The sequence below is a fragment of the Bartonella sp. B39 genome (assembly GCF_053795145.1).
The window spans coordinates 1,572,672-1,630,342 of the sequence record NZ_CP200036.1 but is presented as its reverse complement, the minus strand read 5'-3'; the positions used below and the strand labels follow the sequence as shown (position 1 = coordinate 1,630,342).

47 protein-coding genes, 1 tRNA gene and 6 pseudogenes (1 of these 54 only partly in view) are annotated in these 57,671 nt (G+C 40.7%); 29 read left to right on the top strand and 25 right to left on the bottom strand.

Annotation, left to right across the window (positions count from 1 at the left end):
- Positions 1-100 precede the first annotated feature (100 nt).
- A complete protein-coding gene (locus tag V4P57_RS07445; RefSeq protein ID WP_455465915.1) occupies positions 101-847 on the bottom strand; it encodes a YebC/PmpR family DNA-binding transcriptional regulator in 747 nt (248 codons plus the stop codon).
- Between the two features lie 378 nt (positions 848-1,225).
- Between V4P57_RS07445 and V4P57_RS07440 the strand changes: the two genes are divergently transcribed.
- The 14 genes and pseudogenes from V4P57_RS07440 to V4P57_RS07375 all read left to right on the top strand — a co-directional run bounded on the left by V4P57_RS07440 (position 1,226) and on the right by V4P57_RS07375 (position 12,224).
- Positions 1,226-1,918, top strand: a complete 693-nt coding sequence (locus tag V4P57_RS07440; protein ID WP_455465914.1) for a DUF1013 domain-containing protein — start codon at positions 1,226-1,228, stop codon at positions 1,916-1,918.
- Between the two features lie 205 nt (positions 1,919-2,123).
- Positions 2,124-2,645 (top strand): peptidoglycan-associated lipoprotein Pal, encoded by a 522-nt coding sequence (gene pal, locus V4P57_RS07435; RefSeq protein ID WP_455465913.1) that lies wholly within the window; start codon positions 2,124-2,126, stop codon positions 2,643-2,645.
- Positions 2,646-2,671: 26 nt separating this feature from the next.
- Positions 2,672-4,744: a tol-pal system protein gene (locus tag V4P57_RS07430; RefSeq protein WP_455465912.1), complete on the top strand. Its 2,073-nt coding sequence runs from the start codon at positions 2,672-2,674 to the stop codon at positions 4,742-4,744.
- Entirely contained in the window at positions 4,734-6,248 is a 1,515-nt protein-coding gene (gene tilS, locus V4P57_RS07425) for a tRNA lysidine(34) synthetase TilS (protein ID WP_455465911.1), read from the top strand. The genes V4P57_RS07430 and tilS overlap by 11 nt, the downstream gene beginning before the upstream one ends.
- Before the next feature lie 118 nt (positions 6,249-6,366).
- Positions 6,367-8,580, top strand: coding sequence for an ATP-dependent zinc metalloprotease FtsH (gene ftsH / locus V4P57_RS07420; protein ID WP_455465910.1), 2,214 nt, complete (start codon positions 6,367-6,369; stop codon positions 8,578-8,580).
- Positions 8,581-9,075: 495 nt separating this feature from the next.
- Positions 9,076-10,455: a phosphoglucosamine mutase gene (gene glmM / locus V4P57_RS07415; protein ID WP_455465909.1), complete on the top strand. Its 1,380-nt coding sequence runs from the start codon at positions 9,076-9,078 to the stop codon at positions 10,453-10,455.
- Between the two features lie 43 nt (positions 10,456-10,498).
- Positions 10,499-10,663, top strand: coding sequence for a hypothetical protein (locus tag V4P57_RS07410; RefSeq protein ID WP_455465908.1), 165 nt, complete (start codon positions 10,499-10,501; stop codon positions 10,661-10,663).
- Positions 10,664-10,718: 55 nt separating this feature from the next.
- Positions 10,719-10,871 (top strand): annotated as a pseudogene (gene glmM / locus V4P57_RS07405) (phosphoglucosamine mutase); the annotation flags it as partial.
- 55 nt (positions 10,872-10,926) lie between these two features.
- Positions 10,927-11,079 (top strand): annotated as a pseudogene (gene glmM / locus V4P57_RS07400) (phosphoglucosamine mutase); the annotation flags it as partial.
- Positions 11,080-11,122: 43 nt separating this feature from the next.
- The gene (locus tag V4P57_RS07395) at positions 11,123-11,287 is read left to right on the top strand and encodes a hypothetical protein (RefSeq protein WP_455465907.1); all 165 of its coding nucleotides are present in this window, start codon (positions 11,123-11,125) and stop codon (positions 11,285-11,287) included.
- A gap of 43 nt (positions 11,288-11,330) precedes the next feature.
- Positions 11,331-11,495 (top strand): hypothetical protein, encoded by a 165-nt coding sequence (locus tag V4P57_RS07390; protein ID WP_455465907.1) that lies wholly within the window; start codon positions 11,331-11,333, stop codon positions 11,493-11,495.
- 55 nt (positions 11,496-11,550) lie between these two features.
- A pseudogene (gene glmM / locus V4P57_RS07385) lies at positions 11,551-11,703 on the top strand (phosphoglucosamine mutase); the annotation flags it as partial.
- 43 nt (positions 11,704-11,746) lie between these two features.
- The gene (locus tag V4P57_RS07380; RefSeq protein WP_455465907.1) at positions 11,747-11,911 is read left to right on the top strand and encodes a hypothetical protein; all 165 of its coding nucleotides are present in this window, start codon (positions 11,747-11,749) and stop codon (positions 11,909-11,911) included.
- A gap of 43 nt (positions 11,912-11,954) precedes the next feature.
- Positions 11,955-12,224, top strand: coding sequence for a hypothetical protein (locus V4P57_RS07375; RefSeq protein WP_455465906.1), 270 nt, complete (start codon positions 11,955-11,957; stop codon positions 12,222-12,224).
- A gap of 198 nt (positions 12,225-12,422) precedes the next feature.
- Here the strand turns inward: V4P57_RS07375 and V4P57_RS07370 are convergent, their stop codons facing one another.
- On the bottom strand, positions 12,423-12,866 hold the full coding sequence (locus tag V4P57_RS07370) for a hypothetical protein (RefSeq protein ID WP_455465905.1): 444 nt from the start codon (positions 12,864-12,866) through the stop codon (positions 12,423-12,425).
- A 3-nt stretch (positions 12,867-12,869) separates the two neighbouring features.
- Positions 12,870-13,196: a DUF883 family protein gene (locus V4P57_RS07365; protein ID WP_455465904.1), complete on the bottom strand. Its 327-nt coding sequence runs from the start codon at positions 13,194-13,196 to the stop codon at positions 12,870-12,872.
- A gap of 443 nt (positions 13,197-13,639) precedes the next feature.
- Here V4P57_RS07365 and V4P57_RS07360 point away from each other — a divergent pair, with 443 nt between their 5' ends.
- The gene (locus tag V4P57_RS07360; protein WP_455465903.1) at positions 13,640-14,497 is read left to right on the top strand and encodes a MotA/TolQ/ExbB proton channel family protein; all 858 of its coding nucleotides are present in this window, start codon (positions 13,640-13,642) and stop codon (positions 14,495-14,497) included.
- Positions 14,494-15,099, top strand: coding sequence for a biopolymer transporter ExbD (locus V4P57_RS07355; protein ID WP_455465902.1), 606 nt, complete (start codon positions 14,494-14,496; stop codon positions 15,097-15,099). Before V4P57_RS07360 ends, V4P57_RS07355 begins: the two co-directional genes overlap by 4 nt.
- A gap of 78 nt (positions 15,100-15,177) precedes the next feature.
- On the opposite strand, the pseudogene dut (V4P57_RS07350) reads toward V4P57_RS07355, so the two are convergent.
- The 8 genes and pseudogenes from dut (V4P57_RS07350) to V4P57_RS07315 all read right to left on the bottom strand — a co-directional run.
- Positions 15,178-15,489, bottom strand: a pseudogene (gene dut, locus V4P57_RS07350) (dUTP diphosphatase); the annotation flags it as partial.
- A 26-nt stretch (positions 15,490-15,515) separates the two neighbouring features.
- Positions 15,516-15,878: pseudogene (dut, locus tag V4P57_RS07345) on the bottom strand (dUTP diphosphatase); the annotation flags it as partial.
- A gap of 26 nt (positions 15,879-15,904) precedes the next feature.
- On the bottom strand, positions 15,905-16,459 hold the full coding sequence (gene dut / locus V4P57_RS07340) for a dUTP diphosphatase (RefSeq protein ID WP_455465901.1): 555 nt from the start codon (positions 16,457-16,459) through the stop codon (positions 15,905-15,907).
- A gap of 146 nt (positions 16,460-16,605) precedes the next feature.
- Positions 16,606-17,421: a VIT1/CCC1 transporter family protein gene (locus tag V4P57_RS07335; protein WP_455465900.1), complete on the bottom strand. Its 816-nt coding sequence runs from the start codon at positions 17,419-17,421 to the stop codon at positions 16,606-16,608.
- A gap of 920 nt (positions 17,422-18,341) precedes the next feature.
- Positions 18,342-18,728 carry a hypothetical protein gene (locus V4P57_RS07330; protein WP_455465899.1) on the bottom strand — a complete coding sequence of 129 codons (387 nt, stop codon included), beginning with the start codon at positions 18,726-18,728 and terminating at the stop codon, positions 18,342-18,344.
- 1,250 nt (positions 18,729-19,978) lie between these two features.
- Positions 19,979-20,503, bottom strand: coding sequence for a type II toxin-antitoxin system PemK/MazF family toxin (locus V4P57_RS07325; protein ID WP_455465898.1), 525 nt, complete (start codon positions 20,501-20,503; stop codon positions 19,979-19,981).
- A gap of 1,215 nt (positions 20,504-21,718) precedes the next feature.
- A complete protein-coding gene (locus tag V4P57_RS07320) occupies positions 21,719-22,291 on the bottom strand; it encodes a disulfide bond formation protein B (RefSeq protein ID WP_455465897.1) in 573 nt (190 codons plus the stop codon).
- Positions 22,292-22,303: 12 nt separating this feature from the next.
- On the bottom strand, positions 22,304-22,912 hold the full coding sequence (locus tag V4P57_RS07315) for a YqaA family protein (RefSeq protein ID WP_455465896.1): 609 nt from the start codon (positions 22,910-22,912) through the stop codon (positions 22,304-22,306).
- 196 nt (positions 22,913-23,108) lie between these two features.
- Here V4P57_RS07315 and V4P57_RS07310 point away from each other — a divergent pair.
- Positions 23,109-23,193: transfer RNA gene (locus V4P57_RS07310), tRNA-Leu, on the top strand.
- 1,613 nt (positions 23,194-24,806) lie between these two features.
- Here the strand turns inward: V4P57_RS07310 and V4P57_RS07305 are convergent.
- The 10 genes and pseudogenes from V4P57_RS07305 to V4P57_RS07260 form a co-directional block, all read right to left on the bottom strand.
- Positions 24,807-25,793: an outer membrane protein gene (locus V4P57_RS07305; RefSeq protein WP_455465895.1), complete on the bottom strand. Its 987-nt coding sequence runs from the start codon at positions 25,791-25,793 to the stop codon at positions 24,807-24,809.
- A 247-nt stretch (positions 25,794-26,040) separates the two neighbouring features.
- Complete coding sequence (locus tag V4P57_RS07300) at positions 26,041-26,259, bottom strand: hypothetical protein (protein ID WP_455465894.1); 219 nt, start codon at positions 26,257-26,259, stop codon at positions 26,041-26,043.
- Positions 26,240-26,458, bottom strand: coding sequence for a hypothetical protein (locus V4P57_RS07295; protein WP_455465893.1), 219 nt, complete (start codon positions 26,456-26,458; stop codon positions 26,240-26,242). The genes V4P57_RS07300 and V4P57_RS07295 overlap by 20 nt, the downstream gene beginning before the upstream one ends.
- Positions 26,391-26,618 (bottom strand): hypothetical protein, encoded by a 228-nt coding sequence (locus V4P57_RS07290; protein ID WP_455465892.1) that lies wholly within the window; start codon positions 26,616-26,618, stop codon positions 26,391-26,393. The genes V4P57_RS07295 and V4P57_RS07290 overlap by 68 nt, the downstream gene beginning before the upstream one ends.
- Positions 26,615-27,277: a lysozyme gene (locus V4P57_RS07285; protein WP_455465891.1), complete on the bottom strand. Its 663-nt coding sequence runs from the start codon at positions 27,275-27,277 to the stop codon at positions 26,615-26,617. Before V4P57_RS07285 ends, V4P57_RS07290 begins: the two co-directional genes overlap by 4 nt.
- Before the next feature lie 1,499 nt (positions 27,278-28,776).
- Positions 28,777-29,715, bottom strand: a complete 939-nt coding sequence (locus V4P57_RS07280; protein WP_455465890.1) for a YopJ/AvrA family T3SS effector serine/threonine acetyltransferase — start codon at positions 29,713-29,715, stop codon at positions 28,777-28,779.
- 451 nt (positions 29,716-30,166) lie between these two features.
- Positions 30,167-31,123, bottom strand: a pseudogene (locus tag V4P57_RS07275) (YopJ/AvrA family T3SS effector serine/threonine acetyltransferase).
- A gap of 443 nt (positions 31,124-31,566) precedes the next feature.
- Positions 31,567-32,526 carry a YopJ/AvrA family T3SS effector serine/threonine acetyltransferase gene (locus V4P57_RS07270; RefSeq protein WP_455465889.1) on the bottom strand — a complete coding sequence of 320 codons (960 nt, stop codon included), beginning with the start codon at positions 32,524-32,526 and terminating at the stop codon, positions 31,567-31,569.
- Positions 32,527-33,011: 485 nt separating this feature from the next.
- Positions 33,012-33,863, bottom strand: a complete 852-nt coding sequence (locus V4P57_RS07265) for a YopJ/AvrA family T3SS effector serine/threonine acetyltransferase (protein ID WP_455465888.1) — start codon at positions 33,861-33,863, stop codon at positions 33,012-33,014.
- Positions 33,864-35,755: 1,892 nt separating this feature from the next.
- Positions 35,756-36,301, bottom strand: coding sequence for a hypothetical protein (locus V4P57_RS07260; RefSeq protein ID WP_455465887.1), 546 nt, complete (start codon positions 36,299-36,301; stop codon positions 35,756-35,758).
- Positions 36,302-37,997: 1,696 nt separating this feature from the next.
- Between V4P57_RS07260 and V4P57_RS07255 the strand changes: the two genes are divergently transcribed.
- The 7 genes from V4P57_RS07255 (at position 37,998) to V4P57_RS07225 (ending at position 43,486) form a co-directional block, all read left to right on the top strand.
- Positions 37,998-38,312, top strand: coding sequence for a hypothetical protein (locus V4P57_RS07255; protein WP_455465886.1), 315 nt, complete (start codon positions 37,998-38,000; stop codon positions 38,310-38,312).
- Positions 38,313-39,171: 859 nt separating this feature from the next.
- On the top strand, positions 39,172-39,480 hold the full coding sequence (locus V4P57_RS07250) for a hypothetical protein (RefSeq protein ID WP_455465885.1): 309 nt from the start codon (positions 39,172-39,174) through the stop codon (positions 39,478-39,480).
- Between the two features lie 132 nt (positions 39,481-39,612).
- Positions 39,613-39,984, top strand: a complete 372-nt coding sequence (locus V4P57_RS07245; RefSeq protein WP_455465884.1) for a hypothetical protein — start codon at positions 39,613-39,615, stop codon at positions 39,982-39,984.
- 233 nt (positions 39,985-40,217) lie between these two features.
- Entirely contained in the window at positions 40,218-40,580 is a 363-nt protein-coding gene (locus V4P57_RS07240) for a hypothetical protein (RefSeq protein WP_455465883.1), read from the top strand.
- 1,725 nt (positions 40,581-42,305) lie between these two features.
- On the top strand, positions 42,306-42,467 hold the full coding sequence (locus V4P57_RS07235) for a hypothetical protein (RefSeq protein ID WP_455465882.1): 162 nt from the start codon (positions 42,306-42,308) through the stop codon (positions 42,465-42,467).
- Positions 42,468-42,895: 428 nt separating this feature from the next.
- Positions 42,896-43,090: a hypothetical protein gene (locus V4P57_RS07230; protein ID WP_455465881.1), complete on the top strand. Its 195-nt coding sequence runs from the start codon at positions 42,896-42,898 to the stop codon at positions 43,088-43,090.
- Between the two features lie 84 nt (positions 43,091-43,174).
- Positions 43,175-43,486 carry a DUF6990 domain-containing protein gene (locus V4P57_RS07225; RefSeq protein ID WP_455465880.1) on the top strand — a complete coding sequence of 104 codons (312 nt, stop codon included), beginning with the start codon at positions 43,175-43,177 and terminating at the stop codon, positions 43,484-43,486.
- 927 nt (positions 43,487-44,413) lie between these two features.
- Here V4P57_RS07225 and V4P57_RS07220 read toward each other — a convergent pair.
- Positions 44,414-44,761 carry a hypothetical protein gene (locus V4P57_RS07220; protein WP_455465879.1) on the bottom strand — a complete coding sequence of 116 codons (348 nt, stop codon included), beginning with the start codon at positions 44,759-44,761 and terminating at the stop codon, positions 44,414-44,416.
- Positions 44,762-47,332: 2,571 nt separating this feature from the next.
- Here V4P57_RS07220 and V4P57_RS07215 point away from each other — a divergent pair.
- Positions 47,333-47,464, top strand: a complete 132-nt coding sequence (locus tag V4P57_RS07215; RefSeq protein WP_455465878.1) for a hypothetical protein — start codon at positions 47,333-47,335, stop codon at positions 47,462-47,464.
- Between the two features lie 1,963 nt (positions 47,465-49,427).
- On the opposite strand, the gene V4P57_RS07210 is transcribed toward V4P57_RS07215, so the two are convergent.
- Positions 49,428-50,024: a hypothetical protein gene (locus V4P57_RS07210; protein ID WP_455465877.1), complete on the bottom strand. Its 597-nt coding sequence runs from the start codon at positions 50,022-50,024 to the stop codon at positions 49,428-49,430.
- Between the two features lie 166 nt (positions 50,025-50,190).
- Here V4P57_RS07210 and V4P57_RS07205 point away from each other — a divergent pair, with 166 nt between their 5' ends.
- From V4P57_RS07205 to V4P57_RS07195, 3 genes are all read left to right on the top strand, one after another.
- A complete protein-coding gene (locus V4P57_RS07205; RefSeq protein ID WP_455465876.1) occupies positions 50,191-50,346 on the top strand; it encodes a hypothetical protein in 156 nt (51 codons plus the stop codon).
- A gap of 237 nt (positions 50,347-50,583) precedes the next feature.
- Positions 50,584-50,805: a hypothetical protein gene (locus V4P57_RS07200; protein WP_455465875.1), complete on the top strand. Its 222-nt coding sequence runs from the start codon at positions 50,584-50,586 to the stop codon at positions 50,803-50,805.
- Positions 50,806-50,934: 129 nt separating this feature from the next.
- Entirely contained in the window at positions 50,935-51,129 is a 195-nt protein-coding gene (locus tag V4P57_RS07195; protein WP_455465874.1) for a hypothetical protein, read from the top strand.
- Here V4P57_RS07195 and V4P57_RS07190 read toward each other — a convergent pair.
- Positions 51,090-53,513 carry a toprim domain-containing protein gene (locus tag V4P57_RS07190; RefSeq protein ID WP_455465873.1) on the bottom strand — a complete coding sequence of 808 codons (2,424 nt, stop codon included), beginning with the start codon at positions 53,511-53,513 and terminating at the stop codon, positions 51,090-51,092. The genes V4P57_RS07195 and V4P57_RS07190 overlap by 40 nt on opposite strands.
- 2,209 nt (positions 53,514-55,722) lie before the next feature.
- A complete protein-coding gene (locus V4P57_RS07185; protein WP_455465872.1) occupies positions 55,723-56,940 on the bottom strand; it encodes a YdaU family protein in 1,218 nt (405 codons plus the stop codon).
- Between the two features lie 458 nt (positions 56,941-57,398).
- Between V4P57_RS07185 and V4P57_RS07180 the strand changes: the two genes are divergently transcribed.
- Positions 57,399-57,671, top strand: partial view of an XRE family transcriptional regulator gene (locus V4P57_RS07180; protein ID WP_455465871.1) — the 5' portion only. It continues 45 nt past the right edge of the window; 273 of the gene's 318 nt are visible here — the first part of the coding sequence; its start codon is at positions 57,399-57,401; the stop codon falls past the right edge of the window.

The following is a 57,671-nucleotide window of genomic DNA, read 5'->3' as shown; positions in this document are numbered from 1 at the left end:
TATTTGTTTATGGAAAATGAGAGATGATTAAATTGTTGTGGAGGCAGTAAGCAAGGCCTTCATGAAAAATAAAGCGCATGCCGTGGTGATTGCATGGAAATTAACTAGAGAGTTTCGCCAAAATTTCATCGCTGACATCAAAATTGGCATAAACATTCTGTACGTCATCATCTTCTTCTAATGTTGAAATAAGTCGTAAAACGGATAAAGCTTTTTCTTCATCTACTGGTGCTAAGGTGACAGCTTTCCAAATCGTTTTGATCGATTCTGCTTCGCCAAGTTTTGCTTCAAGCATTTTAGACACTTCGCCAATATCGTCAAATGCACAGGTAATATGGTGCTCAGTTGCTTCTGATTGCACATCTTCAGCACCTGCTTCGATTGCAGCATCCATGATGCTATCGGCTGTTCCCGCTTCCAGTTTATAGATTATTTCACCAATTCGATTAAACATAAAGCTGACCGAGCCCGTTTCTCCAAGCGCACCACCAGATTTGGTAAAGGCAGCGCGCACGTTTGAAGCAGTGCGGTTGCGGTTATCCGTTAAAGCTTCAACAATGACTGCAACACCGCCTGGACCATACCCTTCATAGCGCACTTCGTCATAGTGTTCGACATCACCTCCTGAAGCTTTCTTAATTGCACGCTCAATGTTGTCTTTTGGCATCGACTGTGCTTTGGCATTTTGGACAGCAAGCCTTAAGCGTGGATTCATAGCCGGATCAGGGCTGCCTTGTTTTGCTGCAACAGTAATTTCGCGCGCAAGCTTAGAAAATATTTTCGAGCGCATCGCATCTTGACGCCCTTTACGGTGCATAATATTTTTAAATTGTGAATGGCCTGCCATAGTTTTCCTTCCGGTTTTTGGACTTTCTTTCCAGTTGGGGTGCTCCTAAATTCAAGGTGGTAAAACATGCACCTCACCAAAATAAACGTGCCGCAATATAAGGTGAAATGATCAAATAAATCCTTTATAAGAAAATTCACTTTAAAGGTAAAGACACTCTGTTGAGAACCGTCATAAGACAGATGTCTTGTCGTTCGTGAAAAATCAGGTTATAAAAGACACAGTTTCATGGCAAAATTGGTTTATTCTATGACTCGCTTTATTTAAGAGTGGGGTAAGAGAACCTGATGTATAGGAATAAATACTCCAATGCTCCCTAGAGGGCAATAACCTGCCTCAATCTTCAATAAAGAGGCAAAGTGAGAGGATATTATAAAAATGGCAACGCAACTTTTGATGCCCAAGGCCACAGCTGTTTGGCTGGTTGATAACACTGCGCTTTCTTTTGAACAGATTGCAGACTTTTGTAAATTGCATGTGTTGGAAGTAAAAGCTATTGCTGATGGTGAAGCTGCTTATGGTATTAAAGGTCTGAATCCGATTAATTCTGGGCAGTTAACACGTAGTGAAATCGCTCGGGTAGAGGCTGACCAAACCGCACGTTTGAGAATTTCCGAGTCCAGGGTACGTATCCCTGAAAAAAAACGTAAAGGTGCACGCTATATCCCTCTTTCTCGACGCCAAGATCGTCCAAATGGTATCTTGTGGTTAGTGATCAATCATCCCGAATTGAAAGATGCACAGATTGCACGGTTGATCGGAACAACAAAAGCAACGATTGAACAAATTCGCCTTAGAACCCACTGGAATAGCGCTAACTTGGTTCCTCTCGATCCCGTAGGACTAGGATTGTGTTCACAAATTGATTTGGATTTAGAACTCCAGCGTGCTGCAAAAAATCGTCCTGTCTCTGTAGAAGGAGACCCATCTTTGCTTCCCGCATCAGTGACGGAAAATGTTGATCTTAATGAAAATCAAGTGGAAAATGATCCTAAAAAGAGTTTTGATGCCGATAAAGTTTTTGCAAAACTGAATGCACTGCAGAAAAAACGTCAGGATGATGATACATAAACAAGAGGCTACATGGTTAAGTGTAAAAACGATTTCTCGTTGATGTTGAAAGATTAGGAGAAAAAAGCAATGGATATTTAAAAAGGATAATAGGTGAAAAATTAAGAAAATTTTTTCTTCATTAGGAATTAGCAATTACTCTTGGAGAACTTTTGAAAGAATATATCCTTTCAGCTTTCATGTTCATAATAAGGAGAATCAGTATATGCGCTCTACCAAAAATATTATCCTTCATCCCTTAGCTGTGGCTCTGTTTTTTTCACTGTTTTTGTTGGGGTGTGGAAAGAGACATGTCGGTGCACTCAACGGCATGAATGGCGCTTATTTGAATAATGCTGGCTTTAATCAAGAAATGCCAGGTTCGGGACAAGAATTTACTATTAATGTTGGAGATCGCGTTTTCTTTAGTCTCGATTCTTCTTCAATTGATACTGATGCTGAACGTGTTTTGATACGACAAGCAGAATGGTTGCTTCGTTATCCTCATCATTCTATCATGATCGAAGGTCATGCTGATGAACGGGGTACGCGTGAATATAATTTGGCATTGGGGCAGCGTCGGGCTGTTGCTGTGCGTAACTATTTGGTTTCTCTTGGTGTATCTGCGCAACGGATTCAAACAATTTCTTATGGAAAAGAAAGACCTGTGGTCGTGTGTGATGATATTTCCTGTTGGAACCAAAATCGTCGTGCTGTTACAACGCTTAATAGTATGAATAGTAATTAAAAATTTATTCTTAAGGGGAGAAAAGTATGTCAATATATCGTAGGAAAAATTGGAGAACTGCCTTTTTTATGGCCATTCTCATGGCTTGTTCTGCTTCATCTGTTCAAAGTGCAGCGCGTTGGTTTTCCCAATATTCTACAGATGATTCAGCTGCCGATGCGGTGAATAAAGCTGGTGCTGATGCTGCGGGTAAGGCTGCTGATGCGGTGAATAAAGCTGCTGCTGGTGCTGCGGATAAGGCTGCCGATGCGGTGAATAAAGCTGGTGCTGATGCTGCGGGTAAGGCTGCCGATGCGGTGAATAAAGCTGGTGCTGATGCTGCGGGTAAGGCTGCCGATGCGGTGAATAAAGCTGGTGCTGGTGCTGCGGGTAAGGCTGCCGATGCGGTGAATAAAGCTGGTGCTGATGCTGCGGGTAAGGCTGCTGATGCGGTGAATAAAGCTGCTGCTGGTGCTGCGGATAAGGCTGCTGATGCGGTGAATAAAGCTGGTGCTGATGCTGCGGGTAAGGCTGCTGATGCGGTGAATAAAGCTGCTGCTGGTGCTGCGGATAAGGCTGCCGATGCGGTGAATAAAGCTGGTGCTGATGCTGCGGGTAAGGCTGCCGATGCGGTGAATAAAGCTGGTGCTGATGCTGCGGGTAAGGCTGCTGATGCGGTGAATAAAGCTGCTGCTGGTGCTGCGGATAAGGCTGCTGATGCGGTGAATAAAGCTGGTGCTGATGCTGCGGGTAAGGCTGCTGATGCGGTGAATAAAGCTGCTGCTGGTGCTGCGGATAAGGCTGCCGATGCGGTGAATAAAGCTGGTGCTGATGCTGCGGGTAAGGCTGCCGATGCGGTGAATAAAGCTGGTGCTGATGCTGCGGGTAAGGCTGCCGATGCGGTGAATAAAGCTGGTGCTGGTGCTGCGGGTAAGGCTGCCGATGCGGTGAATAAAGCTGGTGCTGATGCTGCGGATAAGGCTGCCGATGCGGTGAATAAAGCTGGTGCTGATGCTGCGGGTAAGGCTGCCGATGCGGTGAATAAAGCTGGTGCTGATGCTGCGGGTAAGGCTGCCGATGCGGTGAATAAAGCTGGTGCTGATGCTGCGGGTAAGGCTGCCGATGCGGTGAATAAAGCTGCTGCTGGTGCTGCGGATAAGGCTGCCGATGCGGTGAATAAAGCTGGTGCTGATGCTGCGGGTAAGGCTGCCGATGCGGTGAATAAAGCTGGTGCTGATGCTGCGGGTAAGACTTACTTTCAGGGGATGACTCAAAGTGGAGGAGTCATTTTAGAAAATCAGAAGATTCTGTTTAAAGATTATGATTTAGACAAACTTTTGCATAATATACAAATGGTGCTTGAGCATAATAGTTTGAAGAGTGTGCAAAAGCAATTCCATAACCTTTTTGATGAAAAAAGCTCTTCTCTTTATTCTTGTGCTTTTGAGAGCACACCTTTGGATAAAAATTTGCAGACTGTAAAGGAACAGATGGTTCAAAAGCACAGTATGAAAGGTGATAAGAATAATATTGCCAACGCAGAGAGCCATGATCATGAAAGTCATTTGCAGGAAATGCATGGGTACTTGCAAAAAGCTGATCAACATCTGAAGGAATTGCATAAAGATGCAAAGAAAACAGAGGACAATTTGCAGGAAGTCCATAATCGTTTAAAGAAGACGCATGAAGAAAGAAATGATGTCGAAGCGCAACAGAGTAAAGATTCCTCTCTTCTCTCTTCTAAAGAATTGTATAAGCAGGGCTACGATTTTATTCTTTCTGCTAATTATGTTGAAGCTGAAAAGACCTTTTGTGCTTTGCAACAGCGTTATAAAAAAGATCCTTTGAGTGATGATACTTTGTTTTGGTTGGCAGAAGCTTTGTTGGGACAAAAACGCTATCATGAAGCAGCACAAGTTTATCTTAGCGCATGGTATACAGACAAAAAGAAGCTCTATACCTCTGAGATTTTGCTGAAATTGGCAAGAAGTATGATTGCTCTTGACAAGAATAAAGAGGCTTGTGCAATTGTTGCAAAAAAATCAAAACACTCTGAAACGTTAGAGTCCATTTTTTGTAAACCTCTAAAAAGGAATGAGGTTGTTCGCGGTGTGCGTTAGACTAGCAGGAAATCTCTTTAAAACATCGGATTTTATCCAGTGTCAAAAGGTGATCCTTGCGGTCTCAGGGGGGAGTGATTCTCTGGCTTTGCTGTTTTTGGTCAAAGACCATTTAAAAACTCTCTCTGTTCCTCCGGAAATAATTGCTGTCACTGTTGATCATCAATTACGTAAAGAATCAGCCCGTGAAGCAGAAAATGTTGCAGAAATTTGTCGTGCTCATCGCATTAAACATAGTATTGTACGGTGGGAAGACAAAAAACCAAAGACGCATATCGCTTCAAGTGCCCGTATTGCACGCTATAATCTCTTGTTTAGAGAGGCGCAAAAACAAGGTGCAACGCTTATTATGACAGGGCATACGCTCAATGATCAGGTTGAAACTTATCAGATGCGCTATCAGCGTCTCCAGAAGGATGTAGGGGAGAGGCAGAAACGAGCTTTTTCGAATATGTATGGTGGCAATTATGCGAGGGCATCTCCCGGTATTTTACCAGGTGAATCTTTTGAGAGCATGCGTGGTGAAATATATCCTATAGAAGCTGAAGAAAATATTGCGCAAAAAAGCTCTCTTGTTACCGAAAAAAACAATGGGTTAATGTATGCGCGCGGTTTATCGTGTATCCCACGTGAGGCATTACTTTGTCGAAAAATACGCTTGATCCGTCCGCTTCTTGGTGTAAAGCGCAAAACATTGCGTACCTATTTGCGCCTAAATGGCAAAACATGGATCGATGATCCAACCAATGAAGATCGCAATTTTGAACGCGTGCGAGTGCGCCAATCCCTTCATCAAAAAAAAATTTCCGTTATTGTACAAAGAGTTCATGAAGCCGCAATGAGGCGTCATCAACAGGCAAAAATTATTGCCGATTTAATTTTAGCTCTGGATATCGTCGTCGAATATGGACGTTGTTTTATTGTAATGCCTGCACCATTTTTACAGAAGCATCCAGGATTTCCTTTTGTTATTGGACTCTTTGCGGTGTTGATGGGAGGGGGCTTGTATTTGCTTCCCAGTCAAAAATTGATCACTCTTGTCCAAAGGCTCTGTCTTTACTCTTCCCAAAAACAACGCTTTACTCTAGCTGGATCTGTCATTGAGTATAGCAGAAGCGGAATTGCTCTTTGGCGCGAATCTCGAAACATGAAAGAGGCAATTGTTGAACCAGGAAAAACTTTCTTGTGGGACGGGCGATATCAGATTGTCAACCATGGAGTTAATACCATAAAGGTTGGAGCAGCAAGTTTGAAACAGCTAAAATCTTTATTGCAAAACAGCTGCGTTGATCTTGAAAATCCCCATTTTCCCTCTTTAAAATCGTTGCTGATGATCTCAAATGACAAAGGGTACGATATTCCAGAGCTAACTTTTCAAGCTCTTTCCCATCAAAATGTCATCATAAAGCGGATTATGGCTCCTTTCGATTGGCTTTTGTCGTGTGAAGATGCCGATCTTGTCAATGTTGTGGAACCTTTTTTTAATATTGAGGTGAAAAGATAAGGAAAAAATACTCTAAAAGATAATAAATGTCTTATCATGCCTTGGCAAGGGACAGACAAGGTTATATGTTAGGTGGGGAATAATTTAAAATCTATATTTGATTAAGTGTGAGCCGAATATGAATTCCAATTACCGCTCTCTCCTCATCTGGGGAGTTATCGCCTTAATTTTAATTGTGTCATTTTCTCTCTTTAATGGAGATAGCCAACGTTCCGGCGGAGGAGATGTCTCTTATTCCGAATTTTTGCAAAAGGTTGAGAATAATGAGCTGAAATCTGTGACCATTCAAGGTCAAAAGTTAACAGGACAAACCGTTGAGCACAGAGTTATTTCAACATATGCTCCACGAGATCCAGGATTGATCCAAAAATTGGAAAATAAAAATGTTAATGTTAAAGCTATTCCTGAAAGCTCTGGTAATAGTATCTTCCTCAATCTACTCTTTTCTTTGCTACCTGTGATTATTATCGTTGGGGCGTGGGTCTTCTTTATGCGACAAATGCAAAATGGGTCACGCGGGGCAATGGGATTTGGCAAATCAAAAGCAAAATTGCTCAATGAAGCGCAGGGCCGTGTGACTTTTCAGGATGTCGCAGGCGTTGAAGAAGCAAAGCAGGATCTCCAGGAAATTGTCGAATTTTTACGTGAACCACAAAAATTTCAACGCTTAGGAGGACGTATTCCACGCGGCGTTTTGCTTGTTGGTCCTCCAGGAACTGGTAAAACTTTGCTTGCACGTTCTGTTGCGGGTGAGGCAAATGTACCCTTCTTTACCATTTCAGGTTCGGATTTTGTCGAAATGTTTGTGGGTGTTGGTGCAAGCCGCGTGCGCGATATGTTCGAACAGGCTAAAAAAAATGCACCTTGTATTATCTTTATCGACGAAATTGATGCTGTTGGACGCCATCGCGGTGCTGGACTGGGGGGCGGAAATGATGAACGTGAGCAGACCTTAAATCAGCTGCTTGTCGAAATGGATGGTTTTGAGCCCAATGAAAGTATTATTCTCATTGCTGCAACAAATCGTCCCGATGTGCTCGACCCTGCTTTGTTAAGACCAGGGCGGTTTGATCGACAGGTTGTCGTGCCAAATCCCGATGTTTCTGGGCGCGAACAAATCTTGAAAGTGCATGTGCGCAATGTTCCTTTGGCTCCTAATGTTGATCTGAAAGTTCTTGCAAGGGGAACTCCAGGATTTTCTGGTGCTGATTTGATGAATCTTGTTAATGAAGCTGCTCTCATGGCTGCTAGCCGCAATAAAAGAGTCGTCACTATGCAAGAATTTGAAGATGCAAAAGATAAGGTGATGATGGGGGCTGAACGTCGTTCATCCGCCATGACACAAGAAGAAAAAGAACTCACCGCTTATCACGAAGCGGGGCATGCTATTGTGGCTCTTAATGTCCCAGTTGCTGACCCTGTTCATAAAGCAACAATCGTGCCAAGGGGGAGAGCTTTAGGAATGGTTATGCAATTGCCTGAGGGTGATCGATATTCTATGAGCTATCGGTGGATGATTTCACGTCTGGCTATCATGATGGGAGGACGTGTGGCTGAGGAATTGAAATTCGGAAAAGAAAATATCACTTCCGGTGCCTCTTCTGATATCGAACAAGCGACAAAATTAGCACGCGCGATGATCACACGTTGGGGCTTTTCTGATCTCCTTGGCAATGTTGCTTATGGTGATAATCAGGATGAGGTCTTTTTAGGGCATTCTGTAGCACGAACACAAAATGTCTCTGAGGAAACAGCGCGCATGATTGATATGGAAGTGCGTAAACTTATTGATGATGCTTATAAAAGTGCTACAAAAATTTTGAAAACAAAAAAACAAGAATGGTTTGCTCTTGCGCAAGGTTTGTTGGAATATGAGACTTTAACGGGAGCTGAAATTAAAGAAGTTATTGCGGGAAAGCCTCCTTCACGAACACAAAAAGATGAGGGAGCTGCTCCACGCATTTCCTCTGTGCCTAAAACTGGAGCAATGAAAGCAGAGGCTGAGATAACAAAAGAAGACAAAACAGATATTGCTTCAACGGATATCGATATAGAAAACACGGATAAAATCGATCCTGGTAGAGCGGAGGCAAAAAAGGTACAGACAAAAGCTGGAAAGGAAACAAAAAAATCCAGTGATGATAAATCCGATGATGATAAGTTTAAGGAAGTGCAGCTTCGTGAAGCTGAGAAAAAAACGCAAAGCATAAAAAATGCCGCAAAAAATGCTCTTAAAGCAGCAAACCATCCTGAAAGTAGAGTCCTTACTGAAAAAAAGCCAAACGTTAAAGGACGCGATAAAGAAAAACAGAAGCCTTCTGACGACGCTTGAATGGCTATATTTTGGAGAAATATTCTAGGCAGTTTTTTTAGGAGAGGTGCAAGCAGGGGGCTTGCGCCTTTTAATCAATGTGGGGAAAGGTATATAGGCAGAGGTGTTAGGGGCTTTGCATGCTTGCGGTATGTGAACAGAGATATTGATGATTTGCGTGCTTGCACCGTGTGCATGATCAAAAGATTGATGTCTGAGGATTGATAATGCGTGTGAGAAAAAAGGCTATTCTTTGATTTTGTTCAAATGGTTGTATGCATAAAGTATGTGAGAGGATAGTATTGCTTTATGCATGCGATGTAGATGCATAATTGGTGGGATGGGCGTTGTTGTAGGAAGTAGAGATTTATTCTAAATGGCAGGTGTGGTTGCGTCTTGATGGTCTAAAAGAATGAAGGGATGCAAGTGATCTTATCACATGAGGGATCTCGCTGTTCTAAAGTTTCCACTCTGACAGAGCTGCAAAAGAATAAGTGTGTACAAAGGATAAGAGGGATGACACAAAAATATTTTGGCACAGATGGGATTCGGGGGAAAGCGAATGTCTTTCCTATGACACCAGATTTTGCCATGAAAGTGGGGATGGCTGTGGGGGTATTGTTTCGGTCACAACGTCAGTCGCGGCGTGTGGTGATTGGTAAGGATACCCGATTATCTGGCTATATGCTGGAAAATGCTTTGGTTTCAGGATTGACCGCTGCGGGGATGGAGGCTTTTTTATTGGGACCAGTGCCAACACCTGCTGTTGCTATGCTTTGTCGTTCCTTGCGCGCTGATCTTGGAGTGATGATTTCTGCTTCTCATAATCCCTTCTATGATAATGGAATTAAACTTTTTGGTCCCGATGGTTTTAAACTTTCAGATGATACGGAAGCAAAAATTGAGCAATTGATCGATACAGATCTTTCAAAATCTTTAGCAAATTGTGCTGAAATTGGTTATGCAAAACGGGTCGAGGGCGATATTTATCGTTATATCGAATATGCAAAACGAACTTTGCCTCGAGATGTTCGCCTAGATGCTTTGCGTATTGTTGTGGATTGCGCCAATGGTGCTGCTTATAAAGCTGCTCCCCGTGCTTTGTGGGAATTGGGAGCTGAGGTTTTTGCTATTCATGATGAGCCAAATGGTACCAATATTAATCAAAAATGTGGTTCAACCGATTTGGCTTCTTTAAAAAAGAAAGTTCATGAAGTGCGTGCTGATGTGGGGATTGCTCTTGATGGTGACGGTGATCGTGTTCTGCTTGTTGATGAAAAAGCGCAAACAATTGATGGAGATCAATTGATTGCTGTAATTGCTGAGCATTGGCATAAAACTGGACGATTACGGTGCAATGGTGTTGTTACAACTATTATGTCAAATCTTGGACTCGAGCGCTTCTTGAACAGCAAAGGCTTGGATCTTGTTCGGACAAATGTTGGGGATCGCTATGTGGTCGATGCGATGCGCAAAAAAGGATATAATATTGGTGGAGAGGTTTCTGGGCATATTGTGCTCAGTGATTTTGGCACAACTGGCGATGGATTGGTGGCAGCCTTGCAGATTTTAGCCTGTATGCAAGAGAGTCAAACTCCTATGAGTCAGTTGTGTAAACGATTTGAGCCTGTGCCGCAAATTTTTAAAAATGTAACGGTTAGAAACAAAAATATGTTGAAGAAGAATCCGGTAAAAATGGCAATAGATCAAGCAACGCAACATTTGGGAAAAGATGCACGATTGGTCATCCGTGCTTCTGGAACTGAGCCGGTTATCCGCATTATGGCTGAAGGAGATAAACGAGAAGTTCTCGATGCTGTTGTAACAGAGATGATGGATGTGCTCACCCATCATGATGCCTTTTCCAAGGTGGGGGATTCCCTCGAAGAATCGTGAGTGCTTTTATAAGACTTGCAGGAGAATTTAGTGGCATTAAAAGATGTGTGGTGAGCTGGTTCGTGCTTCTGGAACTGAGCCGGTTATCCGCATTATGGTTGAAGGAGATAAACGAGAAGTTCTCGATGCTGTTGTAACAGAGATGATGGATGTGCTCACCCATCATGATGCCTTTTCCAAGGTGGGGGATTCCCTCGAAGAATCGTGAGTGCTTTTATAAGACTTGCAGGAGAATTTAGTGGCATTAAAAGATGTGTGGTGAGCTGGTTCGTGCTTCTGGAACTGAGCCGGTTATCCGCATTATGGCTGAAGGAGATAAACGAGAAATTCTCGATGCTATTGTAACAGAGATGATGGATGTGCTCACCCATCATGGTGCCTTTTCCAAAGTGGGAGATTCCCTCGAAGAATCGTGAGTGCTTTTATAAGACTTGCAGGAGAATTTAGTGGCATTAAAAGATGTGTGGTGAGCTGGTTCGTGCTTCTGGAACTGAGCCGGTTATCCGCATTATGGCTGAAGGAGATAAACGAGAAATTCTCGATGCTATTGTAACAGAGATGATGGATGTGCTCACCCATCATGGTGCCTTTTCCAAAGTGGGAGATTCCCTCGAAGAATCGTGAGTGCTTTTATAAGACTTGCAGGAGAATTTAGTGGCATTAAAAGATGTGTGGTGAGCTGGTTCGTGCTTCTGGAACTAAGCCGGCGATCCGCATTATGGTTGAAGGAGATAAACGAGAAATTCTCGATGCTATTGTAACAGAGATGATGGATGTGCTCACCCATCATGGTGCCTTTTCCAAAGTGGGAGATTCCCTCGAAGAATCGTGAGTGCTTTTATAAGACTTGCAGGAGAATTTAGTGGCATTAAAAGATGTGTGGTGAGCTGGTTCGTGCTTCTGGAACTAAGCCGGCGATCCGCATTATGGTTGAAGGAGATAAACGAGAAATTCTCGATGCTATTGTAACAGAGATGATGGATGTGCTCACCCATCATGGTGCCTTTTCCAAAGTGGGAGATTCCCTCGAAGAATCGTGAGTGCTTTTATAAGACTTGCAGGAGAATTTAGTGGCATTAAAAGATGTGTGGTGAGCTGGTTCGTGCTTCTGGAACTGAGCCGGTTATCCGCATTATGGCTGAAGGAGATAAACGAGAAATTCTCGATGCTATTGTAACAGAGATGATGGATGTGCTCACCCATCATGGTGCCTTTTCCAAAGTGGGAGATTCCCTCGAAGAATCGTGAGTGCTTTTATAAGACTTGCAGGAGAATTTAGTGGCATTAAAAGATGTGTGGTGAGCTGGTTCGTGCTTCTGGAACTAAGCCGGCGATCCGCATTATGGTTGAAGGAGATAAACGAGAAATTCTCGATGCTATTGTAACAGAGATGATGGATGTGCTCACCCATCATGGTGCCTTTTCCAAAGTGGGAGATTCCCTCGAAGAATCGTGAGTGCTTTTATAAGACTTGCAGGAGAATTTAGTGGCATTAAAAGATGTGTGGTGAGCTGGTTCGTGCTTCTGGAACTAAGCCGGCGATCCGCATTATGGTTGAAGGAGATAAACGAGAAATTCTCGATGCTGTTGTAACAGAGATGATGGATGTGCTCACCCATCATGATGCCTTTTCCAAAGTGGGGGATTCTTGGCAGTGTGCTGTTGAAAGGTATAAACGCTGTGGAAGAATAGCTCTCAGATACCTTCGAATATATGATCGCTTAAATTTGACGGATATTTTCACGATGATTTTATCACGCACACAATGATAAAACACAATGAAAAAGGTGTTTTATTGCAAAGAGGATGCTGAAAGTGATGTGGTTTCGTTACATTCCTTCTTTAGAAACTAAACATTAATTTTTTAGGATTAATCTCGATACAACATGGGACGATGGGAAATAAAAAGGTGTTTTCTCTCAATTGAAAGAAAACACCGGGGGGTTGGAAGTACACAATTGCACATCTCAATCTGAAAAGCGGTCTTTTTTATCTTTTTTCCACAGAAAATAGGTGGCAAGTCCAAGAACCGGAACACTCCATTTGGCAAAAGGCAGATGTTTGCTTAAAAGTGCAACACTGGAAAGCGCCGCATTTGTCATAAGTTTATGATGTTGTTCTTCCGATTGCTTTTGTCGTTCGTAGCGTTGATAAGTTTTCAGAATGTGGACAATGAAAATACCTAAGCCTGCAAGAAACAAACAAATGAAAAACATTGTACTAGCTGCTGCAAGCGGGTTCATAACCAAACATAAGGCAAGAAAACCTATAATGCATAAAAAGAGCAACGACATGAACAATGAAATGCCCACAATGCCGCAGCAAATTGCTTGAAGGCGCATTTGCTTGACGGTACTTTTGAGACCTCCACCGACAAGATGGTTTAAAAGAGAAGCGATAAAATTATGCATTGCTTAACGACGCAATAATTGAGAAAGAATAAAACCAATACCCGCTGCAAAAAGAACGCTTTTATTAGGATTTTTACGAACGTATTGATTCATGGTTTGTTCAAGATTACCGATTTTGTCTTTCGCTTGAGAGAGAATGTCTTCACTACTTTCTTTCGCTGCGTTATACAGTGTTTCGGCTTTGTTTTTGGCTGCGTTCAATTTGTTTGCACCAATATTTGCTAATGTTGAGGTCGCCTCTGAAACGTCATTGCGTAACTTTTCTAATTGTCTGTGTGAGGATTTTTCTGTTGCCATTTTGTGATCCTGTGTTGTTTTATTATTTGCCATGATGATTTTTTCCTCTTGATTTATCATTACTCAGTATTTGTGTGTTCATAGTGATTATTTGCTTTGGAGTAGAAATTTTCACTGCTTTTGTAACGTTAAACGGTTTTTTTAGTTCCCTCTTTTGTGTAATTTAAAAGTATTTTTGATAAAATGAATCTTGTTGGCCTATAAGGGCAGTTTGTGCGTTTAAATATTTTGTGCAAGAAACCTGTTTTCTTAAGATAAATTTATTTTAATTTGTGTGGAGAAAAATTTCTTGAAACATACCTCTTGAAAAAGTTTTTTCCTGAAATAAAACTATACTTGATTTATCAAGTTTTATTTTTTAGACTGAACACAGAATGATGTTAAAAGGGACGTGGCGTTGTAAAATGGTGATGCTGCGAGGGTGGTTGTGTGACTGTAAGATAAAATAAATGAAGTTCATAACGATGTGAGAAGAAATGGAATCTGAAACAGTACCCTTAGAGAACACAGTTGCTGTGTTTGCATCGCCTGATCTTTCCCCTTTTTCTATGTTTATGGCGGCTGATTTTGTTGTAAAAACTGTCATTATTCTTTTGTTGTTAGCGTCTCTTGCATCTTGGACAATTGCTTTCGTCAAAATCATTGAGATTTCTTTGGCGAAACGAAGAGTGCGTCGGGAACTTCAATTGGCTCTTAATGCTCATACCCTCACGCGTTTAGCTGCTAGCTTAAAAGAAAGCAAAGGAGCCGGTGTGGTCTTTCTAAAAGAAGTTCTTAAAGAAGTGTATCTTTCTACACAACAGGTTCGTTTTACGGGCACTGAAGGGGGGGATTCTGGTAAAAGAGCGCATGCAAGACAAGAGGGTTCAGTTGCGCATGAAGATAACCTCTTCTATGAGGAAATTGGTCGGTATGGCGAGGGCATGCGCGATATTAATGAGGGCGTAAAGGAAAGGGTTCATTCGCTTTTGTCACGCTGCTTGCTGGCTGCTGCGCGGCGTGTTGCATGTGGTAGTGCTGTTCTGGCAACTATTGGTGCAATTGCTCCCTTTGTTGGTCTTTTTGCGACCGTTTGGGGAATCATGAATTCTTTTATAGGTATTGCTCAGTCTCAAACAACGCGGCTTGATGTGGTCGCTCCTGGAATTGCTGAGGCTTTGCTGGCAACGGCTGTCGGGCTTTTTGTGGCTATTCCCGCCGTTGTTATGTATAATAGCCTTATGCGTGCTCTGAGTGGTTATCGCAATGATTTAGGCGATATTGTTGCTGCAATTGAAAGGCTCTTGAGCCGTGAACTGGATAGACACCGTCAACAGAAAAGTCATAAAAAATGAAAGCGGGCTTTAATGATAATTGGGAGGTTGATGAGAGTGGATTGCACAACGAGATGAATGTAACTCCTTTTATTGATGTTGTGCTAGTGTTGCTTGTCGTTTTTATGGTTGCTGCGCCTTTGGCAACATCTGTTATTCCGGTTCAACTTCCTTCTATAACACAAGTGCCCTCAGTGATTCAACCTGATGAGCCTCTTTATGTGACTTTGCAAAAAGATCGTTTTCTTTATGTTGGTGATAATCTTGTTAGCCAAACGGCGTTTAAAGAAGTTTTGTTGAAGGCAACAAATCAAAATCTAGGGACAAAGATTTTGATCAAAGCTGATAGTGAAATTGATTATGGAGCTGTTGTGGATTTGCTTAATCAAATACGAGCTGCTGGATATACTAAAATTGGTCTTATGGGATTGCAAAAATCTTCCAATGTTGCAGCAAAGGCGGCAATCAGTGATGGAGTCGTGAGTGCTACCGATGCTGTGGGAGGCAATACAACGGGTAATACTGGGGTAGATGTGACAAATGATGCTGCAGTACGTGCAATCAACCGTGCGGTCGACAATATAAGTAGTCCCACAATGAAGAATCTTTCCCCTATCCGGTAATGTGCAAGGATTTACCATTCGCTTCTTAAGTCTATCTTATTGCGCCAAATTTCTCCTGTATCTCGGTCTTTTGGTCTCTCAACTTCTTGCATTGCTTTGGGTATTTTCATTTTGCTCTATAGCGCAAACATTGACCCGAATAACCGGTGCGATGACCGTTTGTGCAATGCGCATACCACGCTGAATGGAAAAGTCTTCTTGCCCAAAATTGATGAGGAGAACTTTTACTTCGCTATCGGCTAATCGCTGTCAATTGTTCCGGGCGTGTTCAAACATGTGATGCCGTGCTTTAAGGCTAAGCCAGAGCGTGGACGTATTTGTGCCTCAAAACCGGGCTTGAGGGTGGAAAATGAGACCCGTTGGAATGAGTGCGCGCTCCTGCAATGCGAGGGCGATGTTTTTTCACTGAATGCTGTTTAAATTTGCCCTGTTGAACCAAAACCACCTGCTCCCCTGCTTGTGGTATCTCGATTTTCTGCATTGCTTTGGGTATTTTCATTTTTCTCTATAGCGCAAACATTGACCCGAATAACCGGTGCGATGACCGTTTGTGCAATGCGCATGCCACGCTGAATGGAAAAGTCTTCTTGCCCCAAATTGATGAGAAGAACTTTTACTTCGCTATCGGCTAATCGCTGTCAATTGTTCCGGGCGTGTTCAAACATGTGATGCCGTGCTTTAAGGCTAAGCCAGAGCGTGGACGTATTTGTGCCTCAAAACCGGGCTTGAGGGTGGAAAATGAGACCCGTTGGAATGAGTGCGCGCTCCTGCAATGCGAGGGCGATGTTTTTTCACTGAATGCTGTTTAAATTTGCCCTGTTGAACCAAAACCACCTGCTCCCCTGCTTGTGGCATCTCGACTTTCTGCATTGCTTTGGGTATTTTCATTTTGCTCTATAGCGCAAACATTGACCCGAATAACCGGTGCGATGACCGTTTGTGCAATGCGCATGCCACGCTGAATGGAAAAGTCTTCTTGCCCCAAATTGATGAGGAGAACTTTTACTTCGCCACGGTAATCGCTGTCAATTGTTCCGGGCGTGTTCAAACATGTGATGCCGTGCTTTAAGGCTAAGCCAGAGCGTGGACGTATTTGTGCCTCAAAACCGGGCCGAAGGTGGAAAATGAGACCCGTTGGAATGAGTGCGCGCTGCCCCGGTGCAAGAACCACCGTTTCTTCTTCACAAAGTGCTGCTCGTAGATCAAGCCCAGCAGAGCCCGCTGTGGCATAGTGAGGAAGTTCTAAACCTTGTCCATGCTCAAGACGCTGGATCGATAAGGTTATTTGTTGTGGAGGGCTAGGAGGAAATGCATTCAACGAAGAGGGGTTCTTTTGGCTGTTCAGGTGCATGGAAGGCATGGTCAAAGCATCTCCAAAATAGAAAAAACAAACACAACTCTAACAGAAGATTCCATTTGAAACAAGCAGCGAAAAATCTATAGACGAGGCGATAGTTCTCGCTGCTTGTTTTGTATGGTACATGCTTATTTTTCATGCTGTTTGGTTTAAATACTGCCAATGAAGATGCCCGTAGCAAAAACGAGCGCTCCGCCAATAATAACCTGTAACGATGCACGCCAAAAAGGTGTCGACATGAATCTATTCTGAATCCAGACTATAGCCCATAGTTCAAAAAAAACAATGATACATGCAATAACTGTTGCGACGTAAAAAGAGTTGATTAAATAAGGAAGTGCGTGACCTAACCCCCCCAGCGTTGTCATAATGCCGCTAGCAAGACCTCTTTTAAAGGGAGAACCACGGCCCGATAATTTGCCGTCATCATGGGCTGCTTCTGTAAAACCCATCGAAAGACCTGCGCCAATTGAAGCTGAAAGCCCTATCAAAAAGGTTTGATACGTATCACCTGTTGCAAAAGCCGCAGCAAAAATAGGGGCAAGAGTAGAGACAGAGCCATCCATCAAGCCTGCAAGTCCAGGTTGAATCCATGTCAAGAGCATTTGTTGGTGTTTTTTTGAAGCATTTTTCGTGTCGTTATTTGTAACAGCTGATGTTTTAGGTGCCGCTGTTTTGGAGACTTTGTTTGTTACAAGAGCAGGATGATTACATAACGACCCTACAGCTCTTGCACGATTGCCACAGGAAAGGCAAAGAAGCTGCTTATAATTCTCAAGTTCGTGCATACCCATTGCTGTAAAAATCGCTGCTTGCTCAGAGGAGTAAGGTTTTAGAGCTTTCGCATACTTTAAATAGAGAGCTGCACGTTGTTCTTTTGCTTTGAGCGCTTGAATCATCACTTTTTGTGCCGAACGAAAAGATAGAGCTTTGCGTTGTAAAAATGAAAAAAACGATCTCAACATTTTCTATTCCTTGAACTTTAGAATAATTCTAAAATATAGAATGAAAAAAACGAAAGTCAATCCAAAATTTAAAAGTTGGTAAAAAATAGTGTTGAGAAAAGAATAACGTTGGTGCGTAAAAATTAAGAAAAATTACGTGTGGGAAGTGATAAAATGTGGTTATGAAAAAATGGTGTTGTTTGTATTCGAAGACCATATTAGTCTATATGCTAGGAAAGCGTGTTGAGGGATTGTGCTGGGGGAGCTCTTTCTCCCTAAAAACAGTATTGATAAGGACAAAATTCAAAGAGTCATCATGACAGAACTGTATGTAGCTCGTATGGGCATATATATCTCTGATTTTTAAAAACAGCGTATTTGTGTTCGTTGACTGGAAGTATGGTGGATAACAGAGGAAGTCTTTTGTGTGAGACAGGGTTTCGGCAATAATATTGGTCGAATAACAGCAAGAGACTTTTTGTGATAGACATTGTGTGAGCATCATAATAGCTACCGTAGAATGAAAGAGCTAAGCTATGTAACAAATTACTGATAAATTCTCTCCATCGTTGTGAAACAGCGCTGCTGCATAAAGTTGTGTGCCTGAATTATAAGATAGAGTAGCTAAAAGTGCAAAACGCTGGAGGATGTGTTTTTGATTCTTGCAACCTATGAAGCTATTCCAACATGCGTATCCTACACCAGAAAGAAAAAGCTATCAATTTTACTCTATTATCACTCAAAATACCCTCAAACATTGTTCAATTTATCGCGTTGCATTTGTATGAATACAGCTGATTAAATTTTATTCATCATGTAGAGTGGGGAAAGTTAACGATATTAATTGAATATAAAAAACATAAACTGTAATTCAAATTACAGTTTATGTTATTAAATATCAAACAAGTTTACTGTTTAAACAGCATCAAGTGAAATGTTGTTTAGGTGAGAGCCCATGCGCTGTGCATAAAAGCATCAAACGTTCTTTGACTCAATTTACGAGAGGGGTCCGGCTTTCTAGAAAAGAAATATGCAAAATACGCAATAAGACCCCAAAGAGCTGGTATAAGTATCGCCGAAAATTCTACCTTTATAACACCTTCTTTAACATCTTGTTCAGTGCCTTGTTTAGTTCTCTGTGTTGAAATATAATCCATAACCATATTAATAGCTTTAACAACTTTTTTTTCTTCTGACATTATAGAAATAGAAGTAAAATTAGAATTTTGAGAATGATTACTCAAATAATAAGCATTAGCTTCCAAAATCTGTGAAAAGAAAAAGGCTATTGTAACAATATATAACGCAATTTTTTGAAATATTTTCATTATAATGATCCCAATGTAAAAGATTTAACTAAAAAAGTTTTTTTATTGCACCCTTTAAACAAAACAAAAAACACCGTGGCATCCCATGATGCATAATTTCATTATGTTTATTAGATGTTGTTAATACAAAATGTTTAATTGTACATTTTGTATTATATTTGTGTAATTTCCATAGTTTATTGATTCTGTCAACTTTTCAATTTTGGTTTTTAACTTAAATTATAAGGTGTAATTTTTTTGTTAATTTAGAAATAACTTTAAACTATGTTATTGTTTTTATTATATTTATTGTATAATCTGTTTTAGTGCATTAATAAAGTAAATTCTATATTGTTAACATATATTTTTAAATATACAAAATGTATTTTTATTGTGGTGTAAATGACATATGATATGCATGAATTTTTCAAATTCCATAGCATTTCTATAAAATGCTTTGAATCAATGATGCAATTTTTGAGATATATTGCGGTGTGAAGTAATCGTTTTATGTTATATCGTAAAACACTATTTTGGGGTGTGGTGATGTAAGTTCTGTGTTCATTGTTATAGTTATCAATCGGTTATCATATGATAGGTAAACTAATATTATTCAGATTACATAAGTATTGCTTGATATCTTTACAGAAATTGATGTCTTCAAAAATGGATGGAGCATTCTATGTAGTCTTAAGAAATTGAATCATTAAATGCTCTTTACTATATTTTTTTCAAAAATGTTGGATTTTGCATCCGCTTCATCCGAATTGAGGGAAGTAAATAAACAAATTGTAAGGTTAAATATCCTTTGGTGGATTGAGTGATTGAACATTTCAATAGTGCGAAGAACAAGAGATTATTTGTTATGCCAAATTATGAAAATATTTTTTCAATCTTGGAAAAATATTCCTATTGCGGAAAATCATATAAAGCTTAAGCACAACGGCAGCACGATTTTTTGTGCAACAAAATGATAAATATGTATAATATCTCGGTAATCTCAATGGGAAATTTTACCGGATCAACAGTATGGATATTGTCTTCTACCTACCCCAAATCGCAGATATTTAAAAACAACAACGCTGAAGAATGAATGCTGAATATGTTTTAGGGAAGGTTGCAAAAAATAACTAAAAAGCTCTCAAAAAAATACCAAAAACGACGAAAGGAGCGGTTACCCACTCCTTCGTTCCTATCTCCCCTTGCGGGGAAGCGGCCACCACTACTGATGCCGTGTATGATGATATATATACACTTATTTTTTTCAAAAGTCAATGGTGTAAATGCGGTAAATGTTTGAGCATCAGAGCTACAACTTTATGAAAATCTTCGCTGGATAGTCTTGGAACGGTATGTGAGCAACTTAAACGACTTACGGAAACTGTTGTGACATAATTGCAGATAATCCAGGCTTTTTTATTCTCTATGGGAGATTGTAGTGGATACGCAGCGGGATTATTGGGTTGTGATTTCGTTGAAAAAGGCAAAACTGTCACATTTCCATATAATTTTGCATTCTTAGAAAGCACTAAAACAGGCCGTTTTTTCCAAAATTCAGGTAGTATCGAATCATGAGGAAAATCACACCAAAAGACTTGCCTGATGCGTGGTGCCGATTTGATTCGTGGTTTTATATGAGGTGGTTTTTTGTAAGGAGCATTTAAATCTCCTTCTCTTATATGATCGCGCCATGCATTATGATCATGTTCCATCATAACACATGGTTCTTCAAGTTTTGTCATATCGAAGGAAATCGGTGACAGGGTAGAAGGCGCTGTGTTCTTATCTTCAGTCATGGCAGACCATTTATATTTATCGATCCCCTCACTTATTGTTTTACGGCTTTTCTATCACGAGTTTTTATCAAAATATTGCCCATAAGTACAGAGAGGTGAAACCATAAAATGGATGTATCTGCTTATTTTTGTATTTTGAGTACAAGGCTAGAAGAGGGATTTTGGTGAATGGTGAGTTGGTGGTGACTGGCTGGTGGTTGATTTGGTGGCGGGTGGGTTGGCTTTGGTAACCAGTTTTGGGTGATGGCTAGGGGGAGGTTGTGAGAGGAGGCTTGTTGGTGAATGGTGAGTTGGTGGTGACTGGCTGGTGGTTGATTTGGTGGCGGGTGGGTTGGCTTTGGTAACCAGTTTTGGGTGATGGCTAGGGGGAGGTTGTGAGAGGAGGCTTGTTGGTGAATGGTGAGTTGGTGGTGACTGGCTGGTGGTTGATTTGGTGGCGGGTGGGTTGGCTTTGGTAACCAGTTTTGGGTGATGGCTAGGGGGAGGTTGTGAGAGGAGGCTTGTTGGTGAATGGTGAGTTGGTGGTGACTGGCTGGTGGTTGATTTGGTGGCTGGTGAGTTGGCTTTGGTAACCAGTTTTGGGTGATGGCTAGGGGGAGGTTGTGAGAGGAGGCTTGTTGGTGAATGGTGAGTTGGTGGTGACTGGCTGGTGGTTGATTTGGTGGCGGGTGGGTTGGCTTTGGTAACCAGTTTTGGGTGATGGCTAGGGGGAGGTTGTGAGAGGAGGCTTGTTGGTGAATGGTGGGTTTGTGGTGACTGGCTGGTGGTTGATTTGGTGGCTGGTGGGTTGGTTTTGGTAACTAGTTTTGGGTGATGGCTAGGGGGAGGTTGTGAGAGGAGGCTTGTTGGTGAATGGTGAGTTGGTGGTGACTGGCTGGTGGTTGATTTGGTGGCTGGTGAGTTGGTTTTGGTAACTAGTTTTGGGTGATGGCTAGGGGGAGGTTGTGAGAGGAGGCTTGTTGGTGAATGGTGAGTTGGTGGTGACTGGCTGGTGGTTGATCTGGTGGCTGGTGAGTTGGTTTTGGTAACTAGTTTTGGGTGATGGCTAGGGGGAGGTTGTGAGAGGAGGCTTGTTGGTGAATGGTGAGTTGGTGGTGACTGGCTGGTGGTTGATTTGGTGACTGGTGGGTCGGTTTTGGTAACTAGTTTTGGGTGGTGATTAGAGGAAGGTTGTTAGAGAGAACGGGTGCATGCGGTCTCATTTTTACTTTATGGTTAGAGTTCTTTATTGCTTGAAAGGAACCCTTTTGAGGCAACATAAAAACTAATAAGCATGCAAAATAGGCTGGCAACGACATTCCAACCAGCAAATGAGAGAAAAAGAAAGCGCACGGATGCCTCAGAACAAGAAGGAGGATGGATGTTGTTTAACAGATTGAACAGTTGATTAACGTCTGTTGTTTTTCTTATCGCGTTTAAACCACAGCTGGGGGGGGCTGGCCAAAAGCCATATTCAATACCTGCATGATATACTGCTAAAATAAAGCTGATGGTCATTAGGACAAAAACGCATAAAAATAAAAGCTGCACCCTAAAAAACATGCGAAAAAACCACGCTCCAAAACCAGCTAAAAGCAAAAATGGCAGGGCACCGTAATACGGAAAACGCTCAATCAGGCATAAATCACAAGGAAGATATCCTCCGATATGTTCAAAACCGAGTGCTAACCCTATCGTGCTTGATAGGCAAAACGCTAAAAAAAACGCCCATAAACTCAGCTCTTTACTGCTTGGTTTACAATAAAAATGCTTCTTAAAAATATTTTGAGAAGACAAAATGCGTTCCATTGAGCATATTCCTTAAAATAAAAAGTGCTTGTTCACAAAAGCTATGAAAACGCCATAAACAAAAAGGAGAGTAACACAACAAATCAGGATAATCCATTTCAAATGACGGGAAAGAAAATTCATTGCTTGTTGTCCAAATCGTTGAATGAGCCACGCAAGCAGGTAAAAACGTGCCCCCCTAGAAAGAATACAGATGACAATGAAAATTTCAATACGTACACCCATAACACCTGCCAAAATCGTGACAATTTTTATAGGGGGAAGGTGAAAAAAACCTGAAGTGATCAATAAAATGATAAGAAATTGCAGTGTTGCACTGTTTTTTAGTGCTTGAAAACTTTCAACCTTACCGTAAAACTCTAAAATCGGCTTAGCAAGTGTATCATAGGCAAAATGCCCAATAAACCACCCGGCTATTCCCCCCAAAACAGAACATATAGTTGCAATAAAGGCATAGCGATAAGCCCTTTTGGGATAAACAAGTGCCATCGGGATATATAAAACATCTACCGGAATTGGAAAAACAGAACTTTCAATAAAGGCAATAAATCCAAGCCAATGGGGCGCTGTACGCCGCTTTGCTAAAGAAATCGTCCAAAGCTTTAGTTTGTTTAATATCATGAGGACTTTCATAAATCTAAGAAGTAAAAACTTTACAAATTGTTCTCCATAAATCCTATGGAACAAACTTTTCACAAAATCAAAGAGACAGAAATAATACAGATTCTTAAAAAACAAGAAATCGAGTGTTGACGAATCTGTCCTTCTTCATATAGTGCAGAGAGACAATGGACAATTTTGTCCTTTATGACAGCGTGCGGGTGTGGTGGAACTGGTAGACGCGCCAGACTCAAAATCTGGTTCCGAGAGGAGTGTCGGTTCGAGTCCGACCACCCGCACCACTTCATGAGTTTCTCCCCTTATTTCCAGTAGTTTGTTTGGTAGGCTGTAAAGTGTTGTCCTTCAAAACGATCATATAAGCCAAATCTAGAGATGCTAAAATACAATATTATTTCTATTTGATTGCGATTTTATTTCAAATGAGCCAAATATATAAGAAAAACAATAATCGTTGGGATATCAATCCGATGCAGGAGAAAAATATGTTCATGGAGTTGATGTTGAAGCATCATAAAGTTCATATAATCCACACAATCTGTGTGTGTGCTGTGTGACAAAATGCAAAGTTGAAAGGGGGACAATATCCAGGGCAAGTGTTGTTCGGTGAGCCTATGAGGTGACGAAATAAGCGACAAATAGGAGCCTTCTTTAATGGAGGCATCACCTCTATACAAAACAGAACGACATTTTGTTACCACTTGACGTACTTGTTTTAAAGAAATCTCTCTTAATGTTTGTGAAGTACATCTCCTGACAGTGCTCGGTGAATGGTGTAACGGTAATATCTATAAGACACTGCCATCTCTACTTATGCAAGGTACAAGCTGGTATCATCATGACCTGTGCTCCTTTGCAATGTTACGACTGATCTTGTCTTGAGATGGTTTATGAGAGGGATTTTTTACTTCTTCCTTAAACGGTTTTTATCAATATACCCACTTTGTTTGTGAGGGCAAGCTTGTTTTAAAGAAATCTCTTTTAATGTTTGTGAAGTACATCTCCTGACAGTGCTCGGTGAATGGTGTAACGGTAATATCTATAAGACACTGCCATCTCTACTTATGCAAGGTACAAGCTGGTATCATCATGACCTGTGCTCCTTTGCAATGTTACGACTGATCTTGTCTTGAGATGGTTTATGAGAGGGATTTTTTACTTCTTCCTTAAACGGTTTTTATCAATATACCCACTCTCTTTGTGTGGGCAAGAGAATGGTTTTGATTGATTCATTATCAACAGTGATAAAATGAGGAATTCTACAATATGTCAGACTCTCCTTCAATTTGTAAAAGGATGATTTATTATTATAAATTAATGTATTGTGCTGATGGAGATAGTATTTTATTCTCACTTGGTGGAAGAAATTTGCGCCTTTTTGAGCAAGGAGAAGGGAAAATTTCGAAATTAAACAACTTGTCGCTTTTTGTAAGGATTTTGCTGTATTCTCAAGTGAGATTATGATTTAGAGAAAATAACATCAAGACTCTTTTTTGTAGCAATCATAACAAAATAGAGGAAATTTGGTAATTTCATTTATTGTTTTTGCGGCTTTTGCTTAAGCTTACGAAAGGTAAGTAGAAATAACATCTCCATAATTTGAAATTGTTAAAACTACTTCTCCCCACACAGTGGAAAATTAGTTACATAAATCTCCATGACAGTGATTTTTTTAAACAACCGTACGATATTTCATATCAGTCATATTTATTTATATAAGAACAGTGTGATAAAAATTTTTTATAGCATAACGTAAAAATAGACTTTCTTTCTCGTGCAATCGTACAAATTTTATTTCTTGTTCTCTTTTACGCCTTGAGGAGCGATATTTACACTGTGAGAAAAAACAAAAACCCTGTTAAAGACAGGGTTTTTAGCAATTCAATCTTGCAGTGAATTAAAATTTGTAGGCAAAACCAACACGGAAATCATTAGTTTTGTAGTCAATTTCAAGGGTATCTTTCTCAAATATCTTTTTACCAAAATCTGAATAACGATATTCTGCACGCAAAATAATGTTATTGGTCATTGCAAAATCAATACCGCCACCGAATGTATAGCCAACCATTATTTTTGTTTTGTCAAACATATTGCCAGAAGCTAATACAAGGAAATCTTCTTGTGATTTTGCTAAAAGTGATACGATATATTGCATCTGAGCATAGGCAAGGCCACCCGAAATATACGGCATAACATAATCAGAAGTAAAGCCAAGACGTATGCGCATAGCACCCGACCATTTTTCTTTTAAAGTGACACTGCTTACAATACGATGACCAATATCGAGTATGGTTTCATCAGGAGCATTAGGCTTTGTGATCGAAATATTAGCTTTTTGAAATATTGTATTAATAGAACCCAGCTCGTCAGCATTTCGAATTTTTGTTCCATTATCTATCTTTGTATCTTTTTTACCAGAGAAGATTACGTCTGTATCAAAACTGAGAATAAAGTTACTTCCTATATCAACATTAGATCCTCCGTAAAGACCTGCCCTGTATCCTAAAGGCTTGGGTAATAAATCTTTATCAATCCAAGCCCATTTTCCAGTAGTAATATCTTCAGAGTAATTTAAGGTACTTGTACTTGAGAAACTACTAATCTGCCCTCCAAGGTAAATCCCTATCCAAGAAAAAGGTTGGGTAACAGTAATCTTTGAATAATCTAAGTTTGGTGCTGGATAAATACTACTGGAAGCTGCTCGTATTGGATAAACATCACTGGAAGCTGTTCGTATTGGATAAACATCACCGGCAGCTGTTCGTATTGGATAAACATCACTAACAGATTTTCGTACTGGATAAACACCACTAGCAGCCGCTTGCACCGGAGAAGCGGTAATTAAAATAGCAACAAAAATCGAAACTAAACGTTTTGTATTCATATGAACACCTAATTTATTTTCAAATAGGTGGATCATTATGCATAATTTAATTTAAAAAGCTATAGCTATATAAAAATAAAATACTATACGAATTTTATTATTGCAAGAAATTGGAGATTTTCTCAAGCTTGTTTGTGGTGACAGTAAACACAATCAATGCGTTATATTTTTCAAGCAGTTTCTCGATATTTTACTTAATGTCTTTCTATGCTTGAAGAATGCTCCTTAATATACAATGGATAAATATCTAATTTTTTGAGAACCACTGTTTTAAATGGGCAAAGACATTGTCTATCGCATCCATGAGGCGTGCAAAGTCAAGGATCAACAAAAAGATAAAAAATGTTATCCACTTCATCAAGCGGGACATCATTTTTACACTTTGGTAGGTAATGATTATTTCTTGAAGCATTTCTTTTTCTGCCTCCGTAAGCTCGGTGCGTTTTTCAGTTTTTCTTCTGTCCATGTTTCCACCCACACAAGCGTCCACCCTGCTTATTATGTTTTAATATTTCTCTTGCTAAGTGTGAACTGATGACATTCAAATCTTGCTGGCTTAAATAAATGGGAAGCCAACCTATACAAGAAGAAGCATATTTATTGATCGTGCAACCAGTCAGAGAGCTCAGTGCGCACATCAGTATCACTTTTTTGATTAATTTCATTTTCTACCTCAAGTCGTGTTGTTGCTGCCTTTAAAGAATTCTCTGTTTGCTTTTGCTGTTCACTCTTTTTTCCAAGAGTGAAAGCTTTTGCTAAAATCATAAAAAGAGCGGCTAAAGCCGCTCCTATTAGCATCAGATTTTTTTTCATCCACCAGATCATAGACGATGCTCCTGAAAGCGTTTAGCAACAAATAAAATACCAGCACAGGCGGCTAAAACCATAATGGTGGCCAATGCCCATTGAATTGGACCATTGCCTGCTAACAAACCACCAAGCCCAGAAAAAGAGCCAATAATCGGAGCAAGTGCTTCGGCTTTGAAAACTCCCATTGATTGTTTGCTCTCCACTGTTTGATAATTGGAAGAAACATAAGCACCTTTAGCCCATAACCCTGCTTCTGCTGCGCGACGGTGTACAAGACCTTGAAGACGCTTACCGCCTGCTTTGGTCCATTTCTGTAGCTCTGCAGGGACAGCTTCATATTCACCTTGATTGAGCTTTTTTAACAGTATCGAATTACAAAAAGCTGTTGTTCCTATATTGTAGCAAAACGACACTAATGCCGCGAATTGTTCATCCGTTAATGAAACTTGAACTGCCTGTTCAACAGCATTCTCAAATTGTCTTAAATCTTGACAAAGAACATTTTCGGCTTGTTCTTTAGTGATTATCATGCCTTCATGAACAAAGGGTTTTCCAGCAGTGCTTGTATGTCCATAACCGATTGTCCACACACCAATGGCATCTTTATAGGCATTCAAACGCAACCCTTCCCATTGCTTAATCATTGCAAGTCCTTCTTTTGATATTTTTCGCATAAACTCCTCCATAAAAAAACCTCATATCAAGCGAGGTTGGCTGACATCTTAAAAACGAACTTTCCCCTGTCCTTCAGTGATCAGAAGAGAAACTTTCATGAAACCACTATAAATTGGTTGTGGGTGCTGGCTGGGTTGGTGTGTGGATGGCTGGTTAGTGCGGTGTTGGTGGATTGGTGCTGATGGCGATAGCTGGGTTGGTATGTGGATGACTGGTTAGTGTGGTGTTGGTGGATTGGTGCTGATGGCGATAGCTGGGTTGGTATGTGGATGACTGGTTAGTGTGGTGTTGGTGGATTGGTGCTGATGGCGATAGCTGGGTTGGTATGTGGATGACTGGTTAGTGTGGTGTTGGTGGATTGGTGGCTGATGGCGATAGCTGGGTTGGTATGTGGATGACTGGTTAGTGTGGTGTTGGTGGATTTAGTGGTGTTGGTGGATTGGTGCTGATGGCGATAGCTGGGTTGGTATGTGGATGACTGGTTAGTGTGGTGTTGGTGGATTGGTGCTGATGGCGATAGCTGGGTTGGTATGTGGATGACTGGTTAGTGCGGTGTTGGTGGATTGGTGCTGATGGCGATAGCTGGGTTGGTATGTGGATGACTGGTTAGTGCGGTGTTGGTGGATTGGTGCTGATGGCGATAGCTGGGTTGGTATGTGGGTGACTGGTTAGTGTGGTTGGTTGGTGCTGATGGCGATAGCTGGGTTGGTATGTGGGTGACTGGTTAGTGCGGTGTTGGTGGATTGGTGCTGATGGCGATGCTGGGTTGGTATGTGGGTGGCGATAGCTGGGTTGGTATGTGGTTAGTGCGGTGTTGTGGATTGTGGTGATGGCGATAGCTGGGTTGGTATGTGGGTGACTGGTTAGTGCGGTGTTGGTGGATTGGTGCTGATGGCGATAGCTGGGGGTTGGTATGTGGGTGACTGGTTAGTGCGGTGTTGGTGGATTGGTGCTGATGGCGATAGCTGGGTTGGTATGTGGGTGACTGGTTAGTGCGGTGTTGGTGGATTGGTGCTGATGGCGATAGCTGGGTTGGTATGTGGGTGACTGGTTAGTGCGGTGTTGGTGGATTGGTGCTGATGGCGATAGCTGGGTTGGTATGTGGGTGACTGGTTAGTGTGGTGTTGGTGGATTGGTGCTGATGGCGATAGCTGGGTTGGTATGGGTGGAGATTGGTTGATGCTAGGGAGCTAGAGAAATTCTAGGCGTTTTTAAAAGCATAAGTGGAGTCTATGCTTTTGCAAAAATATTGAAGTTTTACCTCTTCAAATTGATATCTGTTTCCTTTAAAAATACCTTAGAATTTTTGATATAGCTTTAGAATATGCTATTTTTTGAGATAACAGTCATGTTTTGCTTTAGTGCGCAAGGAGCTTACATTGTTTGTATTTAAAAATTAAAAGCAAATGAATTTTCATATGAATGGATTTAATCCATGAAAACTTGAATGGAGTGTTTAATTCCCTTCCGCATATTGGAAAAAACGTTAAAAGCACCATCATAACTGAAGGACAGAATTATATTCAGAGATCCTTTTTCTATGTGGGGAAATAGAGAGTGTTTTATTTTCCGGTGTTACTAAGTTCTTACCAAATCTTTCAGTAAGTGTTTCGCCTTTTTTGTTTATTTTTTCATTTTTAGCTATCGGATTTGACTCAAGATATTGTTCGAGACGCTTTCTACCTTGCGTGTGTTTGTAAAAGCTCGTTGGAAGATATTTATCTAATTCAGCAGAAGGTAGGGGCGTATTGGATTCGCATAACATACCACTCATGTTATCGTTGTGCATTCTTGTCAATTTATCAGCTTCGCAATACAGCTTTTTAGCAAGAGCTAAACTAAATATTCCACATTCAGAGGGGCTTCGTTGAATATCCATTTCACCCATAGAAAAATGACAATTAGGCAATTGATGCTCTTGAAGGGCTTGTCTTGTTCTTACCCCTAATATCGTTGCACACATATTATTCATAAATGTTGTGGATTCAAACAATATCACGGACGTTTCGTTTGCAATGGTTCTATGGTCAATCACCGCAAAATGGTTTCCTCTTTCCTGCGTGTTTACTATATATCTAGAAGATTTAATTCCACTCTCGATAGTTTCTTTTAGTGAGAGGATAAAGTTGTGAGGTGTTAACGCAAACTTAAGATGCATTCCTGGGTATTTAAGGTTTGCCTGCTCGACGAGGGCAGGCATCATTTTAAGATCTATGTCTTCATAATCGGCAATGATCCAATAACCACTGATGATATCATTTTCTAAGGTTATAATAATATCTTTTAATTTGTTAGGGCTGAATGGGATCTTTCTTTCTTTTTCGATGTTGAGTTGCTCTAAATTTGCAGAAAGATTGTCTAACAATTCATTTGCGTTCTTACTCTCTTGCGTTTGCGATGAGCTACGAGCTGGGCTTTTTAAATCTTGCGGCTTCATAATATAAGTTTCCATGCTAACATTTTGCATGGGACGCTATCTGTGTATTCTGGCTGAATAATGTTGTAATCTTGATTTTTTCTTCTTGCTTTGCCTTGAAAAAATGAAGGCGTCTTTCATTAAAAAAGACCTCTAAAGCAAGATGAGAGGCTTCTTAGAAACGCTTCTGATCATTCTTTGCATCTTCAAATTTGCAAAAAATTGTGAAGGGCTTAAGTGTAATTGCATCTTTCATCTTGATGTTTTAAAATAAACTTTCTTCTTTTGTCTATATGGTCTCAACTTTTTTGTTATGACAGTTTGAGCTCAGCTTAAAATTTCAGTTTGTTTGTATTGTTTGTGTTTTACATATCAAAAAAGTGAGTGCATTTACCAACATGAACGGATTTGCCTCATGAACCGGAATGCAGTGCTTCACTTCCCCTCCACATATGTGTAAAAATATTCAAAACTACAGCATCAGAGATTTATATTCAGAGACCCTTTTCTTGTGTAATGAAACGGAGACAGTTTTTTCCTCTGTTGTCACTAGGTTTTTCTCAAACCTCTCACGAAGCGTTTCACCTTTTTTGTTCACTTTTTCGCTTTCAGCTGCCGGATTTACTTCACTATATTCCTTGAGGCGTCTTCTACCTTGCGTGTGTTTGTAAAGGCTCGGTGGAAGATATGGATCCAGCTTATTATGAGAGAGAGTTGTATTTTTTTCGCATAATACGCCGCTTATATTTTCCTTGTGCATTTTTGTCAATTTATCAGCTTCACAATGCAGCTTTTTAGCAAGCGCTAAACTTATTATTGAACATTCAGAGGAACTGCGTTGAATATCCATTTCTACCATGGAAAAATGACAATCAGGCAACCCACGTTCAATGGTTAGGTGTAGTCTTACCGCGAGCAAGAGCGCTACCTCACTATCGGTCGTGGCAGGTTCAAAAGCTATTAAAGACGTTTTGCCATCAATGGTTCTATGATCAATCACCACGGAATGGATTCCCCTGTCCGTCGTGTTCACTATATATTTGGAAGATGGAATTCCCTTATCAATTGCTTCTTTTATTGAAGAGATAAGGTCCTCAGATGTTGTAATAAATTTGAGATTTAATCCTTGATATTTGTGATTTGCTTTCTCTATCAGAACTGGCATCAGCTTGATATCCGTATTTGCATAATAATAATCGCCTTTGAGCCCGCTCTCGTCCACAATACCACGTTCCAGCTCTGCGATAATATCTTTTAACTGTTCGCGACTGAATGGGATCTTTCTTCCTTTTTCGATGTGGAGCTGCTCTAAATCTGCAGAAAGATTGTCTAACAATTCATTTGCGTTATCAGCTCCTTTTGTTTGTGATACATCCTAGGCTGTTTGTGATGAACTATGAGCGGCATTTTTTGAATCTTGTGGCTTCATAACATGAATCCTTATGTCAGTGTTGGTAGTGCTCTTCCCAGTTTTAACAATTTTTGTCAGAAGACTTATTTACAATAAAACTGTATGATTCTTAAGTTATTAATTCTCGTGTCCGGTGCATCTTTAAATCTGTAAAAAGTGAAAAGCTTGAGGGTATTATTGGAAACCTCATCTTGATGTTTTAAAATGAAAGTTTTTTGCTCTCTTTCCACTTATCGTGCTTTTATCGCTATGCAATAGCGATAAAATTTTGAGGGTGTTGACGTATCTGTTTTAGAATAATAGCTCAACTCTCATTTTAAGAGGTAAACCGCTCTTGCGTTGCTTGCATTTTACCAATCAAAACAAGAGACAAATTTGTCGACATGAATTAATTTGCCATCACACGCCAATTTGAATGCAGCACTCCATCTGCTATGTATAGCAGCAGAAATGTTAAAAATTTACATCATCAGAGATTTATATTCAGAGACCCTTTTCTTGTATAATGAAACAGAGGCCGTTTTTCCTTCTACTTTAACTAAATTTTTCTTAAATCTCTCTGAAAGAGTTTCTTGTTTTTTGTTCACTGTTTCATTTTCAGCCCCAGGATTTGATTGGAGATAGTCCTTGAAACGTCTTCTACTTTGTGTATGTTTGTAAAAACTAGCTGGAAGATACGTATCTAATTTATCATAAGATAAAAAATCACCCGGTGCACATAACATACCGCTAATGTTATCTTTGTGTATTCTTGTCAATTTATCAGATTCGAGATGAAGTTTTTTGGCAAGAGCTAAGCTCAATATTCCACATTCAGTGTGGCTTCGTTGAATATTCATTTCCGCCGTAATAGAATGACAATTAGGGAATTTTTGCTTTTGAATGGCTATTTGTGTCCTCATTGCTAGTAATGAGGATATTGGAGTATCGATATTTGCTGGTTCAAAAAGTATCAAGGACGTCTGGTCACCAATGGTCCTGTGATCGAGCACTGCAAAATGAATTCCGCTCTCATTGATGTTAAGGATAAATTTGGAAGATGGAATTCCAGCATCAATTGCTTCTTTTATTGAGAGGCAAAGGTCTTCGGGCGTCATCGCAAGTTTAAGATTCATCTCCGGATATTTACGTTTCGCTTGTTCTACCAGAGCTGGCATCAGTTTAAGGTCTGTGCTTGCATAATGGTAGTTTTTTCCGATCCAACTTCCATCAGCAATGTCCTTCTCTAAGCGGGTAATTATCTTTTCTAATTTCTCATGATTGAATGTAGTCTCTTCTTCTTCTCTAGTGTCGGTTGTTTCTAAACGCGCAAGAAGATCTTCTAAGGATTCATTTGCGATATCAGCTCCTTTTGTTTGTGATACATCCTGGGCTGTTTGTGATGAACTATGAGCGGTGTTTTTTGAATCTTGTGGTTTCATAATGTTAATCCTTATTTATGTTAGTGTTGGTAGTGCTTTCTTCTCTCATTGAAAGGAAAAGTGATGAAAACGCCTTTCTCAATTTTGACAATTTTTGTCAGAAGACTTATTTGAGATGAAACTGCATGATTTTTAAGTCATCAATTCTCGTGTCCTGTGCATCTTTAAATCTGTAAAAAGTAAAAAGCTTGAAGGTATTATTGGAAACCTCATCTTGATATTTTAAAATGAAAGTTTTTTGCTCTTTTTCCACTTAATTGTGCTTTTATCGCCATGCAATAGCCATAAAATTTTGAGGGCACTAACGTATTTGTTTTAGAATAATAGCTCAACTCTCATTTTAAGAAGTAAACCGCTTTTGCGTTGCTTGCACTTTACCAATCAAAACAAGAGACAAATTTGTCGACATGAATTAATTTGTCATCACCCGTCAATTTGAATGCAGTGCTTCATTTGCTACGCATACCGGCAGAAATGTTAAAAATTTACATCATCAGAGATTTATATTCACCTATCCTTTTTCTATGTGAAGAAACAGAGACTGTTTTTCCCTCTACTGTAACTAAGTTCTTTTCAAACCTCTCAGCAAGAGTTTCGCCTCTTTTGTTCACCTTTTCATGTTGAGATTCTGGATTTGATTTTACATATTTCCTAAAACGTTCTCTCCCTTGTATGTGTTTGTAAAAACTAGCTGGAAGATACCGGTCCAATTGTTCAGATTGTAAAGGAATACCTAGTTTGCGTAATACACCGCTTGTATTATCTTCGTGCATTTTTGTTAATTTGTGAGCTTTGGAATGAAGTTTTTTGGCAAGAGCTAAACTAAACATTCCACATTCAGAGAAACTCCGTTGAATATCCATTTCTGCTGCGGAAAAATAAAAATTAGGTAATTGACAAGTCTTAATAGTCGCTTGTGTCCTTATTGCCAGCATCTCTGACGTCATACTCTTGAAAGTTGTGGGTTCAAAAAATATTAGGGATGTATTTTTTCCGATCGTCCTGTGATCGATTACCGCAAAATGAATTCCTCCCCCCTTGATATTAATGATAAACCTAGAAGAGAAAATCCCATTTTCAATATTTTCTTTTACTAATCGAACAAATTCGCGAGGTGTCAGAGCCAGTTTAAGATTCAAGCCTGAATATTTACGGTTTGCTCGCTCTATTAGAGCTGGCATCACCTCAAGATCCATTTCAGCATAATCCGTTTTTATCCAATCACCACTAGCGATATCATTTTCTAAGCCTGCAATAATATTTTTTAGTTTTTGGTGGTCAAATGGGAGATTTTCTGCTCTGGCAGCGCTTTGTGAGCGTCCAGGAAGATTTTCCAATGATGTATTGGCGCTCTCAGTTTCTTGTGTGTATAATAAATCACAGCCGGTCTTTTCTGAGCCTCGTTGTTTCATAATATTAACTCACATGTTTTAACAATCAGTATTAAATCATTTTCGTGACTAATATAAAATTGTGTTTAAACATTGTTTTTTGTGTTTTTTAATATTGGATAAAATGTGTTGAGGTTCTCTTTTAGATGTAAGCGATTTTTATAAGAGCGTTTTTCGAACCAGTATAATTAGGTCTTTTAGTGGCAAAAATTCTAGTGTTGACAGTCTATTCAAATCTATCAGTTATGAGCAGCTTAAGTGCGTTGGCAAATTTATCTCGGTAGTGAAATATGAGAGATTTGTCAGATTTTTTCACTTGATTGCTGCTGTGATTGATTTCAGGATCGTATTGGGAAAGTTTTGCCCTGAATATCCTGTTCAAATTTATGCTTTATGATTAGGAATAGAGTAAGCAGATGGGATGAAGCGATTGTGGTGGTGGCTTCTGATGATGAACTGATATTGCAGATATGGTAACGTATTTTACGAGTGTGTCAGGTTGGTGTTATAACGGTTATTGTTTCTCTCGTACTTCTTTGGTTGAGGCAGAAAAGAAAATTAAATAAAGCCAATATTGTATTTCTCACACACCCATCTCCATTGTTTTAAAGAACAATGCCTATAATCTGCAGAAAGTCTATATTCTATAGGGAGAATGATGGAAATATGTGCACAAAAAAATACACCCCGCAACCGTCATTAAATACTATTTTCTATACACTGTCAATAGAAAAATATAATCTTACATTTTTTATTTTAGCTCATCTGCTTTGTGGAGTGATGCTTGCTGTTTTTATCGAAAAGTCTTTTTAGATGCGGAAAACAATGACTTTTTTCTCTTTTGGAGAAGAAAAATATGGTGGTGCTAAGATAAAATTATGAAGTTGCTTGTTTTGATGTAGGAGCTTTCAGTGTTGGTGTTGGTGTTGGTGGGTGATGTTGGTGTTAGTGGGTGATGTTAGTGTTGGTGGGTGATGTTAGTGTTGGTGGGTGATGTTGGTGTTAGTGGGTGATGTTGGTGTTGGTGGGTGATGTTGGTGTTGGTGGGTGATGTGTGTTGGTGTTGATGTGTTGGTGTGGGTGGGTGATGTTGGTGTTGGTGGGTGATGTTGTGGTGATGTTGGTGTTGTGTTGGGTGATGTTGTGTTGTTGGTGGGTGTTGGTGTTGGTGTTGGTGTGATGTTAGTGTTGGTGGGTGATGTTGGTGTTGGTGGGTGATGTTAGTGTTGGTGGGTGATGTTGGTGTTGGTGGGTGATGTTGGTGTTGGTGGGTGATGTTGGTGTTGGTGGGTGATGTTGGTGTTAGTGGGTGATGTTAGTGTTGGTGGGTGATGTTGGTGTTAGTGGGTGATGTTAGTGTTGGTGGGTGATGTTGGTGTTAGTGGGTGATGTTAGTGTTGGTGGGTGATGTTGGTGTTGGTGGGTGATGTTAGTGTTGGTGGGTGATGTTGGTGTTGGTGGGTGATGTTGGTGTTAGTGGGTGATGTTAGTGTTGGTGGGTGATGTTAGTGTTGGTGGGTGATGTTGGTGTTAGTGGGTGATGTTAGTGTTGGTGGGTGATGTTAGTGTTGGTGGGTGATGTTGGTGTTAGTGGGTGATGTTGGTGTTAGTGGGTGATGTTAGTGTTGGTGGGTGATGTTGGTGAGGAAGGATCTTTTCTTTGCACTCTTTACGATTATTACGCTTCAATTGTGCAATAAATCTTCAGGTGTTATTTTATGAACAATAGACTATAATGCCCTATGTATGCGGCGTGATCACGTGAAATATTGGTGCCAGCTGTGCTTTCATTCGTGCTCGTTCTTTAAATAAAAAGCGGAAAAAAAACGGGTGTAAGTCTAACTTTCAAAGTATTTATGAAGTGCGTTAAGAATAATACGCAATGAACAAACCAGATAAGGAAGTGCTTGGTCTTCTACAACAAGATATTGTAACGCAGCATGAAAGTTATGTTGGCGATACAGATGTTGCGTTTCCTGAATCACTTCTTTCATGTTCTCATAGCGATCGGTTGCTTTTTGAATCCACTGTTTTTGTGCCTTTTCATCGGATGCGTGCGTAAAATCATCATAATAACCGTTTGGCAAACCTTTTGCACATAAATAGTCGTTTCTGATTTGTAGATATTGTTGCGCAGTATCATATTGCTCTTTACTGATGCCAGATACGTCCTGTTTACATCCAAGTAAAAAAAGACGTCCAATGTAGGAACTCGAAAGTGGATTTTTGGCTTCTTCTATGCTCAAACCAAAGTGTTTGGCACGCATCTCAATTGTCTGTTGAGGAGGCGGTGTACGGGGTTTTTGAGCACGTGAAATACGGCCATTTGGTTCTCTTAGTTTTCCTGTTATTCTCGGTCTACCGCGTTTTTTACGTATTTTCATGAACCTACCATTTGAATTAAAAAAATTGTCTGTTTAAAAAGGGGAAAGGTAAAAAGTACTTGAGAAAGTGCCCCCATTGAAACCTATAATAGAGGGAGAATGATAAAATAAGTGCTGGAGGGGTGTTTTGTTTCCCTCAAGTTAAGAGCAACGTTCCGGCAATGGCAAAATAATCTTTGTTACAAGTTCTTCACCAACATTTTTACTTGTCATTTATAGCAGACCATTTGCCCTCTATAGAAATTTTCAAATTTGTGGAAAAATTGAAGAGTCATATTTATCAAATATGAATGAAAAAACACAACGGCATCGCATCCTTTAAATAGAAAGCAGAGTGTTTCCTGAGGCCTTGTTTTATTTGTTTTTTTGTTCGATGATATTTTGTAGAAGTCTTCCAGTTTTGCTTGAGAAGCAACTGTTTTGTTATTTTGTACCGTACTAACAAGCTTGATGCACATCACTTTGTTAAGCATATCTTTGTATCCTTTTTAGAGGAAAAATTGTCATATTTTGAACAGAATATATCTGAAAAAAGAAAACCATATCTCCTATTATAATACCACAATAGAATTTATATTTTCAAATAAAATATAGATAATATATTGTTAATACAATATTACTTACAAAGTTCGTGAGAAAATTATTCGGGTTTGCGAATTCTTTTTATTGGTCTTTTCTTTATTAAATATCTCCTTTATAGAGAGCAGATGTAAACTTTTTTCTTCTTTTTTGAGGTGCTGTAAAAATAAACCTATCATGAAACTGTTCTAAAATGAGAGGATCGGATAATAAAAAGGGCTGTTCTTTCTTTTGCGTAAATATTTTTTGCGAAAGTCTGTGTAGCCATATTGAAAATAAGCCATGCAGCTTTTTGATGTAAATTTTGAAAGTAAGGCTTGAAAATTTTACAGAGATTGATACACACATTTTCAATGTATAAAGTGATCAAATGCCTCAATATCTGTGTTGATTGATTAAGTTGTGAAGAGCTGTCGCATTTTCTGCGCTGCTTTTTTGGTAGTAGATATAAATTCTATAGTGGTGTATGGCCTTTTTCTTATAAATGTTCATGTGTGGGAGAAAGAGTGAGAACACTTTAAGCAGGCCTTCACGCTGGTTGGTGCATGTAAAATATTTAAAGAGTGGGAGGAGTGAGCATGACCATAGACAAATCACAAAATGACACTCTCCAAGGTGATACGGCTCTTGTATCATAGGAAATGTGTGGGAAATAATCTCGGCTTTTTTCTTTCAAAAAGGTATTGTTTTTCTCAAAAAAAGATTATGTCATTATTTTCTGCATAACGTTCATAATATTGGGATTGGCTATTGCTATAGGATATACTCGACCTCTGGAATTTTTTCACGTTATATCCAAGAAACAGTTTCAAGAAATGATTCAGGGAAGTTTTTACAAAACGATTCTGGAAAATTTTAAAAATTTAATCTTGGAACAATTTTATTTGGGTGAACTGTCTATGACAGAATTGTTGCGTGCTGCTGGGTGAAATGGTGTTTGGGCTTATAGATCTACCATTGTGCAATTGATTTTGGGAATTCCTATCACACTCTTTCCAATCATTTTTCTCTTCCATTTCATCTTGAATTATGAATTGAAAGAAATGGTCCAGCAATTGGAAAAATCGCCCGAGCAGCACGATGCAATTCCTTCATAGAACAGGATAGGGAGAGAAAAATGGATATTTTGATAGTATTGATTGCACTAGTATCCGTTGTATCAATGGCTGTGATGGGTAGCGTGGGAAATATTTGTGATTCTATGGCAATTGTTGCAGTTTATTACTACTTTATTAAGCGTCTTATCCGTGCACGAGCACTTTCCAAAACCCTTAAGAAATTAAAAAATGGCGTGACACAGCTTTTGAATGGTTATGAGAGGGAAGAAAAGGAGCAGGGATCAACGTTTGACACGAGAGCTTATCTCTCGTCGTTTAAAGAATCCCTGGTTCTTTCACAAAGGATTATAAAAGAATATTCATTTTCTGTTTGAGTGTGTTTGTCCTCATATTCATGCCCTTTATCGTCTTAGCCTTTATAGAGGGACAAAAGGTATTTCAGCAAGGAATGGGCTTAGAACAGTTGATGAGTAGTGGGCCTGTATTATTTACTGTGTATGCGCTGTTCTCTATGTTAGTATTTTTGATCGTGGCATTTGTTTCTTTCTCCTTACCAGTGATTTTAGTGCTCTATGGTATACTTAATTAGAGTGTGAAAAAGAGAATGAAAAAATTGGAAAATTTTATTTAAGTAGCAGCTCTATCGGTAAGTATACAGAATGTAAGAGGGGAAAAGTGCTTATTTTTTTTAGGATCTTGTAGTCTTCTAGGACTCATCATCATGGCTATTTTAGTTGGTATATTCTTCATCTTACCAGTGATTTTAGTGCTCTATGGTATACTTAATTAGAGTGTGAAAAAGAGAATGAAAAAATTGGAAAATTTTATTTAAGTAGCAGCTCCATCGGTAAGTATACAGAATGTAAGAGGGGAAAAGTGCTTATTTTTTTTAGGATCTTGTAGTCTTCTAGGACTCATCATCATGGCTACTTTAGTTGGTATATTCTTCATCGGGCTTCATTATTTTTTCATCAAGCGTGTAAGATTATACTTCAATATGCTTGAAAAACTGAAAAAGAACGCAATCCATCTATTGGATTCTTAGCAGAGGGAAATTACAGAACAAAATTCAGCATTTGATACAGCTGTACTTGCTTTTCGGTTTAAAGAATCTTTGTTTTTTGCCAAGAGAGTTGAAAATAATCTGTGTTATTTCTCTTATCATGGTGCTTTTAAGTACCGCCTACCATGTGGGGTGAAAACCAGTAGCTCAGCAGATTTCGTGAAGAAGAAGTGCACGAAGAGCCTCGTGATGAAAAAACTTTCACTATGGAAAGTGCAACAGCATTGTTGAAAATTCTGGGGTGGTCGGTGGAAATTAAGGAAAAAGGTGATCATCTTGCGACCTATCATTTACCAGATCGCGAGGTGCAATTTCTTTATAATGATGAGAAAGTAAAGAAATACCATAAATTTGATTGCGGACTTGTGATCACAAGGGGCATGCTTGTTGCTGCTTGCAAAACTTTTAATCCTTATAATTCTAAAAGTTTGCCAGGTTTACAATTGAACTTTGTGGCTAAGGGATTAGAAATTTTTTAAGAAAAGGTGTGTGCGGGGAGCTTAAAGCAAGAGCTTGATGAATCTTTAGAAAAGGCTATGAAAACTGTTGACGTTCGTGAAAAGATTCATGCTCATTGTGGTACACAACCTTAGGAAAAAAATACATTACTTTTGGTAAAAGAGAAATCCAAGTTTATCTCTTATGATTTGAGGCATCTTGCGATTCTTGCCTTGCTTGTTTCGATTCTTGCCTTGCTTGGTGATGTTGAGACCTTGAAATCTTACAGAAAAAACTTTGCAGAAGATGATCGACTTGGCTTTGAGGAAGGCATCGAAAAAGTCCATCTTGAACGGCCTGTGGTGGTGGTGGCTCAAGAAGGGGCAAGGGCAAAGAAGCCCAGTTATGATTTGCTTGAGCAGGTTGCAGTGGTTTTCTTTCCTCAAAATACAGTAAAACTTATCAATATTTCAGAAGCAGAGACCCGCAGTTATGCAATAGAGAGTGATTCCCATAAAAAATTAGTCGAAGAGAAAAAACAATAATTAAGGAAACAGGGCTTCGTTGTTTATGAAGAGGAAATGATGTATGAAGTCGATGAGGAAAATTATCGCCACGATATTCTCTTTATAGTGGATGGGAAATTGAAGTTTATGGATATAAAAGTGGGTGCTTAAAGCAATCAATTGTTGAGAAAAATTAACAGCTCCTTTATATAGGATGAAGAATAGGTTAGAAACCTAAAAACAATGAAGAGTAAACAAAAACAGGGGAAAAAATGAAGGGGAAAAATTCAGCATCTTATAAAGAGTCACATTCTTTTTCATGTAGAGAGCCATTGGTTTTTTCTTTGAAAAATTACAAAATAGTCTTACGCAGCTTTTTTATAATGTTCTGCGTATCTTCCATCATGATGGTTTTAGAAGTTCCTGCTTGTGCAAAATCCTTGGCACAGTCGTTGCAGGGATGGAGTGGTGTGGGGCATGTTATTTTCTTCCTCCCAGTTTTAATTTGGCTTTGTCTTTTTACACCTTTCCCTATCCTTTGGGGAATCCACAGTATTCGAGAACGTAAATTGAAAAAAATGGTTAAAAAAGTAGAAGAAGCAACTAAACAGCAAGATCAATCGGATAGAGGATGAGTGCTCTGGGATCAGAAGCCATGATTCTTGTGGTATCGTTCCTTTTTTATGTTGCTCAGTGTCGTGGTTTTTTCCATTTTGGTCAATATGATAATCATGACGCCTTATTATTCTTTTATTAAGCGTTGGGGGATGTATTATAGGGTGAAGAAACAAAACGCGTGATGAAAAAGCATCCACAGCGATTTTGTGATCTTGAAAGCAATGAGAAAAAATGGGGCCAGAATTCAGCTCTAGACACAGAGGTAAGACCCTTTGTCTTCAAAAAAACTGTTCAAAAAAATGATCGCTTTTTCTCGAAAATATGATATCACTCTATCCTAAATCTCTTCCATCATTATGACTTTCAAAGTTTATGTTTATAATCGCTTTCCTTAAAAATATGGGTGATATAGGACAAGTGAGAATTGTGAATGCTGCCATTTCTTTTTCGCTATTGGCTTTTATTTAGGTATGTATTCCAGCAACGGTTCTTGTTATTTTTATGCTCCGTGCAATATTAACTTCTCAGCTGAAAAAAAAGATCCAGCGGGTAGAGGAATTAATCCGATCACAAGATAAAGCCGTTCATCAAGAAAATGTGAGAGGGTGAAAAATGGATCAGGTGATGACAGCTGAGATTATCATGATGAAATTAATCTGTCTTTATGCCTTTGGTGGGAGTCATTTTAATATTTTTTAAGTGTAGAAGTTGTTGCGCTGTATTATTCTTTTCTCAAGAATTTGCGTGCGTACTACAAGGTGATGAGACAATTATCAAAAGCGCTGAAAAAGAGTATGTAATGCTTGAGTTGTTGTGAGGGAAAGAGAAGGGCGAAAAAAGACAGGATATTTGAGAGGCAAAAGGGAAAGTTTTGTGGAGATGATCCTTTATGTTTTCTTAAAAGGAGGGCTTGTTGCGCTTCACACCATGAAAGAGTGTACAATAAGGCGGTTTTTGGAAATGGAGAAAGCAAGGGAAGAGCAATGAAGAAGAATTTCGCATTTGATAAAGAACCGCGCTCTTTTTCATTCGAACAAGCGTTTCTTTCAATGAGAGATTATATCGTTATTTGTTTGTTTTCTCTCATCCTTGAGTTTTGCAGAAAGATCCTTTTGGGGCCAATCTTAGCAGAGTGGAAGCCCAACGTGTGGGAAGATAGTACTCTTTTGTCTCTGTCTATGTGCTGTTAGAAGTTATAGCGGTGTGTATTGTTGCTTTTATATCGGTGATGTTGGGACTCTATATATTCTTTACGACTCGGCTGAACAAAAACATTCAGAGACTGGAAAAATTAATCCGCAAATGCCATAAAATAAGTCATCTACAAAATGATCCTTATAACAAGGATGAGGAGGGGAAAGAGAACAATTGTCTTATGGAGTTCTCTACTCTAGGGCTTCTGATCGTGACGATTTTTACTTCTGATGTTATCATTTACATTTTGCTACTTTATTATTCTACATTCAAGCAGGCGAGATTGTATTTCCAAGTGAAAAAAGAACGCAAAAAAGTTCTTAAAGAATGTCGTGCAGCGGTTGAGTTGTCATGAAAGGGGAAGAGCAATGAAGAAGAATTTCGCATTTGATAAAGAACTACGCTCTTTTTCATTCGAATAAGCGTTTCTTTTAAGCAGAGGTTATAAAAGAATATTCTGCATTTCTGTTATCATTGTGGTTTTAAGATGTATCTTCTATACACCACTCCTAGTAGAGTGGAAGCTAACAGAAGGAGAGGTTAGCGTTATGGCTGTTCTCTTAATTGATGCTGGAAATGCTATCGGGGGTGCTTTTTCTCTTTATACCGGTGATCTTGGTGCTGCGCATTCTGTTGGGGCATCTGTTGAAAAAAACTTCAGCAATTGGAAAAAACAACTTAGCAGCGCGATAAAGCGATGCATAGTCTAAAAGAGATAGGTCTAGAGAACGATAAATCCCAAGAGAGTGAAGTCTGGCTGATAGGGGGAAAAATTAGATGCGATATTATCCATCTTTTTTACTTTAAGTGAGGAGATCTGAGGGGAATGAGTGGTCTTTTAATAGCATTAAGCATATCTTTTAGTTCAGTTCTGATAGTATCTTCTACTTTCATGGTGCTGTTGATTTTAACACTGTATTACTCCGTTATCAAATGTGCGAGGGTGTGTATTGTGGAGTGAAACGAAAATTGAAACGCATGAGAAAAGAGCGTGATAGAGCGCTTGCGCAATTATGAAAGGGGAAGAGACAATGATAAAAACATTATGGGGATTAAGAAGGTGAGTATTAAGTAGACAGGAGAGGAAGAAGAGCGAGAAGAAGTCTATGACGTTTATAATGATGGCGAAGTTCTGACTATGGAAAGTGTGACGGCGCTTGTAAAGAGCTTGGGGTGGTCAGTAGAAATCGAGGGAAAAGGTAATCATTTGGCCACCATCTTCTTACCGGATTGTGAAGTACAATTTCTTTATAATGATGCAATCAGCAAAGATTGTCCGCAATTTGATTGCGGCTTTTTAGTTATGGCCGGTGTTCTTGCCGCTGCTTGCTAGACTATTAATCCTTATAATTCTAAGACCTTACCAACAGTACACTTGAGTTTTGTGGCTAGAGGACTGGAAATTTTTGAAGAGAGAGTGACAGAGGATCGTTTAAAGCAGGTGCTTGATGAAATTTTAGAATGGAAATGCGAAGATTCTCGTCTTCAGGAAATGTTTCGTTCTCAATATAGTGCTCCACCTTGGGAAAAGGACACTGTAGATTGGTCGGCTGATAAAATCAATGGAGCACCTTATGCTCTGCTGCATCTTGCGGCTCTCGCTTTGCTTGGCGATGTGGAGACTTTACGCTCTTATCAAAAGCGCTTTGTAGCAGGAGATCATCTGGGCTTTGATGCATTACTGAATCTGCAACTCTGGACGAAAGCCATCTTGAACGTGCTTTGTTGATGGCAGAAGAGGTGGCTAAAACAGGGCAGCTCAGTTATGCTGTGCTTGAACGGATTGCAGAGAAATTATCCATGAACGTGAATCATTATCGGTATTTCAGAATCAGAGATCTTAACTTGTGCAATAAAAGAGAGCTTATCATAGGAAAGGGGGCAAATGGAAAAAACAGAAATTAAGGGAACAAGGATGCATTGTGTGTGATGAAAAAGTGATGTTCAAAGCCTGAAGGAAAAAGCACTGTCCCGATATTGTTTATATCCAGGATGGGGAATTAAAAATTATGGATTAAGCATTTATTAACTGAGGGTAAACCATTATTGAGGAAAATAAAGGACTCTTTCATATGCAATCAAAAATTTTAAGAAAAATAAAGAATCACAGTAAGATTTTAAAAAAATGCATTGAAAATCATGTGAATGAAGGCAGAAAGAAAAACAGTCAGTGTCCAATTTTTGAGAAAAAGACCGCTCCTTTATTTTCAAAAAAGGCTGATTATTATCTTTTTAGTATTGTAAAATATTGTCTTTTAGAACTTTGATATAAGGCATATACATGCCTCTTAAAAATATAAATGCCGTTTGCATTTGCCTTTAATGTCTCTTGTATTAATCTTTTACGTTAATAAAGTGTGGAAAAAAGCTGAACTCAATATTCATGGCAAAATTTATCCGAGATTTCTATGAAGTGAATCACATAAGTGACCAATAGGTAAAATCTATGCGAAAGAAACCAATTTTATGAAAGATTGATGGGGGTAGGGATCTAATCTTTATGAGGTGAAAAGAAGATTAAGCGAAAACAAAAATGTTATAGAACACAAAAATAATGTATCGCTGATAAAGGAAAAAACAAAAATGAAGCCCCCACTTTATTGGGGACTTATCAATAGCTAACTGTGTAATGTACCAAAATAGTTAGTATTTTCTTTTAAGAACTGCTAGGTGTTCCATTTCCTGATCCTAAAAGGAATATTTGTAAGAAAAACATGAAAAAATCATGTAATAATCCACCTATTATAGAAAATAATTCGTTACTTTTTGTGTATAAATTTTGGCTATCTGTTGTTTTTTCTTCACCATTAACTTGTATTTTTAGTATATCCAATTTATCCAATGTGTTACCTACAGGTTTAATAAACTGTAAATCAGTTTTATGAACAGTATAATTAGCAACAACAGGAGAGGGTTGTTTATTGACTATACTATCAGATTCTTGAACTGCAAGGGCTAAACCACTTATTACTGCACTTGCTATAAAAAAATATCTGATATTCATAGTTTTTCTCCTAAGTATTTCTTTCTAAAATAAATATCATAACGGATCATATATAAATTTAATTTAAATAACTATAGTAAAAATGCAACAGTCACAAAAAAGAATATAATTTGTCTACAATTTGACAAAATCTACCCTTAATTGCCTTAATTAATTCTTTCAGAATCTATTTTATAATCTTTTTATGAAGTTTGAGGGGTCCATACGCGTAATTATATAGCAATGCATAACAAAATAGCTACTGGCATGCTCCTAACAACGGAGCGCCTATGAAAGCTAAAAATGTCCTGTGAGAAATGGGGTGCATCCGTATTGAGGGCTTGGATGCACTCCTTCAAGGTGGGGTGCATCCGTATTGAGGGATTTGGATGCACTCCTTCAAGGTGGGGTGCATCCGTATTGAGGGATTTGGATGCACTCCTTCAAGGTGGGGTGCATCCGTATTGAGGGTTTGGATGCACTCCTTCAAGGTGGGGTGCATCCGTATTGAGGGCTTGGATGCACTCCTTCAAGGTGGGGTGCATCCGTATTGAGGGATTTGGATGCACTCCTTCAAGGTGGGGTGCATCCGTATTGAGGGATTTGGATGCACTCCTTCAAGGTGGGGTGCATCCGTATTGGGGGATTTGGATGCACGTATTGGGGTTTGAGGGTTGGATGCACTCCTTCAAGGTGGGGTGCATCCGTATTGAGGGTTTGGATGCACTCCTTCAAGGTGGGGTGCATCCGTATTGAGGGCTTGGATGCACTCCTTCAAGGTGGGGTGCATCCGTATTGAGGGCTTGGATGCACTCCTTCAAGGTGGGGTGCATCCGTATTGAGGGCTTGGATGCACTCCTTCAAGGTGGGGTGCATCCGTATTGGGGGCTTGGATGCACTCCTTCAAGGTGGGGTGCATCCGTATTGAGGGCTTCCGTATTGGGGCTGCACTCCTTCAAGGTGGGGTGCATCCGTATTGAGGGATTTGGATGCACTCCTTCAAGGTGGGGGGGTGCATCCGTATTGAGGGCTTGGATGCACTCCTTCAAGGTGGGGTGCATCCGTATTGAGGGCTTGGATGCACTCCTTCAAGGTGGGGTGCATCCGTATTGAGGGATTTGGATGCACTCCTTCAAGGTGGGGTGCATCCGTATTGAGGGATTTGGATGCACTCCTTCAAGGTGGGGTGCATCCGTATTGAGGGCTTGGATGCACTCCTTCAAGGTGGGGTGCATCCGTATTGAGGGATTTGGATGCACTCCTTCAAGGTGGGGTGCATCCGTATTGAGGGTTTGGATGCACTCCTTCAAGGTGGGGTGCATCCGTATTGAGGGATTTGGATGCACCTCATGTGTGTTGAAATACACCTCTTGAAGCATAGTATATTCCCATGCGAAGATGGAAATAGTTAAGGAAATTTGTGTATTTTATGTCCTATAGTGGTTGGTTGTTGCATATATTCTATGAATATTTATCTTGCATCTTTAATATTTGGAATGATTATAAAAAGTGCTGGAAAAATAGCATCATAGCAAAAGAATCTAAAAAATCTATAGTAATTTGGATATTGGAGAACTTCTTTGCGATCTTTTCTTGATTTTGTTTTTTGCACAAGCTTGATAAGTCATGTGCATATAGAATTCTTACTTTTCAAAAAAATTAACATACTAAAACATTATACGGAGCATAAATATTTTAATAACTGTTGTTTTATGTTCAAATTATACAGTTATAGACTTTCTCAAAGTATTGTAGGTACAATAATTTTTCGAAGTGCTATAGACACTAGGAAAGTGTTATAAAAAATCCTTTTATTTTTTACAGAATGCAACTTTGATGAGCGGAATAAGTCTGCAAAGCAGCTCATACATGAAAAAATGATAAGTGTAATGCCATGTATTTGATGCATGAAGATTTAAACAGATAAAGATCTTAAAAACTGCAAATTTTTTAAGATTGGAAGGGAATGTTCTCCGTTAGATGGACGCCGGTGAGGTAGATATCCATAGGATGGATGTTTATGGGGTCAATATTCGTGGGGTGGAGGTTGATAGGATTGGTGCCGATGAAATGAACCAAAGTAGGGGTGGTTCCCAATGAAATTGGTTTGGTATTCTTTACGGTTTTTCAGATTTGTTTCATGCGCTTTGTTGTGTATCTGTCATCTATGGATGATGTTGTGTGTTGTTCAATCTTTTATTGATTGTAGAATTGGTTGGTGTGTGATGTTTTAACCTACAGCTTTCTTCCCCGATGCTTTCGGGGTGGGGATGACGGATCTTTTTTTTATATCAAGTGTGTTTTATCGCAGAAAATGCTTTTTACAGAAAATTAGCGGATTTAAACAAGTAAATCTTAATGAAAAATACTGCTATCAAGTTTGTTGGCTTCAGTAATAGGATAGGCATGATTCCAGTAATAGATAGGGTAGATATCTTTATGGAGGCGATGCTTAAAATAAACTTTGAAATTAAACTGAAAACCTTTCTTTCCGTAAAAAGAGAAGCGGTATTTTGTGCGATTTTTTCAAGTTAAAGCATAGCGGGATTTAAGCGAAAGCGTTTTTTTTGATTCCCATAGGCACAAGATTTGTTGAAACATATGATGGTTAGAGAAGGAAAAGGCGCAGAGGAAGAAGAGGAGGAAAGGGTAGGAGAAGGGAGAGGTGCAGGAGAAGAGGTAAGACCATATGAGGGCATTCTTGGTGGGGCGGCGTTTATTTAAGTGGTATGTTGATGAGGATGGAGAAATAGATTGGAGAGGTGGGGGAGAAGTATGGATGAGTGAAGCAAATTTTCATATGTTTTACTTTTATTCACATTGGCTAACATATTGTTTATAAATGTTTTAATTGGGGTTTTATCAAAAGCGTTTTTCCTGTTTTCTGTGTAATCGTAAAAACGATAAAACGTAAATATGTAAAAGAGGAGGAATAAAAACATGATGCATTATGTGTGTCTCTTAAAGAGGCAATTCAAAGGGAATGTTAAACATGTATAAAGAGTAGAGGTGAAAAGTGGCGTGGTGTGGAGATTCCAAGAGTGGCTAAAAGATTGGCTGGAGAATGGTGCGATTTCTGTGAGATTATCTAATAGGTATGCGTCGATATCTATACTGAGATGCTGGTGAGAGAGAAGAGTATAGCGAAAAGTGTGCTAAAGTGTGAGAGGCTTTTGTGTGGGGCTCTTTCGTGAGGAATGAAGTAGGGGTTTGGAAGAGGGGAGTGAAGAGCAGGCGGAGAAGGAGAGGGAGGATTTTTTATGGGGTGATAGTTTTGCTTGGGTGTTGATGAGGCTTTTGTGTAGGGCTCTTTCGTGAGGAATAAAGTAGGGTTTTGGAAGAGGGGAGTGAAGAGCAGGCGGAGAAGGAGAGGGAGGATTTTTTATGGGGTGATAGTTTTGCTTGGGTGTTGATGAGGCTTTTGTGTAGGGCTCTTTCGTGAGGAATGAAGTAGGGGTTTGGAAGAGGGGAGTGAAGAGCAGGCGGAGAAGGAGAGGGAGGATTTTTTATGGGGTGATAGTTTTGCTTGGGTGTTGATGAGGCTTTTGTGTAGGGCTCTTTCGTGAGGAATAAAGTAGGGTTTTGGAAGAGGGGAGTGAATAGCAGGCGGAGAAGGAGAGGGAGGATTTTTTATGGGGTGATAGTTTTGCTTGGGTGTTGATGAGGCTTTTGTGTGGGGCTCTTTCGTGAGGAATGAAGTAGGGGTTTGGAAGAGGGGAGTGAAGAGCAGGCGGAGAAGGAGAGGGAGGATTTTTTATGGGGTGATAGTTTTGCTTGGGTGTTGATGAGGCTTTTGTGTAGGGCTCTTTCGTGAGGAATGAAGTAGGGGTTTGGAAGAGGGGAGTGAAGAGCAGGCGGAGAAGGAGAGGGAGGATTTTTTATGGGGTGATAGTTTTGCTTGGGTGTTGATGAGGCTTTTGTGTAGGGCTCTTTCGTGAGGAATAAAGTAGGGTTTTGGAAGAGGGGAGTGAATAGCAGGCGGAGAAGGAGAGGGAGGATTTTTTATGGGGTGATAGTTTTGCTTGGGTGTTGATGAGGCTTTTGTGTAGGGCTCTTTCGTGAGGAATGAAGTAGGGGTTTGGAAGAGGGGAGTGAAGAGCAGGCGGAGAAGGAGAGGGAGGATTTTTTATGGGGTGATAGTTTTGCTTGGGTGTTGATGAGGCTTTTGTGTAGGGCTCTTTCGTGAGGAATAAAGTAGGGTTTTGGAAGAGGGGAGTGAATAGCAGGCGGAGAAGGAGAGGGAGGATTTTTTATGGGGTGATAGTTTTGCTTGGGTGTTGATGAGGCTTTTGTGTAGGGCTCTTTCGTGAGGAATAAAGTAGGGTTTTGGAAGAGGGGAGTGAAGAGCAGGCGGAGAAGGAGAGGGAGGATTTTTTATGGGGTGATAGTTTTGCTTGGGTGTTGATGAGGCTTTTGTGTAGGGCTCTTTCGTGAGGAATGAAGTAGGGGTTTGGAAGAGGGGAGTGAAGAGCAGGCGGAGAAGGAGAGGGAGGATTTTTTATGGGGTGATAGCTTTGCTTGGGTGTTGATGAGGGATGGCTGGTGGTGAGGAAGTCCATGTGAGGGGGATTTTGATGGGTGTGGTTTCTGGTTAGGTGCAGGTATGGGAGGAGTAAACGTGCGGAGAAGGAGGGAAAGGGGCAGAGGCTGGAGAGATAGAGAGAGGGAAGAGAGAGGTGTGTGGGAATCATTCAGAGGGTTTACGGTTTGTATATCCCCAGTGAAAAGCGAGCAGCTCTAAACAGTCTCGTAAATGATCAGCAAGAGAGTTTTGTTTGCGTTTTGAGGGGGTTAAGTCTTTAATTGCTTGATCATAGCCAACCACCTTTTCTACAAGGGAATAGCCAAGAATACCAAGCAGAACTTTGACCTTTTGTAAATGATTGGTCGCTTCTATTTGACGTTCAAGAGGGTGTGTATAACTCTGGCTACACTCAACCTTTTCATGTGTGTAGTCAGGGCTCATGTGTAGGTCAGCTTGGCTTTGGCGCCAGTAAACATAAAAACGTTCTGCTGCTCTATATTGTGCTTTGCTGATATGCCCTTTTGTGTATAAAAGCGCAATAGGACGCCCCCGCGCATTGGCAATGGCTTTAACAGTGCGCGGGTTGTTTCCACTTTCTGGGTGGGTTGACTGAAAATAAGGATTGCTTGTTTCAATGAGCACTTCTTGTGTTTTTAAATGGCCAATGTGCGCTTTCTCTTCACGAGGATGGGAAGAGGAAAAAATGTGTGTCTTATTTTTTTGTTCCTCTTGGTCTTTTCTTGTCTCTTGATGTTTCATGTTATCTTATCTCCTTCAAAAATTGTCGTTTTGTTTTATGTTGAAAAAAATCGGATATAAGTTGGTCTTAAGCGTTTGAGGGGGTAAGTTTTGCCCGATATTTCCTTGAGGGGAGGATTGGGGAAGTGCTTGTTGTATTGTTGGGGCTGCCCTTGGTTTTATTTTGGTGGGAGCGCAGAGTACCGATGTTGTATGGGAATTGGTTTTGAAGGCTGTGGTGTTTTGCTGCATTGCTGGAGTGGTGCTTTATTTGGCTGATGAAAGGGTGGCAGGATGGGGTTGTGACGCGTTGTTTGTGGTTATTGAATGGGTTGGTGTTTAGTGCCATTGTGGGAGTGTTCCTTCTTTGTACGCGTGTGGGAGTGGTGTATATGGGGTTGAGCATGCTTTGGTTCTCTGGAGATTTGGGGTTTGGCTTCATTTTTGGATTGACTCTTCCTTTTTCTTATGAAGGAGCTAGGTGTATTCGTATTCTCTGGGCTTGGTTCTTGAAAAGTGATTGGTGCTTGGCTGCATTTTGGGCATTGTTTTTAGTTTTTGTTCTGAAGGGGCGGGGAGTATGGTTATACCGTGGGGCGTATTTTTGAAGGTAGTGCTGTCGTGCTGCATTGTGGGCGTTTTTCTTAGTTTTGTTTATGTGGGATTGAGGAAGTTTGGGGTTACACGAGGAGAGTTCCGGAAGTGGGTGGGGTTTGGATTCATTCTTGCCGCTGTTAATCAATTTGTTTATGCGGAAGCGGAGCGTATTGGTGTGGATTGGCTTTTTGGGCGTTGTTTTTAGTTTTTGGTTCTGAAGGGGCGGGGAGTATGGCTGTACCGTGGGGCGTATTTTTGAAGGTAGTGCTGTCTTGCTGTATTGTTGGAGTGATACTTTTTTTGCTCTTGTGAGGGTGAGGAGTATGGGTTTTTCATGGGCGTTGTTCGTGATGGGGTTGGTGTTTGTTGCATTGTTGGAGCTGTCCTTGGATTGGCGCATGTGGGAGCGAAGCATATGGGGGTTCACTGGTTTTTTATCTCAAATAATGGGGTGATTGCGGGCATTGTTGAATTTGTCCCTTTGTTTGTTCAGGAAGGAATAAAATGTATTGATGTTTTGTGGAGTTGATTTTTGAAACAAGTGGTGTTGGTTGGGCATTCAAGATAACGCCTTGGAGTGAGGGGGTGTTCAGAGGAACAGCGATAGCGGTAGGTTTTGGAGTCAAACCAAAGACCAATTTTGCCTTCAAAATCTCCGGAACGTTGTTTTGCTATATTCATAATAACGCCAGGGCGTTTGGCTAATTCTGCTTTTTCTTCCCTGAGTGATGCGGCAAAGATTTTGTCTTCTAACAGTCGATTGCGCCAAATGGTGATGATATTAAAGGCATTTGCGCCAATTTCTGAGGCACCCTTAATATCTTCTGTACCGGGGATATCTTTCTCCAGTCCTCCTTTACGGGCATGGGCAACAAGATGAATATGTACCGCGTTTAAAACAGCCCAATCAACCATTTTGTAAACGGCTTGTTCTTGTCCCGCATAGTCATCGGAGGAGATTCCTAGCCGCATCAGACTGTCGATGATAAATTGATCACAACCATAGCGTGCGCGGCAATAGTCAAACACATCTAGCAATGTGTCGACGCTTGATTTGCCAACATGCTCATAAAGCAGCAGTCCTTCGTCTAAAAAATGCAGAATCCGCTCAATCATCTCTGTTGTTGGTTGTTCCACGCCTCCCGTTTGTTTGGTTAAACGGCGTAGCGATTGTTCTCCTTTCATTTCTAGCGAGGCTAAGCAAAGGCGGCTATTTTGGGAAATCCAGTGGGGAATACAGTCTGATAACAGTTGGCTTTTCCCAGCACCACTCGTACCGCTCCAGAGTGTTAATTCTGCTGGACGAAAATACAACTTTCCATTGAGTTTAGGATAGGGAACCGTGTAACCAAGATGCTGTTTAGGGGTTGGCCAAAACAATCCTATCACTTGATCTTTATAGTCTGAGGCGTGCCGTAATCCTTCTGGTGCAAAGCTTTTAGCGGAGGAAAAGGCGGCTTTTATGATGGTGGCATCAACACCAGCAGTTAAGCAGTCATTGGCATCCTTACGGGGCAAGCGGACACGGTAGCAACGGTGGCGACCAAGCCTGCTGGCAATTTCACGTGCTGCTTCTTCACCTGGTTTGTCCATATCGGTGGCTAAAAAAATCGTTTCAAAAGCCTCTAAATGATCAAATTCATTTTCAATCCAGTTGTGTTTTCCTCCACTACCGCCGCCAAAGGGTACTGAAACTGCCGGATATCCATAGGCCGCTAACGAAAGCGCATCAATTTCTCCTTCAGTGATGACAAGGGTACGTTTTGTCGAGGGAAAAGCCCGCTGTATGGTGGCGTGGGCGTGGTCTATGGTGGCGTGGGCGTGGTCTGTGGTGGTGTGAGCGTGGTCTATGGTGGCGTGGGCGTGGTCTGTGGTGGCGCGGGCGTGGTCTGTGGTGGCGTGGGCGTGGTCTATGGTGGCGTGGGCGTGGTCTGTGGTGGTGTGAGCGTGGTCTGTGGTGGCGTGGGCGTGGTCTATGGTGGCGCGGGCGTGGTCTGTGGTGGCGTGGGCGTGGTCTATGGTGGCGCGGGCGTGGTCTGTGGTGGCGTGGGCGTGGTCTATGGTGGCGCGGGCGTGGTCTGTGGTGGCGTGGGTGTGGTCTATGGTGGTGCGGGGTTGGTCTATGGTGGTGCGGGGTTGGTCTATGGTGGTGTGAGCGTGGTCTGTGGTGGTGCGGGGTTGGTCTATGGTGGTGTGAGCGTGGTCTGTGGTGGTGCGGGGTTGGTCTATGGTGGTGTGAGCGTGGTCTGTGGTGGCGTGGGCGTGGTCTGTGGTGGCGCGGGGTTGGTCTATGGTGGCGTGGGTGTGGTCTATGGTGGCGTGGGCGTGGTCTGTGGGGTAAAGAGCTTGCCAGCCAAACAAAATTGGTTCACACTGTGCCGCTGTCGGTTTTGCTTTTGCATCTGCTTGTGCCAGCCGTTCTTTTACTAAAGCAAGGGTGCCATCTGGCTTATAAAAGGGAAAAATAATCTTATTTCCCTCTTCCCCTATCCGGTAACGCTTTAAAATTTCAAGAGGAATACAGCGTTCTTTGTTGAGATAAGTTTTTACCAAATTTTGCGGTATGTTCCCTTTTGGAGCTGGGGGACGCCGGTAGGAGCGATGGGGTGCCATAAAGGGTTTGGGACGTGTAAGATTGAAGAAGGCACGCGCTTCCTCTAAGGCTTGAGAGAGGCTTATCCCTTTGACTGCACACCAAAGGTCTAAAAGGTCACCGCCGTTGCCTTCCGCAAAATCATACCAAAGCCCCGCTTTATCACCACTCAAGCACACCGATAAACTTTGACCCGCTTCACCACGTATGCTCCCTACAATCCAATCATTGCCACGTTGGTACCCTTTTGGCAGAAGCGTTTCCGCTATCACTCTCGCTTGAGAGATAAGCTTCTGTTTGATTTCAAAAATTGTGCTCATATTCATCCCTGTGGTTGTGGTTAGGATTTTTTGGAGAGTGAGAAGAAAAAACACTCAGTCCTTTTGAAACTGCTGCAGCGATGCCTGCTTGCTAACCTCTGGTAAAGATGGTGCCCTTTGAGGGTCGTTGTGCGGCTTTTGGTTTTGCTGTTGGAGTGCGTTGGTTTTTCTCGGGAACTGTCTGAGCTTGGCATATGCAGTGGGTGGAGTTTTGTGTGTTTGCCGATGAGGCGGAGATGTGCTTTGTGTTCATGTGCATACCTGTGGTTGTGGTTAGGATTTTTTGGAGAGTGAGAAGAAAAAACACTCAGTCCTTTTGAAACTGCTGCAGCGATGCCTGCTTGCTAACCTCTGGTAAAGATGGTGCCCTTTGAGGGTCGTTGTGCGGCTTTTGGTTTTGCTGTTGGAGTGCGTTGGTTTTTCTCGGGAACTGTCTGAGCTTGGCATATGCAGTGGGTGGAGTTTTGTGTGTTTGCCGATGAGGCGGAGATGTGCTTTGTGTTCATGTGCATACCTGTGGTTGTGGTTAGGATTTTTTGGAGAGTGAGAAGAAAAAACACTCAGTCCTTTTGAAACTGCTGCAGCGATGCCTGCTTGCTAACCTCTGGTAAAGATGGTGCCCTTTGAGGGTCGTTGTGCGGCTTTTGGTTTTGCTGTTGGAGTGCGTTGGTTTTTCTCGGGAACTGTCTGAGCTTGGCATATGCAGTGGGTGGAGTTTTGTGTGTTTGCCGATGAGGCGGAGATGTGCTTTGTGTTCATGTGCATACCTGTGGTTGTGGTTAGGATTTTTTGGAGAGTGAGAAGAAAAAACACTCAGTCCTTTTGAAACTGCTGCAGCGATGCCTGCTTGCTAACCTCTGGTAAAGATGGTGCCCTTTGAGGGTCGTTGTGCGGCTTTTGGTTTTGCTGTTGGAGTGCGTTGGTTTTTCTCGGGAACTGTCTGAGCTTGGCATATGCAGTGGGTGGAGTTTTGTGTGTTTGCCGATGAGGCGGAGATGTGCTTTGTGTTCATGTGCATACCTGTGGTTGTGGTTAGGATTTTTTGGAGAGTGAGAAGAAAAAACACTCAGTCCTTTTGAAACTGCTGCAGCGATGCCTGCTTGCTAACCTCTGGTAAAGATGGTGCCCTTTGAGGGTCGTTGTGCGGCTTTTGGTTTTGCTGTTGGAGTGCGTTGGTTTTTCTCGGGAACTGTCTGAGCTTGGCATATGCAGTGGGTGGAGTTTTGTGTGTTTGCCGATGAGGCGGAGATGTGCTTTGTGTTCATGTGCATACCTGTGGTTGTGGTTAGGATTTTTTGGAGAGTGAGAAGAAAAAACACTCAGTCCTTTTGAAACTGCTGCAGCGATGCCTGCTTGCTAACCTCTGGTAAAGATGGTGCCCTTTGAGGGTCGTTGTGCGGCTTTTGGTTTTGCTGTTGGAGTGCGTTGGTTTTTCTCGGGAACTGTCTGAGCTTGGCATATGCAGTGGGTGGAGTTTTGTGTGTTTGCCGATGAGGCGGAGATGTGCTTTGTGTTCATGTGCATACCTGTGGTTGTGGTTAGGATTTTTTGGAGAGTGAGAAGAAAAAACACTCAGTCCTTTTGAAACTGCTGCAGCGATGCCTGCTTGCTAACCTCTGGTAAAGATGGTGCCCTTTGAGGGTCGTTGTGCGGCTTTTGGTTTTGCTGTTGGAGTGCGTTGGTTTTTCTCGGGAACTGTCTGAGCTTGGCATATGCAGTGGGTGGAGTTTTGTGTGTTTGCCGATGAGGCGGAGATGTGCTTTGTGTTCATGTGCATACCTGTGGTTGTGGTTAGGATTTTTTGGAGAGTGAGAAGAAAAAACACTCAGTCCTTTTGAAACTGCTGCAGCGATGCCTGCTTGCTAACCTCTGGTAAAGATGGTGCCCTTTGAGGGTCGTTGTGCGGCTTTTGGTTTTGCTGTTGGAGTGCGTTGGTTTTTCTCGGGAACTGTCTGAGCTTGGCATATGCAGTGGGTGGAGTTTTGTGTGTTTGCCGATGAGGCGGAGATGTGCTTTGTGTTCATGTGCATACCTGTGGTTATGGTTAGGATTTTCAGTAAAAAGTTTCAGTGTTGCTGTATTGTAAGCCTAAGATTCTAGAGTTCTTGAGGGGATGCTCAGTCTTTCTTGATGTTCTTTTATCTGCTTAAATTTTAGGGTGTGGCTGATTGCATTATGGGTAGTTTTATTTCAAAAATTGTGCTCATGGTCATTTCGTCTGGTAGTTGATGAGGGTTTTGTAAAGGTTGTCAATGTCGCTGTATTGTGGGTCTACGATTTTGCGATTTTTTGGGGAGTGAGAAGAAAAAACACTCAGTCTTTCTTGATGTTCTTTTATCCGTTCAATCTCACGGCGAAACCAGTTGCGCCATGTCGCTTGCCAATCGACTTTAAGTGCCTCTTTGCCACTTTTGGCATGCCAATAATCGCGAAATTTCTTTTCTTGCCAATGCGCTTGCTCTTCACTCAGTCCTTCTGAAACTGCTGCAGCGATGTCTGCTTGCCAATCTTTGGAAAGGCGGTGCCCTTTGAAGGCCGTTCCTTTGAGGGTCGTTGTGCGGCTTTTGGTTTTGCTGTTGGAGTGCGTTGGTTTTTCTCGGGAACTGTCTGAGCTTGGCGTGCAGTGGGTGGAGTTTTCTGTGTTTGCCGATGAGGCGGAGATGTGCTCTGTGTTCATGTGCGGGATGCATGAATTTTGGGGGATTGCACTTGCACCAGTAGGGTTTTCTGTTTTCCTATGAGAACAGAGCAAATTTTCTCCCTCCTCGTTAATGCTGGGGGTGTCTTTTACGTTTTCACTAAAAGTTGGAGCAGAATTCCCATGCTCTTGTTTGCAAAAGAGGTGCGGCGAAGATTTCTTGGGGGTGGGAGAAAAACAGAAATTTGCTGCTGTTGCTTCTTGTGATTTTTCCTCCTGTGTCTTGGCTAAGAAAAAATTCTTTTCTGAAACACCGTGAGGTGTTTCCTTTTCTTCTCCCTTCTGAGATTCTGAGCTTTGTTTATCATCTCTTATACTCTCGTTTAGCAGTTGTTGAACTTTGGCATTGATTTTCTTGCGTTTTTGTGCCGAAGAACGACCCGCAAGGGATTTCTGTTCAAGCAATTTTGCTCGCTCGTGAAACACATTTTCGCAGCGCTTATTCCATAAACCATTCGCTAAATTTAAAATTTTTCCTTCCTCTATCAGCATTTCTAAAACATTTACAAAAGTTCGCTTGTCACAACCACAAAGACGCGCTAAACGTTCTACCGATAATTCTAGAGGACGACCTCGTGCGTACATTTCGTTGAGAAGAATCGTATAAATTCCAATCTCATGTGCACGCATCCCGCGAACACCACCTAGAAAATCATTCTGATACCAACAAACATAAGGAAGCCTAGACGATTCATAGTGTGGAGTTTCTTGTTGATTGGCGTGTTGCATACTTCAATCCACTTTCTTATTTCTTATATATTTCCATTCATAACAAAAGCGAAAACAATGTTTTTGGTAGGCGTTGATGTTTCATTAAAGTTTATACGCTCGAGTGAAGCTTTCGGTTTTGTCCCATTTTGTCTGTTAGAGGACGTGCTCTTTCAAAAGAGCTTTATGGATTCTAACAGATGATTCTTGCATTTTCAGGTGCATGCAACCCTACAGTTTGAGATTGTATAGATGACAAAAGATAAAGGGTACAATATTTGAGACGCATGAGCTTTCGGGAGGCGCCTTTTGCAGCCTTTGGGGTAGTAAAATGTTCGTTTAACTCGGAAATGCGCTTTTGTCCCCCCTTTAAAAAGTAAAATTTGTTTTCTTTAATTCTATCCTTTTTAGAGGAGATTGCAAGATCGTTTTACAAAAAGGACGTGTTTTTTTAAAAAGATGCGCTATATGGTGAAACTATGAATATCGATGGTTGGCGGCAAAGATTAAGTGCAGCACTCAAAAAAACTGGCCGGTCAAAAAGATCTATCTCTCTCGCAGCCGGTAAAGGTGCTGGGTACCTTCATTCTATCCTCATTGAAGGAAAAGAACCAACAATTGAATCCCTCTCACGTATTTGTCATGAAATTAATATCAGTATGAATTATATCCTTTACGGAGAGGGTGCTAGTTTAGAAGATAAAGAGTTCATAGATCTCGTTTCAAAGCTTTCTTCTGAGGAAAGACAGGCG

Coding starts and splice junctions, on each gene's coding strand:
- V4P57_RS07445 (WP_455465915.1), bottom strand. CDS start 847: ATGGCAGGCCATTCACAATTTAAAAATATTATGCACCGTAAAGGGCGT.
- V4P57_RS07440 (WP_455465914.1), top strand. CDS start 1,226: ATGGCAACGCAACTTTTGATGCCCAAGGCCACAGCTGTTTGGCTGGTT.
- pal (WP_455465913.1), top strand. CDS start 2,124: ATGCGCTCTACCAAAAATATTATCCTTCATCCCTTAGCTGTGGCTCTG.
- V4P57_RS07430 (WP_455465912.1), top strand. CDS start 2,672: ATGTCAATATATCGTAGGAAAAATTGGAGAACTGCCTTTTTTATGGCC.
- ftsH (WP_455465910.1), top strand. CDS start 6,367: ATGAATTCCAATTACCGCTCTCTCCTCATCTGGGGAGTTATCGCCTTA.
- glmM (WP_455465909.1), top strand. CDS start 9,076: ATGACACAAAAATATTTTGGCACAGATGGGATTCGGGGGAAAGCGAAT.
- V4P57_RS07410 (WP_455465908.1), top strand. CDS start 10,499: ATGTGTGGTGAGCTGGTTCGTGCTTCTGGAACTGAGCCGGTTATCCGC.
- V4P57_RS07395 (WP_455465907.1), top strand. CDS start 11,123: ATGTGTGGTGAGCTGGTTCGTGCTTCTGGAACTAAGCCGGCGATCCGC.
- V4P57_RS07390 (WP_455465907.1), top strand. CDS start 11,331: ATGTGTGGTGAGCTGGTTCGTGCTTCTGGAACTAAGCCGGCGATCCGC.
- V4P57_RS07380 (WP_455465907.1), top strand. CDS start 11,747: ATGTGTGGTGAGCTGGTTCGTGCTTCTGGAACTAAGCCGGCGATCCGC.
- V4P57_RS07375 (WP_455465906.1), top strand. CDS start 11,955: ATGTGTGGTGAGCTGGTTCGTGCTTCTGGAACTAAGCCGGCGATCCGC.
- V4P57_RS07370 (WP_455465905.1), bottom strand. CDS start 12,866: ATGCATAATTTTATCGCTTCTCTTTTAAACCATCTTGTCGGTGGAGGT.
- V4P57_RS07365 (WP_455465904.1), bottom strand. CDS start 13,196: ATGGCAAATAATAAAACAACACAGGATCACAAAATGGCAACAGAAAAA.
- V4P57_RS07360 (WP_455465903.1), top strand. CDS start 13,640: ATGGAATCTGAAACAGTACCCTTAGAGAACACAGTTGCTGTGTTTGCA.
- V4P57_RS07355 (WP_455465902.1), top strand. CDS start 14,494: ATGAAAGCGGGCTTTAATGATAATTGGGAGGTTGATGAGAGTGGATTG.
- dut (WP_455465901.1), bottom strand. CDS start 16,459: ATGCCTTCCATGCACCTGAACAGCCAAAAGAACCCCTCTTCGTTGAAT.
- V4P57_RS07335 (WP_455465900.1), bottom strand. CDS start 17,421: ATGTTGAGATCGTTTTTTTCATTTTTACAACGCAAAGCTCTATCTTTT.
- V4P57_RS07330 (WP_455465899.1), bottom strand. CDS start 18,728: ATGAAAATATTTCAAAAAATTGCGTTATATATTGTTACAATAGCCTTT.
- V4P57_RS07325 (WP_455465898.1), bottom strand. CDS start 20,503: ATGACTGAAGATAAGAACACAGCGCCTTCTACCCTGTCACCGATTTCC.
- V4P57_RS07320 (WP_455465897.1), bottom strand. CDS start 22,291: ATGGAACGCATTTTGTCTTCTCAAAATATTTTTAAGAAGCATTTTTAT.
- V4P57_RS07315 (WP_455465896.1), bottom strand. CDS start 22,912: ATGATATTAAACAAACTAAAGCTTTGGACGATTTCTTTAGCAAAGCGG.
- V4P57_RS07305 (WP_455465895.1), bottom strand. CDS start 25,793: ATGAATACAAAACGTTTAGTTTCGATTTTTGTTGCTATTTTAATTACC.
- V4P57_RS07300 (WP_455465894.1), bottom strand. CDS start 26,259: ATGGACAGAAGAAAAACTGAAAAACGCACCGAGCTTACGGAGGCAGAA.
- V4P57_RS07295 (WP_455465893.1), bottom strand. CDS start 26,458: ATGAAATTAATCAAAAAAGTGATACTGATGTGCGCACTGAGCTCTCTG.
- V4P57_RS07290 (WP_455465892.1), bottom strand. CDS start 26,618: ATGATCTGGTGGATGAAAAAAAATCTGATGCTAATAGGAGCGGCTTTA.
- V4P57_RS07285 (WP_455465891.1), bottom strand. CDS start 27,277: ATGCGAAAAATATCAAAAGAAGGACTTGCAATGATTAAGCAATGGGAA.
- V4P57_RS07280 (WP_455465890.1), bottom strand. CDS start 29,715: ATGAAGCCGCAAGATTTAAAAAGCCCAGCTCGTAGCTCATCGCAAACG.
- V4P57_RS07270 (WP_455465889.1), bottom strand. CDS start 32,526: ATGAAACCACAAGATTCAAAAAACACCGCTCATAGTTCATCACAAACA.
- V4P57_RS07260 (WP_455465887.1), bottom strand. CDS start 36,301: ATGAAAATACGTAAAAAACGCGGTAGACCGAGAATAACAGGAAAACTA.
- V4P57_RS07255 (WP_455465886.1), top strand. CDS start 37,998: ATGGATATTTTGATAGTATTGATTGCACTAGTATCCGTTGTATCAATG.
- V4P57_RS07240 (WP_455465883.1), top strand. CDS start 40,218: ATGAAGGGGAAAAATTCAGCATCTTATAAAGAGTCACATTCTTTTTCA.
- V4P57_RS07235 (WP_455465882.1), top strand. CDS start 42,306: ATGGCTGTTCTCTTAATTGATGCTGGAAATGCTATCGGGGGTGCTTTT.
- V4P57_RS07230 (WP_455465881.1), top strand. CDS start 42,896: ATGGAAAGTGTGACGGCGCTTGTAAAGAGCTTGGGGTGGTCAGTAGAA.
- V4P57_RS07220 (WP_455465879.1), bottom strand. CDS start 44,761: ATGAATATCAGATATTTTTTTATAGCAAGTGCAGTAATAAGTGGTTTA.
- V4P57_RS07210 (WP_455465877.1), bottom strand. CDS start 50,024: ATGAAACATCAAGAGACAAGAAAAGACCAAGAGGAACAAAAAAATAAG.
- V4P57_RS07200 (WP_455465875.1), top strand. CDS start 50,584: ATGGTTATACCGTGGGGCGTATTTTTGAAGGTAGTGCTGTCGTGCTGC.
- V4P57_RS07195 (WP_455465874.1), top strand. CDS start 50,935: ATGGGCGTTGTTCGTGATGGGGTTGGTGTTTGTTGCATTGTTGGAGCT.
- V4P57_RS07190 (WP_455465873.1), bottom strand. CDS start 53,513: ATGAGCACAATTTTTGAAATCAAACAGAAGCTTATCTCTCAAGCGAGA.
- V4P57_RS07185 (WP_455465872.1), bottom strand. CDS start 56,940: ATGCAACACGCCAATCAACAAGAAACTCCACACTATGAATCGTCTAGG.